Source organism: Pseudomonas sp. EU05-FHT14B02 (assembly GCF_058791055.1).
This window is the reverse complement of sequence record NZ_JBYTDD010000038.1, coordinates 1-57,512: the sequence shown is the minus strand read 5'-3', so window position 1 is coordinate 57,512 and position 57,512 is coordinate 1. Positions and strand designations below refer to the sequence as shown.

The window sequence follows — 57,512 nt, the reverse complement described above, 5'->3', positions numbered from 1 at the left end:
CGCATTGCCTGAAAAACATCCATCTGACTGTTACCTATTTAGTAAGTGTTCTTTGCATAAGACGGCTATTTTTGCATGAAAGCATGGGAAATATACTGCCGCCTTCGCGGGCCGGCCCGGACTTTCCAGCGTGCGCCCGTCCCCCGACGCTTTGCTTAACCGAGGTATTCATGACTCCCGATCAACGATTTGCCCGCTGGGTTCAAATCGCTATCTCGGCCCTAGCCTGTTGCTTCATCTACTTCCTAACCGCCGACCTGAGCATGCCGTTGACACCACAGGCGCAGTTGACCCGACCGGTACTGAAGGTCGCGCCGCGGGTCGCAGGCCAGGTCAGTGAGCTGGCGGTGAGCAATAACCAGTACGTACAACCTGGCCAGTTACTGTTTCGCCTCGATCCGCAGCCATTCGAGCTGGAGGTGCAGCGGGCCGAGTTGGCGCTCGAACAGGCACACCAGGACAACACTGAACTCGATGCCCTGCTGGCCGCCGCCCGTGCCGAGGTCAGCGCGGCCCAAGCCAAGTCGAACGAGTCGGGCGCTCAGGCCCTACGCCTGTCGCGCCTGCTCGAACGCCAGCATGTCTCGCGCCAGGCCTACGATGCGGCCGAAGCGCAGCATCTGATGGCCCAGGCCCAACTGCGTACGGCGCAGGCCAGAGTCCGTGAACTGCAGGCCCGTCGCGGCGGCGCCGACGGTGCCAATCTACGGCTACGCCAAGCCCGCAATGCACTGCTCCGGGCGCACCTGCAGCGGGACTACAGCGAGGTTCGCGCCGAACGTGGCGGCGTGCTCAGCAACCTGCAGCTCACCCCCGGCACCTTCGTCGCGGCAGGAACGCCGGTGGCCGCTCTGGTCGAGGACCGCCTGGACATCATCGCCGACTTCCGCGAGAAGTCCCTGCGCTACATCGGCGTCGACACCCCAGCCGTGGTCGTATTCGACGCCCGTCCAGGCGAGCTGTTCAGCGCCCGGGTCAGTCATTTCGACGCCGGAGTCCGGGAAGGCCAGATCGATGCCAACGGCGAGCTGGCAACGCCCGCGCAATCCGAGCGCTGGGTTCGCGACGCGCAACGACAACGCGTGCACCTGGCACTCGATGAAGAGCTGCCGTTCCTGCTGCCCACCGGGGCTAAGGCCACGGTTCAGCTGAAGCCCTTCGACAACCCGCTGGTGAACCTCGCCGCTACGCTGCAGATCCGCCTGATCAGTTGGTTGCACTATGTCTACTGAACCCTCCGCGGCGGCACACACACTTGCCGAAAGGGCCACAGCGCCCCGTTTGTCACTGGGCAAGAACGACCTGCGCCAGTGTCTGCGCATCGCCACTGGCGGCAGTCTGGCCTTTGTCCTGTGCAAGCTGTTCGACCTGCAGTACGGTGCCTTCTTCTGCGTCTATCCGATGCTACTGCTCGGCCTGGTGCCGCGCCTGACTGCCCACCTGATGCGCCAGTTCTTCACCCAGGGACTGGTCGTCAGCCTGGAGGTCGCGTTGCTCTACGGTCTGTTCGGCGGCCGACCGCTGCTGATGATTCCGCTGGTGTTCTTGCTGTTTCTCTACCGTTTCGCGCTGATGGCCAGCGGCCCGAACTTCCTGTTCGGCGCCCTCGGCGCAGTATTTCTGTCGATCCAGCTGAACTTCGCCAGCTACCCGCACACCGACGTCATCGCCATGCTTGGGAGCAATGGCCTGGCCATCGTGCTGGCCGCAGCGATCGCCGTGCTGATGTTCTACCTGTTTCCCGACTGCGAGCCGCGCCCCGCACGCACGCCGCCGCCCAAAGACCGCGCCAGTCGGCGCCACGAGGCACTGCTCGGGGCAACGGTGGCGACGCTGTCGTTCAGCGTATTCCAGTGCCTGGATCTGCAGGACTCGCTGTCGGCTCAGGTCGCCAGCATCCTGCTGTTGTTTCCCATGCACTGGAACGGCTCACGCTTCGCCGGCCGTACCCGTGCGCATGGCACCCTGCTCGGCTGCGTGATTGCCCTGCTGATCATGCTGCTGCTCTATGATCACCACGACCTACTGCCGCTGGTCGCCCTGCTGCTATGGATCGCCGCCATGGTCTGCGCGCGCTGGCACATGCTGGAAAAGGGGGTGCCCGGCGTCGGCTTCGGCGCTTTGACCACCCTGGCCATCCTGTTCGGCCAGTCGCTTACGCCCAGCCACGACATCATATTTGCGACCCTCTACCGGCTGAGTTCGGTGTGTGTCTCGGTGCTGTTGACCCTGTTCGTCGTGTTCATGGTGCACCGCTTGCTCAACCGCTTTGTCACTACTCGCCACAGCAGCCATTGAAGCCAACAGCTGCGGCCACGGCGATTGTCAGATCAGCGCGCGTTTTTCCTGCTCGTACACAAAGCCGGCGACCGCGCACCGCTACAATTTGTTATCACGCGTGCAACACTTTCGCGGCAAGACGCGCTTGGCCGTGGATCCGAGCGTTTTACGATCATCTGGGAGAAATGATGCGAACGCGCGTGAACCGGCGAATCCACTTGCTCCGCCGGCCCCGAAACATCAGAAGGGATAAGGCTGATCAGATGGCTCAACAGTGACCCACTTGATTTCTGTGAACTCGTCAATCACAGCGCTTCCATCGAAACGGCCGTATCCACTCTGCTTCATACCACCATAGGGGGCCTGCGCTTCGTTTTGTACGGTGGCGCCGTTGATGTGGACACAACCTGCATCCAACCGACTTGCCAGCTCAAGCGCTTTGGAGACATTGGCGCTGAAAATTGCAGATGAGAGGCCATAAGCCGTGTCATTGGCCACTTCCAACGCCTCCTCTGCCCCGTCGACACGAACGATCGTGGTAATAGGACCAAAGGTTTCCTCGTCGTAGATTTCCATGTCCTTGGTCACGCGGTCGACTAGCGTGGGCTGCATCAAGGCACTGTCGGCGATACCGCCCGCGGCGATGACAGCCCCTTTGCCGAGCGCATCTTCGATCAGATGGTTGATCCGCTTTACCGAGCCCTGGGCGATGACCGGTCCGACTACGCAGGTCGGAGATGCGGTGGGGTCGCCAAGCTCCAGTTTGCCGATTCGCTCGGAAAACTTACTCACGAATTCGTCGGCAACACGCTGATCGACCACGAAACGCTCGGTCGACATGCAGATTTGCCCTTGATACAGGAACGAGCCGAATACTGCGGCATTCACTGCGCCGTCGATATCGGCATCCTCCAGCACTACGAAAGGAGCCTTGCCACCCAACTCCAACAAACAGCGCTTGAGATGGGACGCACAGGTTTCGGCGATCATGCGGCCGACCTTGGTGGAGCCCGTGAAGTTGACCCGGCGCACGGTATCGTGGGCCACCAACGCTTCGGTGACAGCCGATGCGTCTTCGGGCGCGGTAATCAGGAAATTGAGCACACCCGCCGGCAGGCCTGCCTCAATGAAGGCATCGGCCACAAGGGCATGAGTGCGAGGACTGTTTTCCGAGCCTTTGAAGATCACGGTATTGCCGCACGCCAGCGGATACGCGATAGCGCGAGCCCCCAGGATCACCGGCCCATTCCACGGCACAATGCTCAGCACGGTGCCCACCGGCTGGCGAAGCGTCAACGAGAAAGCGCCAAGCTTATCGGTTGGAATCGTCTCACCCTTGATTTGAGTAGTGAGCGCTGCAGCCTCGCGCAGCAGATTCGCCGATGCACCTACGTTGAACTGCGCCCAGAGCTGCGATGCGCCAATTTCCTCAGCCATGATCCGGCAGAATTCCGACATCTTGGCCTCGAGGACATCCGCTGCTGCGAGCAGGAGACGACGCCGCTCGGTCGGTCCGGTCTTGGACCATTTGCGGAATGCTCGCTCGGATGAGGCCGCGAGCCGTTTTGCGTCTTCCAGGGTGCAGGCAGCCGCAGTGCTGACCAGTTTGGCGGACACAGGGTCAAGCCGTTGGATCGTCTTGCCTCCGGTAGCGTCCAGCTTGATATTGTCGATTACCAGTTGTGCACTCATTTCTAGACCTTTTAGACAGTAGGAAAATTGTGTGACGCGACCGCATTCAGTCGGCAGCTCCGGGCATACGCAGAATGGGACTGCGCTGCGCAGCTGCGTCAGTGATTGCGCGACTACGCGTAGCCGGATCTGCTACCCGGCTATTGAAGATGGGCGTTGTGCCCACCCTGCGAGCCAACTCCAGGCGAGAAGGCATCACGTCCACGGCAATGGCGGAGTCATGCGGCCAGGGCCGCTTTCCAGCCTAAACGGCTGTAGGCCAAGTTCAGGTCTTGCTGCAGATCGTGATTCCACAGCCAGTCGAATCGGCTGACGAAGACTGCGTCACAACGATGGGGTCGCAAGGTGCCCACTTCAGCGATAGCCCGCTAACCCAGCAGCTCGACCATGTCCTGGGTCAAGGTGCGCTGCTCATTCAGGCGCCGAACGATGCGCTCGACCGTCTCCAGCCGCACCGCGGCGCCGGCACGCATCTCTGCCATGGCGCCCAGGGCCGCGGCGGACTTCTCCAGGCCGGTGCTGGTGGACTGGCCGATGTGTTCGACTCCCGTCCGCGCCTCCTGCGCCGACTTCTGCAGGCTGCCGGCGATCTGCTGGATCTCGCCGCTGGACTCGTTGGCGCGCTGGGCCAGGTGACGCACTTCGTCGGCGACTACGGCGAAGCCGCGGCCATGCTCACCGGCGCGGGCCGCCTCGATGGCCGCGTTGAGCGCCAGCAGGTTGGTCTGCTTGGCGATGTCCTGGATGCTGCCGACGATGGCGCCGATGCGCATCGACTGTTGCGACAGTTCGTCGAATACCTGATCGATGGTGCCCATGTAGCCGGCCAGCTCGCGGATCGCCGCCTCGCAGGCCTGGATGCTGGCGGCGCTGAACTGCACCTTTTCTCCGCCCGCGCGCGCCAGTTCAGTGGCGAAGAGCATGTCCTGCTCGGTGCGCAGGATGCTCTCGAGCAACTTCGCCAGGGGTGCGCGTAGCGGCAGGCCAGGGTCGGAAGGCGGCTCGGGAGCAGGCGCCGCCAGCAGCACCGGCGGTTCAGGCTCAGGCGCCGGTGGCGGCGCTGGCGCTGGCGCTGGTGGCGGCAACTCGACCAGGATCGGCGGCAACCTGTGGTAGAGCAGGCCGGCCAGGGCGACGCCGGCCAGCGCCAGGGCCGCCAGTGGGCCGTGCAGGCCGCTGTCCAACAGCAGCAGGCCGGCTGCGGCCAGCGCCGCCGTCGCTTGCAGCAACGCCGCCAGCGGCTTCTGCCAGTTTCGGGCAGGGGCGTCGGTCTTCTCGTTCATCGTCAGTCTCCCCGGCGTCACAGGCCAATATGTTCCTGGAGGATCTGCGGCTGGCACTTCAGCTCGACGCTGGGCCCGTCGAACACCACCCGTCCCTTGACCATGATCATGCTGCGGTCGGTCAGGTCGAGCAGCACGTTGACGTTCTTGTCCACCACCAGAGTGGCGATACCGCTGGCCTTGATCAGGCGGATCACGTCCCAGATCTCCTTGCGGATCAAGGGCGCCAGGCCCTCGGTGGCCTCGTCGAGGATCATCAGTTCGGGGTTGGTCAGCAACGCGCGGCCGATGGCGACCATCTGCTGCTCGCCGCCGGAAAGGTTGCCGCTCAGGTGGGAGAAGCGCTCGGCCAGGCGCGGGAAGGTCGCCAGCACCCGCTCCAGGTTCCAGTCGCGGCGCCCGTCCAGGCCCGGGCGGGCGGCCATGATCAGGCTCTCGCGCACGCTCAGGTTGGGGAACATGCCGCGGCCCTCTGGCACATAGCCGATACCGCGGCGGATGATCTGGTGGGTGGCGCGGCCGCTGCAGCGCTCGCCGCGGATCAGCACCTCGCCGCGGCGCGCCGGCGTCAGGCCGAGCAACGAGCGAATGGTGGTGCTCTTGCCCATGCCGTTGCGGCCCATCAGCGCCAGGGTCTCGCCCGGCTGGATCTGCAGGTCGACGCCATGCAGCACATGACTGTTGCCGTAATAGGTGTGCAGGCCGGTGGCCTGCACCAGGGCTTGTGCGCTCATCAGAATTGCTCCTCGCCGTCGCCCAGATAGGCCTGCTGTACCGCCGGATCGTTGCGCACCTGGTCCAGCGGGCCACTGGCCAGCAGCTCGCCGTTGACCATCACGGTGAGACGGTGGGCGATGCTGAACACCGCATCCATGTCGTGCTCGACCAGGACCATGGCGTACTGCTGCGACAGTCTGGCGAGCAGTTCGACCACCCGCGCCGATTCGTCCTTGCCCATGCCGGCCATGGGTTCGTCGAGCAGCAGGAAGCTCGGCTCGGTGGCCAGTACCATGCCGATCTCCAGTTGGCGTTGCTCGCCATAACTCAGGGCATCGGCCAGGGTGTCGCGGTGGGCGGCCAGGCCGCAAAGCTCCAGCGCCCGTTCGGCGCGCTCGCGTACCTCGACATAGGCCTCGCAGCGGCGGAAGAAACGAAAGGAGTTCTTCAGCCGCGACTGCGCCGCCAGCCAGCAGTTTTCCAGGCAGGTGAAGCTGGGAAAGATGTTGGTGCGCTGGAAGCTGCGGCCGATGCCCAGGTGCGACACCCGGTTGGGCGCCAAGCCGGTGATGTCGCGGCCGTGAAAGAGGATCTGCCCGGCGCTGGGCTGAAGATGGCCGGACAGCAGATTGACCATGGTGCTCTTGCCGGCGCCGTTGGGGCCGATGATCGCGTGTACCTCGCAGGGCGCCACGCTCAGGGAAATGTCGTTGACCGCACGCAGGCCGCCGAAGGCCTTGCTCAGTCCGCGGGTTTCTAGAACATGGGCGGTCATACGCCGGCCTCCTTCTTCATCGCGTCGGGGGTGGATACCGTACTTGCGTCGCAGGCCGTGGCTGTGCGCCGGTCGCAGAGCTGCAGCAGCAACCCGGCGAGACCGCGCGGCAGCAACAGAACCATGGCGATGACCACCAGCCCCATGGGCAGCTCCCAGTGCGGGGTCAGGCCGGCGAACAGATGGTGCAGGCCCTCGAAGGCGAAGGCGCCGAAGATGGCGCCGAACAGGCTGCCCATGCCACCGAGGATGACCATCACCAGGGCGTGGGCCGAGAGCTGCCAGCCGACCTGGTCGGGGCTGACGAAACCGTATTGGGTGGCCGAGAGCATGCCGGCGTAGCCGGCGATGGTGCCGGCAATGACGAAGGCCGCCAGCTTGTAGAACAGCGGGTTGTAGCCCATGGAACGGACCCGTTCCTCGTTGTGCTTGATGCCCAGCAGCACCCGGCCGAACGGCGCGCGCAGGAAGGTGCGCAGCAGCAGATAGACCAGCACCAGGGAGCCGAGCACCAGGTAGAACAGGCTGCGCGGGTTCTCCAGGTCGAGCAGATGCACCCCGGCGATGGCCACCTCGGGCTTGAGGAACAGGTAGATGCCGTCCGAGCCGCCGGCGAAGGCCGAGTCGTGGAACAGGTAATAGAGCATCTGCGAGAAGGCGATGGTCGCCATGATGAAGAAGATGCCCGAGGTGCGGATGATCAGCAGGCCCATCAGCAGCGCAGCTGCGGCGCTGACGCCCAGGCACAGCAGCAGCGCCAGCCAGAAGTTCACCGCCTCGAACTCCGGGGCGAACAACACCAGGCTGTAGCCGGCGATGCCGAAGAAGGCCGCCTGGGCCAGGCTGACCATGCCGGTCACGCCCACCAACAGGTCGAGGCTGAGAGCGACCAGGGCGAGAATCATGATGTGGGTCAGTTGCTGCAGGTGGAAGGATACTGTCGATCCCAAGCCATAAGCAATTGCTGTTGCTGTTGCTGTTGCTGTTGCTGACAGGACATGGACATGCCATAGCGATCCTACGTGTAGAAGGTCGGGCAAGCGACCAAGCCTTTCACTTCATCACGCGGCACTGCTGCTCGCCCTACGAAATCAATGCGGGTACTACACGTTCCGTAATAAGGGACTGTGGCACCATGCCATAAAGGAAGTTGCTTCGCCTCACCGACTGACGGATAGCGGTTGGTCAGGTCAACTTTCATGGCACGGAAGACGGGGTCACCAGCTACGCAGTTCTTACGACCTTATGTGCCTCTGCTTGAAGATTTCTGCCAGTGGCTATTACGACTGGAGGGATCGTGATCCAAGCCCCGAATGCTCGCCTGATTGCGACCGAGCGAATTCAATGATGGTAAGTACGCCAACGGCCTGCTTTGCCAACTGCCCTACCCGACCGATGACACGCGTTTGATCATTGCAGCGGCACAGGAGGGAATCAAAAGGCTGTAACGAGAGGGTTTCAGCTATGCCAAAGCCCAAGTGTTGCTGCTAGACCTGTGTAAGCGTGATGAGTACACACAGGATCTATTCGCACAGGAACAGCCAGCTCGAACAGAAAAGCTAATGAGCACATTGGATGCAATCAACGGTCGCTGGGGCGCCTTAAATCATCGCACCAAACCATCTTAGAGAGAGTTCACCGTCGCCCCTAACATGGCATAGGTGATGGATATCACCTTTATCCATACCAGCAGGACTGGCTGTGAAGGCAGCATTACTTCGCCTAATCTAGCGCGGCGGGATTAAAAAGGCGCAGAGCCTAGGTGTAGGACTCCGCGCAACGCTCAATCGTTAGAAATGTTAGGCACCTAGCTCGAACAGGGGGCGCTGTCGACGCGGATACAGGCCTCCAGACTCTGGTTGCGCGGCAACAGCCGTGAGAAGTAGACGGTGACGTAGAAATAGCCCGCGTCAATCTTTGTCTGCGCCACAACCGATGTAGCATGCCCGGGTTTTATAGACCGGGCCAAGATTAATGATGCTCGCCAAGTGGGGCCTGAGCGAGAATCACGTGCCTATTCGCCGGGCTCTTAGATACCACCCAGGCAGAGGTACTTGATCTCCAGGTAATCCTCAATGCCGTACTTGGATCCTTCGCGACCCAGGCCGGATGCCTTGATACCACCGAAAGGCGCAACTTCATTGGAGATCAGCCCAGTATTGACGCCGACCATACCGTATTCTAGGGCTTCGGCCACACGGAACACGCGCCCCATATCGCGGGCATAGAAGTACGAGGCCAGGCCGAACTCGGTGTCATTGGACATCGCGATCACGTCGGCCTCGTCCTTAAAACGGAACAGCGGCGCCAGCGGACCGAAGGTTTCTTCCTTGGCTACGGCGGCGTTATTCGGTACGTCAATGAGGATGCTCGGCTCGAAGAAAGTGCCACCGAGGGCGTGCGGCTTACCACCAGCGAGTAGCTTGGCACCCTTGCTAATGGCGTCGGCAATGTGCTCCTGGACCTTGGCCACCGCCTTGGCATCGATCAGAGGGCCGGTGGTGATACCTTCGTCCAAACCGTTACCAATCTGCAACTTAGCTACCGCGATTTTCAGCTTCTCGGCGAAGGCATCGTATACGCCGTCTTGGATATACAGGCGGTTGGCGCACACGCAGGTCTGGCCATTGTTGCGGTATTTGGAGATCAGTGCGCCTTCCACTGCCTTATCAAGGTCGGCATCATCGAATACGATGAACGGCGCGTTTCCGCCCAGTTCTAGCGACACCTTTTTAATGTCCTTGGCACATTCGGCCATTAGCTGGCGACCAATTTCGGTGGAGCCAGTAAAGCTCAACTTGCGCACGATCGGGTTGCTAGTCAGTTCGCTGCCGACTTCGCCAGCACTGCCAGTGATTACACTGAACACGCCTTTGGGGATCCCGGCACGCTCGGCCAGCACTGCCAACGCCAGCGCCGAATAAGGCGTTTGCGACGCTGGCTTGAGCACCATGGTACAACCGGCGGCCAGGGCCGGGCCGGCTTTACGGGTGATCATGGCTGCCGGGAAGTTCCAGGGTGTAATCGCTGCCGTTACGCCGATGGGCTGTTTGATCACGATCAGGCGTTTGTCCGGTTGGTGGCCGGGAATTACGTCGCCATACACGCGCTTGGCTTCTTCGGCGAACCACTCAAGGAAGGACGCCGCGAAAGCAATTTCGCCCTTGGCTTCGGCAAGTGGCTTACCTTGCTCCATGGTCATGAGACGACCCAGGTCGTCCTGGTTTTCAATCATCAGTTCAAACCAGCGGCGCAGTTTGTTGGCGCGGTCTTTAGCTGTCAGTGCACGCCAGGCTGGCAGGGCATGATCTGCTGCTTCGATGGCTCGACGGGTTTCCGCTGCCCCCATCTTCGGCACACTACCCATAACTTCGTTGGTGGCCGGATTGGTGACCTGAATGGTCTGGCCGCTGTCCGCGTCCAACCAGGTTCCGTCGATATAAGCCTGTTGGCGGAACAATTGGGTATCTTTGAGTTGCATGGCGTGCTCCTTCGCAGACTGCATTCAGTGCTGCTCAGCTATTTTCCAAGCTATGAATTTAAGCCGAGGAGAGCCACATAAAAGCAATTCTCTCCTCCCCCGGATTGATCTAACCAACCCACTGAGTGGTGTCGTCCAGCGCCCTGGCAAAGCGCTCTACAATCATTCCGACTTCCTGTTCGTTGACGATTAACGGCGGGCAGAAGGCCACGGCATCACCCATGGCGCGAGTAATCATGCCGTGTTCCTGGGCTCTGCCGGCCATGTAGCGTCCGAGGGTGCCTAGCGCCTGATACGGCGCCTTGCTCACGCGATCGCCAACTAGTTCTACCGCAGCGATCAGTCCACAACCGCGAATTTCGCCCACCAAGGGATGATCGATGAAATGCTGTAGGCCGCTGCGCAACAACTGGCCCATTTGCGCCGCATGCTCGACCAGGCTCTCCTCTTCAATAATCTTCAGGTTCTCCAAGGCCACGGCAGTAGCTACCGGATGACCGCTGCCGGTGAACCCATGCCCAAGCGCGCCAAGCGCTTGGCTCTGATCAGCGATGCCCTCAAATACTGGGGCATTGATCAGAATCGCCGCTATCGGCTGATAAGAAGATGACAGTTGCTTGGATAACACCATGATGTCCGGCTGGATACCAAAGGTCTGGCTGCCAAACATCTGCCCGGTACGCCCAAATCCACAGATTACCTCATCGGCGATAACCAGGATGTCGTACTTACGGCAAACTTTCTGGATCTTCTCCCAGTAGGTACGAGGCGGCACTATGACACCGCCAGCGCCCATCAATGGCTCGCCAATGAACGCTGCGATAGTCTCCGGGCCTTCGGCGAGAATCTTCTGCTCGAGCTCGACGGCAAGGCGGTCAGCGAAATGCTCTTCACTTTCACCGGCAAGGGCGAAACGATAATGGTGCGGGCAGCCGACATGCAGGAAGCCTGGAAGCGGCAGGTCGAAACCGCGCTGGTTGCCTGGAAGGCCAGTCAAGCTTGCGCTGGCGACGGTGATGCCGTGGTAGCCGTTGACCCGACTGATGAACTTCTTCTTGGCTGGTTTGCCTAGAGCGTTATTGAGGTACCAGACCATCTTCACTACAGTATCGTTAGCCTCGGAACCGGAGTTGGTGAAGAACACCTTACTCATAGGCACCGGCGCCATCTCGATCAGCTTTTCGGCTAACTCGATACTCGGGCGATGCGATTTGTGACTGAACAGGTGATAAAACGGCAGGGTGTTGAATTGCTGCTCAGCTGCCTTGATCAGACGTTGATTGCTAAAGCCAAGCGCGGCGCTCCACAACCCAGCCATCGCCTCGATATAACCCTTGCCCTGATCGTCATAAACATAGATACCCTCCCCGCGCTCGATGATCAGCGGGCCAAGCTCCTGATGAAGGCGAGCATTGGTGTAGGGGTGCAGTTGATACTGAATGTCTTTTTCTGGCAGCGAGGATACTGACTGGTTCATGGGGCGCTCTCAATATGACTAACAAGCATGGTTTCTGGGAGTAGCCTTATAAGTAGGCATCCGGCTTTTGATCACAATCACACACTTCAATTCGGTAACGAGTTCAGTAACGATGACTTGGCTCGGGGACGTTAAGTGCACTAGCCGATAGCCTATTAGACTGAGCCGGTGCGGGGCTTGTCGTCTTGCGCACAGTCTTGTTCGTTCCAGTGCACTGCCGAATTCGCCCCGCACTGCCTCATGCGGGATGTTGGTTTTTTACAAACCTGGGTAGCCCCTGCAGCTGTGCATCAATCTGCTTGATGATGTAGGCGCCTATGGGAATTGCAGAGGTAGCCGCCGGCGATGGTGCATTGCAGACGTTGACGCTACGGCGGGTATTGCGGAACAGGAAGTCCTCGATCAACTTGCCGTCCGCTGAAACCGCTTGGGCGCGGACGCCGGCCGGGTAAGGCTTGAGATCCTGCAGCGTTAAGCTGGGGCAGTACTTGCGTACTTGCTGTAGATAACCACGCTTGAACAGCGAGTTTTTCATCTCGATCAGGCCGGGCCGCAGATTGTCCTTGAGCACTTTAAGAATGCCCGGATTGGTGAGCATTGCGAACGTGTCGGACAAAGATATGTCACGCTTGCGATAGCCCTCACGCTTGAGTGCCAGCACAGCATTGGGACCGACTGTCACACTGCCGTCGATCATTCGCGTCAGGTGCACGCCGAGGAACGGCATGGAGGGATCGGGAATCGGGTAGATCAGGTGATTGACGATCCGGTTGTGCTGCTCAGGCAGCAAATAGTATTCGCCACGGAACGGGCAAATGCTAAAGCCAGGATCTAAGCCCAGTAGACATACAATGCGGTCGGCCATCAGACCCGAGCAGGTCACCAAAAAGCGTGCAATGACTTCTTCATGCTGGGTTTTAACCCGCATCTCCGTGGCGCGCTCTTCCAGGCCGATGACTTCGCTGTCGTAGCGAATCTCGCCACCGTGCCTCTGGAACTCGCGAGCCATGGCAGCGGTGACCTCGGCATAGTTAACGATACCACTGGAGGGCACGAAGATCCCGCCGATTCCGGTGATGTTCGGTTCGCGTTCCTTCAGTTGCTCCGCAGACAGCCACTCGCGCTCCAGACCATTGGCTGCAGTGCGCTCCCAAAGCGCGCGCATGCGCTGCATTTCCACCTCATTGGTGGCGACCAGCAACTTACCGCACTCATCGTAGATAATGCCGTGCTCGTTACAGAACGATTTGGTAGCACGGTTGCCTTCCAGGCAGAACTTCGCCTTCAAGCTACCCGGCGTGTAGTAGACGCCGGCGTGGATGACCCCGCTATTGTGCCCCGTCTGATGCTTAGCTGGCCCGGACTCTTTCTCGAGCAACAAGATTTTCGACTCTGGGTAGGCCTTGATTAATTGCATGGCAGTCGACATGCCGATAATGCCGCCCCCGATGATCACAAAATCGTACACCGCTATCACCTCTACTCGATCTGTTTTGCCCCGTGGACAAACGACAAGGGCTAAACCGCGCAGCCCCTGTTCAATTAATGGCAATTATTGGCCTTGCTGATGGCCGAGTTTGGGGTAACTGAAGTAACCGCGCTGGCGCATCAGTTCACGGCGCAGCCCAGGGTGAGGGGTGAAACGATCGCGGCCATGCAGCCAATACAGGTTATTAATCAGCAGGAAGCAGCCAACTGGCACCGGCACGGAAAGCTTCTGTTTACTGCCCTCCAGGGAGATAGACAGGTCGGTCAGCCAGTTGCCCTCGTCGAAGTCTTTGGGCTGAACAAATTGATCGATATAGCGAATAGTCGGCCGCCCTTCGGCGTCGACATCAAAGATCGAATGGAACACGTCCGTATCGACCCTTTTACTCGGCGGCGCGGTCCAGCGCATGACGCGCCGTGCTAGCGGATGATGGAAGAAAGCATGGCGATCCTCCCAGTCGTCCAGATGCAGGATCAGCGAGTTGCCACCTTCGATATTCTGCTCATCGATCTTCATCATCAGCACGTAGTCGGTGATCTGATCGACGAAAGTACCATCGTTGTGCAACTCCATTACCCGGTGAGGTTGGCGCAGGTAGCTGTCCGAATTATCGACGTTCTCGACCACGAAGCGTGCGTAGAACTGGCCGCTCATCGCATCAAAGTTCGACCGCCCCAGCAGGTGGGCCACAGCAGTCGAGAATTTGACCATATCATCAGCTTGTGCCACATCATTCAGGGCCTCCTGCTTGATTAACAGCCCTCCGGTGGCACGATCCATTAGGGCGTTGAGTAGCACCGGGCGCAGGCTGTTACCGCAGAGATCGTCAAGAATTTTGGCGAAGCGAAATCGCAAGAAGGACTTGTATTCCAGCGCCTGCACCGGCCACTCGGCCACTGCTACACAGAAAGCCTCTATCGTCGCCTTAGTGAAGGTCAGCTCGAACAAACGGGGCGACTGAGCGGAGGGTGAAAGAGAAAACCCCTTAACGGCGGTCGGTAGCGGCATCACAAGATCTTTGAGCTGGGTAAAGGCATTCATGGCAGAGTCCTGACGAAAAAATTGTCTGTACGCCGCCCCGAGATTTACCAGAACAGCCGGACTAAAAATATAGCTATTTTATAAAAATGTCTACGCTTTTATAAAATAGCGACACTCGGCAACTGCATCTCCACTTAGTAAATATTTCTGCAGTTGCGTATGATGGATAAAACCCGTTGAGGAGCATGGTTTATGGATACGCTCGCCCCCCGCCAAAACTCAGCAGTCAGCGGCTATGAGTGGCTCAAGCGGGACATAATTCAGGGCATGTTCAAGCCCGGAGAAAAACTGCGAATGACTGCGCTTAAGGAGCGCTACGACCTAGGCGTAGGCCCTCTGCGTGAAGCGCTATCGCATCTGATTGCGGAAAATCTGGTAGTAGCTATCAGTCAGCGTGGCTACCGCGTCGCTCCTATGTCGCTGAGCGAAATGCAGGACATCTATGACGCACGGGCCAATCTCGAAGCGCTGGTACTTAAGCTCGCCATCGAACGCGGCGATGACGCCTGGGAGGCCCAGGTGTTGGCCTATTCGCATACATTGGCCAAGGTAATGGAGGTCAAGACCCAGGAGCAGATGCTGGAAATATGGGATGCCCGACACAAGGCCTTCCATACAGCTATAGCCTCCGGCTGTGGGTCTAGACACCTGCTGCAGGCGCGCGCCTATCTGTTCGATCAGGCCGAGCGCTATCGCCAGCTGTGGCTGCGGCGCACGGTGCTATCCGAGGAGGCCTTGTCCCTGAAACGTCAAGAGCACAGCGAACTGGTAGAAGCTATCCTTGCCCGTGACGCAACGCGAGCAAGCGCCATGATGCAGGCTCATCTGATGACACCAGTACCGATCATCGAAGGGATCATGCGCAACAGCAACCTGAGAGCATCCCAGTCCGCCCCTGAAATCATGGGATAGTTACCGTGTCTCGCCCTTAGAGGGGGTGCCTGCGGAATTTCAGCATGTTTTTTGCAGGACAGACCTGAAGCAATTACTACCCAACACCATAGCTTTGCACCTAGCATGGTTCCGTCTTACGCTTGTGAAGCCTGCGCCGCTCTCAGCCCGCTCGCGTGAACCTAAAACAATAAGCTTGGCTTGATCAGCAACACCAGCTACGCATGAGTTTGCCAATGCAGACGACAAAGGCTTACCCAAGTTAGCGCCCGTATGGAATATCAGACGCCGATATATAACTGGTACTCCCGCAACGGTGAAAAGGCGTGGAGCCTTTATGGGGAGCTACGCCGAGTGACTTCTAATCCCCCAGAGCACATTGACAATAAAGTAACCGGCTACGGCTTTAACGAAACGGCTCGGGCTTCACTGGCAGTACAACTAAAGTGCTGGCGAAAATGCCGGGAAAATTGTGCCTGATCACTGAACCCCCAACGATATGCCAGCTCACCGATTGATAGGTGGCAGTGGGGATCACGTAGGCGTTGATATACAGCCTCCAATCGTTTCAGGCGAATCCATTCACCGAGACTGTAGGGCGTACTGAAAAATAATTTATGCAAATAGCGAACCGATAAGCCGCAGGCCTGAGCAATATGCTGCGGGTTTAGTTCAGCTGAACACAAGTTTCGGTCGATGTAGTGCTCGATACGCTGCAAATGCAGGGCAGCTAGACTCGAACTCTCACTATTAAGGACGCGCTCATCTTGGCGCAGAGCCATTAACAACGTCGAAAGCACCTGTTCCAGCAGCATATGACGGGCATCCGCATCGCATTCGTCGAAGCGCGCGGCACACATCGCCAGTTGATCAACAAAAATTCGTCCCAATCCACGCCGAGCCTCGAAACAGAAACGGGTGTAGCGCTCGGCTCCACGTATCTGTCCATGTAGCGCGCGCTCAGGCAGCTTGAATACCCAAAGGTCGTTGTCGCAGGAGTAGTGAAAACGATAAGGCGCATCGCCTCGCTCGAAGATGAACCCACCTGGCTTACAATGGAGCTCACGACCGTCTTGCTCGAAGTGTACTTCGGTAAGGCGCGGCACTGTTACAAGGTAACAGGGTTCAGTATCTTCGCTAACCTGGCTCTCGCTGCGCGAATAGCCTAGCTGACTGGAGCGCAGGCGCGATAACGCCAACGGCGTACTGCCCGTTTTCCAAATTTTCAGGCTGCCTTGGAAAATGGCGCTGGAATTGAACTCCAACGACAATGGAAAATATGTATTGCCGATGGCTTCGGCCCAACGCGATTGCCTTTCTCCCTCAGGCCAATACCGCGTAGACAATTGATCTGTCATGAAAGGTCCTCAATTTGTAGTTATTATGAGGGCGGCACCAACGGTGAATGCCGTCGGTGCCGTTGTTACACAATCCTTTGTTAAAAATCCCTGACGGTCAATGACCGGGAGTCAGTTCATATGTGGCCGAGGGATCCAGACTGACCCGCCAGCCCGGTGGAACAACGATGTTTGTGGTCGCTTCCTCAATCACACAGGGACCTTGAATAATCTGCCCTACTTCTATGCGGTCGCCGTTGTACACAGGCGTGTCCTGCCAATCGTCTTGCGCATTGAACAGCATCGGACGATGACCAGCCGGAATCGCGGCCGTTGCCTTGAGCGGGGTTGCAAGTTCAGGCATTGGTGGACGCTGTAACCGCGCGATCACCGAGCACTCTAGATTAACTAGTTCGACCGGGCTGTTAGGCTCACTGAAGGAAAACAGCGCCTTGTGCCGCTGGTGGAAGGATTCGCGCAGGGCCGCCAGGCTGCTACGGTCGAGCCGGTCGCAGCTCAGTTCGACGCTGCACTCGTGGATCTGTCCGAGGTAACGAATCTCCAGGCTGTACTGGCATTCAATACGATTGTCACCACCGAAACCATCGTCTCGCAGGTTCGTCATACCACGCTCGCGTAACTGCTGCAGGGCCTGGTTTAGTTGCTCCAAATCGACGAACTCGTCATCCAAACGCATCGGCAAAGTAGTCAGCTGATCATAGCGGATGTCAGAGAGAATCTGGCCGAAGGCGCACAGCCCCGAAGCCACCTTGGGAATCAGCACAACCTTGCTGCCGATTTCCTCAGCTAGTCGCATCACGTGCATGCCCGCTGCACCACCGGCACCGATCAGGGCGAAGTCACGGGGATCATAACCACGCTCAATGGACACGCGGCGGATACCACTAACCATGCTCAGGTTAACCAGGGTAATGATACCGACGGCCGCGCGCTCGACACTGATACCCAGCGGTTCGGCAATTTTACTGCGGATCGCATCGATCGCGGCTTGTCGATTTAGACGGATGCTGCCACCGAGCAGTGCACCATCAGCCAGAAAACCGAGCGCCAGGTTAGCATCGGTTACAGTCGGCTCGACCCCACCCTTTCCATAACACACAGGCCCGGGGTTAGCCCCGGCACTGCGTGGACCGACCTGGAGCATGCCGAAGTCGTCAAGGTGGGCGATCGAGCCACCGCCGGCGCCAAGGGTTTCCACCTGAATCATTGGCACGCCGATACGGTAACGGAGGAAGTCGCTGTCTTTGCTGAAGTTGGTGCGACCGCCTTTGCTAAGAGTGATGTCGAACGAGGTACCACCCATATCGACGGTGATTACGTTGTCGATACCGAATGGCTGGGCCACGCACAAGCCGGCTTGCGGGGCAGATGCCGGACCGGAGTTGATCGCGTTGACCGCCCGCTCACGCATTACCACGCCAGGAGCCAGACCTCCGTTGGACTGGAAATAGCGGGTAGGCTGCTGCGCGCCCAGCTCCTCGAACAGCGCGTCGATGCGTTCGATATAACGACCCATCACTGGGCTAAGGTAGGCGTTGACCACGGTTGTCGAGGTGCGTGTGTATTCGCGAATCTGCGGGAACACCTCGTGGCCGCTGCAGACAAATACGTCAGGTAAAGCCGCACGCACCATAGCCATAGCGCGCTGCTCGTGACTAGGGTTGCGCACCGACCAGACGAAGGAGATCGCCACCGCCTGCACCTGTTGTTCGCGGAAGTAGTCGATGGCGGCATGAATCGCCGCCTCGTCTAGCGGGCTGAACTCGCTGCCGTCACTGATAATACGCCCGCCGATTGGACGGCGCAGGTGGCGCGGCACTAACATATGCGCCGGTGGATAAGTGGCGTCATAGCGATGGCCATCTTCTTTGTGGCCAAGGCGAATTTCCAGGCTGTCTTCATGGCCATCGGTACACAGCAGGCCCACCTTGACCCCGGTCTTTTCGATCAGTGCGTTGAGCGCCACAGTCGTCCCGTTGATGCACAGATCGCAGTCGGCAATGATCTCGGCTGGTGTACGGCCGAGGGCATCGGCGATTTGCGCCAGACCGTTGCGTATGGCCAGGGTGCCGTCATGTGGGGTGGACGGCGCCTTGAACAACTGCACGTTGCCCTGATGGTCGGCGAGGATGAAATCAGTGAAGGTGCCGCCGGCATCGATGCCCAGGCGATATTGTTGTTTGCTCATTTTCGAATTCTCTGCATTGCTCAAAGGGGCTGTGCTCAGTGCGCGGCTCGGTGTGCGTGGGTTGCGGCTTCATCGAGTTGGCCGTTGCCGTCAATCACTACGCCGTATTCAAGGCGCGCGCCGTCAATCGAGACCAAGCCGTTGCGCACATCGGCTAGAACCGTGGCCAGCGGACGACGTAGTGGGTCGCCATAGCCACCACCGCCCGGGTTGACGTTGATTACGCGCTCACCTGGTTGTGCGGTCAGCAGAGTGTTCTGGATGTAATGGTCTTCCTCACCGTCGACATGTCTATGGATCAAGCGGCCGAGCTTGGGCTCGAGCAGAACATTCTTCGCCCCTGCCGCACCGGCGGTAGGCAGCTGCCGGCCCTCACCGAAACCGACCACGGTCATGGCGTGCTTCAGCGGCTCGAGCTCCAGGCGAGTACCAGAGCCACCGCGGAATTCACCGGCGCCACCACTGTCGGTCATCAGGCTGTAGCGGTGTATCAGTACCGGATAGGAGTACTCAAGCAGTTCGATATCGCCGGACATCAGCGCGCCGAAGCAGCACAGCGGGCCGCAAGCAGGCCAACCATCCATAGCCTTGTTAGCGCCAGCGCCGGAGATGACCGAGGCCAGCACCATGGTCACATATTCATCGTTGTTGTTGCGTGGGTCGTGCCCAGCGATATTGATCCCGCTGGCATGCCCCCAGGAGGCGGTCACACGCTCCGGAGCCGCCTGTTCAAGGGCCAGACGCACGGCATCGGCGAGGGTTTCCATCGGAGTAGTGGTGCAGTTGACGTGCGGTGCCGGCTCCTGGGCGTTGCACAGAGTACCGGACGGGCCAAGGTCTACACTCACGCAGCGATAGAGGCCTTCATTGTAGGGCGGTGGCACCTGGGCGAACATCATCAGTCCGAGGTAAACCCCGGAGATCGAATTGCCCGCGTAGGAGTTGATGAAGTAAGGCACCTGCGGCGGGCTCTCTATCAGAACGTGCGCCTCGTCGCCGCGAATTTCCACCTGGGCAGTGATCGACAATTCTCCCAGACCATGACCGGAGTCTTCGAGAATGGCAGTGCCGCTGTAGAAACCGTCTGGCACATCACGCAACAATGCGCGCATATGACGGTCTGCCATATCTTTCAGCTCGGTAATGCACGCTCGGACCTGGTCGACGCCATAGCGATCGAGCAACTCGATCAGGTGACGCTCGCCCACGCTGCAAGCACCGTACTGGGCATTCAGATCGCCTTCTTGATAGGCGCGGGCGCGCATGTTGGTCAGCAGCAGGTTGATTACGTCTTCCCGGCGCTGGCCCTGGGCCCACAACTTGACAGGCGGGATGCGCAGGCCCTCTGCGTAGATTTCTTTTGCGTCCGGGTTGTAGCCGGCCGGTACCGGGCCGCCAATATCGGTCAGGTGGCCCTTGCAGACCGTCCAGAACACCAGCTCGCCCTTATAGAACACCGGTTTGTACATGCAGCAGTCGAGGATATGACTGCCCATGTAGGCTGGATCGTTATGATAAATAACATCGCCCTCGGCAATCTCATCACCGAAGAAGCCAGCAACGCATTTCATCGCTGGGATAAGCGAACCGAGATGAATAGGAATGTCCTGGCCTTGCAGGATCATTTCCGGGAGGTGATCGAAGAGTGCGTTGGAATAGTCGTGGGCGAGGTTGAACACGCTCGAGCGACTGGTCTTTTCCAGCGTCAGGGTCATTTCTCGCTGGGCTGTTTCGAGCGCACCGCGCACGACTGCCAGGGTGATCGGGTCTACTGTGTTCATGGGTCACCACAAATCTTGTTTTTGTCTGGGGAGGCGTGACGGATGTCTTGCCCACATCGCTAATCTACGCGCGGGCCTAGCGGCTGGCTTGTCTTCAAGCGCACCGTTTTTTGGCCTGAAGTGAACTGTTTCTACTGGTGCATCTACTCAAGATCTAATGCCGGGAGGCCGGAACGCTGCGATCGGGTAGGAGGCGGCCTCACGGCCGCCGTCCTCCCACACCACCGTGCGTACGGTTCCGTACACGGCGGTTCAGGCCATGCGGTTAAGCCGATTGATCGTATCCAGTATCGAGACCAGTCAAAGTCTGTCCCATAGCTTCTTCGGCAGCGCCTGATTCATATGCGGCGCTCCTGAGTTCCACCACGGGCCTCGGCCATTGAAGGCCGACTTGCAGGCACGCTCCTCGCTCAATCCCAGGCGCATCAGGTTGCGCGCCCTCGTAGAGGGCTGCTTCCATTGCCGCCAGATGACACAGCGAAGTTTGTGCCTGACCCAGCCATCCAGCTCTTCCAGTGGACGCTTGCTCTGGCTGAGCTTGAAGTAGCCTGCCCAGCCTCGCAGCACCGGGTTTACCCGCTCGATGACATTCGCCATCTTGTGGCCCCGCACCCCTCGCAGCAGTTCCCTGAGACGGTCGCGCACACGGCGCAGGCTCATGGTTGCCACTCGCAGTCTAGGCTGCGAGTGCCAACTCATCCCATACCCCAGGTAGTCGCATTTCCACGACCCAGCCACGCGACTCTTGTCCCGATTCAGTCTCAGTTTCAGACGGTGATTCAGGAACCGCTCGACACTGGCCAGCACTCGTTCGCCAGCACGCGGACTACGGACATAAATGTTCGCGTCATCGGCATAGCGCACGAAGCGATGGCCTCGCCGCTCCAACTCACGGTCGAGTTCATCGAGCAGGATGTTCGACAGCAGCGGCGAAAGCGGGCCGCCTTGCGGCGCCCCCTCCTGCCGATGGCTGACAACCCCGCCCGACATGACGCCCGCTTCGAGGTAACGGCGGATGAGTCTGAGCACCTGTTTGTCTTCGACATGGCGCTCAACACAGAACATCAGGATGTCGTGGTTGACCCGATCAAAGAACTTCTCCAGATCGAGTTCCACGCAACACCTATGACCCGCCGCCACATGGGTGCGGGCCATCTCGACAGCCTGGTGAGCGCTTCTGCCCGGACGGAAGCCGTAGCTATAGTCCGAGAACAGCGGATCGAAGATCGGCGTGAGCTGTTGCAGCAGGGCTTGCTGGATCAGGCGATCCACGACACTGGGAATGCCCAGTTGCCGCATACCGCCCTGCGGTTTGGGAATTTCGACCGCCCGCACTGCCTGGGGATGGTATTCACCTGCCAGCAGCCTGACCTTCAGGATGGGCCAATACTGTTTCACGTAGCCTGCCAAGTCGGCGACCGTCATGCCATCGGCACCCGGCGCCCCCTTGTTGCTGACCACGCGCTGATACGCACGCTTGAGATTGAGCGGCGCAAGCACCCGCTCCATCAGCGTGTCCGGCTCCGCGTTCATCCACGTCACCGACGCCGCCGATACCTCTGCGCTGTCAGGCGTCATCCTCGGCCTCTGGCCGGGACTCGGGGTGACAGTCTTCTCTTGGAGAAATTTCTGCATTTCGGTTATCGACGAGACGCTGACGCCTACTGGCGGCATGACCTGTTCGGCCCTTGATGGCGTGGTTGACCGCCACTTACTACGGCCTCGGCTGACTTCTGCACGCCCATCCCGTCGCCTCTCGACAATCGGTAGCACAATGGCAAGCGTACAGATCTCCCAGGGTAATTCGCGCGACCTTCCTGCTTATGCCTGTCGGATCTACGTCGCAGCGTTCCGTGCAAGTATCGGGCTTTGGCGATTATGGCCACCTCACCCCGCTGCGCCGCCTCATCCGCTTCCTGTTCGTCAGGCCAGCATTTTGTCTCGGGCTTCCTTCAGATTCGCAGTCGCCCGCGACACCCTTGCCTTCAGCTAACACTTCCCCTTGCCGGGTGTGTAGAGGACTTTCACCTCCAAGTCGCCAGGCTCACCACCACAGTGAACCCGACAGCGCCAGTCACGGCGCTACGCGCCATGCCTGGCGCACCATAAAAAAACGCCAGCACATGGCTGGCGAAAATAGGAGCGTGAGTGGTTGCTAGGGGCGCTTATTGCCTCAGAAGTAGTAACCGATATTGGTATACAACTGGTTTTCCCAGCGTTCGCTACCGCCGGCGCCCAGGCTCTGGGTGTAGCTACCGCCACCGATGTAGGGATCGTGCTTGCCGTGCAACCACTCGACGGCGATCCATAGGTCTTTCAGCGAGAAAGATGTGCCAAGGATGAAGCGCTGGGAATCCTCGAAGCTGGACTCATCCTTGTCGAACAGGCTGTAGTTACCGTAAACCTTGACACCAGAGAGCCACCCGAGTGAGCCAGGAATGTCATAGCTGAGGTCGGCTACATAGAGGTTACCCTTGGCGGCAACGTTAAAGGTGCCGTCGAAGCTGCCGAAGCTAACCAGCTTGTCTCTGCCGGGATTCTCCGGGCTCATGTCCTGGCGAGTGGCTTGCAGTTGCACGCCCCAGGGGCCATTCTTGCCCGAGTAGTGGACTGCTAGGGCATTTCGGCGGCCGCTATCACGACTGTCCTGGTTCTGCAGCGTCGAGGTCAATGCCGAGGCGCCGATCTCCGACTGCCAGCTCCCAAGCTTTAGGTTGCGGGCCAGACGCCCGACTAAGATGTCGCGCTCGTGGTTATCGCTGCCGTCGACGACGTAGTCATCTGCCGTAGCAACACTGGTTGCATAGGTCCGCCCGCCGCGGCTTGTACCTTGACCCTGATCAGCCGGGCTTAGGTAGTAAGCGAGTTGGAAGTTCCAGTCATCCTGCTGCTGGATGTATTTAACACCAAGGTTCGCAATGTCTTCCAGGCCGATCACGCTGCCCAAGGTCAAGAAGAAAGTGCTGCCGGCATAGGGCAGCAGGCCGAACGGAATCTTGTTTAGTCCCACCTGAATCTGACGCGACTCATCGAACTTGTAGCCGATCCATGCATATTCGGCGAAGGCGATGTCACCGATCTTGTCGGTATAGTCGAAAGGGTAAGCGTCGCCATAGAAACGGTATTTAGCCGCGCCGATCCAACTATCGGAGTTGTAGGTAGCGGTGAGAAAGGCAGTATCGAAACTCAGCTTCTCGATATCCCGGTCGGGGTCGTAGTCGATACGCGCACGCACGGCGCCGCCAATGTCCAAGTTGTCATTGATAGCCACCGCACCTGCGGGTAGCGCGAGCGATGCCAACAATGGAAGTAATATGAGAGTTGCTTGTGGGTGCAGGTTGATCATTTTCATGAATTGGCTCTTAGCATTGTTAGTCTTTTTTTCAGCTACGCAGCACTAAGCCGCTGCGGTGTTGCGGCTTAGTTTTGGATCGGGTTTGGTAGCTGCAGCAAGTTGCCGGAGCCGAATACATCGGCCCGGTGGGCGCCGATATTGGTTTCAGCTGCAGCTGGTGCGGACAAACCAGCTGCGTTTGGCGCTGTTGAGTAGCAGCCAGTAGCTGGCGAACGCGCAGACAAAGGTCACCGGCGCTGAGAAGGTCGCCAGCGTTGCTCCGCCGAAATTCAGCAGCACTATCCCCAGGCCAGCGGCAAAGAACCAGGCGATCAAGCCGCACGGGTTGAAGGCGTTGACTCGTTCGAGAGCGAATTCAATATTGCCCTCGAACAGCTGGGTATATTTCGGCGAGAAAATATGCGCCAAAGCGATCGCTACCCAAGCCACTACAAAGATGCTCTGGTATGCCAGGGCTTGCAGAATGTAGCTGAACACATTGAGCAACATCATTGTGTAGACCACGATGCCAACTACTACGGCCCATGCCATATAAGGCACAGCCGCCAAGCCAAAACGGCCGAAGAACGCATGCATGTTGCTAGCGGCCATGAAGAAATTTGCGGTATTGATACGGGTCTGGCTGACCCAAACGAACAACAACCCCCAGATACCCATCAGCTCGACAATGGCCAGCACCACCGAGACCTCAGACAGGCCGCCCTCTGTGGGAATGGTGGCGGCGAGAAAGATGCCGACCAGACCGTTAATAAGAAAGGTGAAGATATAGAATGGTAGGCCGAAGTTAAATTTAGCGTGGTAGCTGGCGTCCTGCTTACGACCGAAGCGTGCGTAGTCCCAGGTGTACATCATGAGAATCCACACTCCCATGAAATAGGTGAAACAGTCCCACCAGCCATTACTTACTGGCCCGCTCTCAGGCCCCATTTCCAACCAGGCAGAACTGTAGCCGTATTCACCGACGGCCATCGCTACTACGGCAATCAGACCAATCAGGTAGAGCGGCAGCAGCACGCCATTGAACTTATCCAGCCAGGTCTGCACGCTACCGAACACCAGTGGCACGCTGTATAGCACCACTATTAGGCAGGCTTGATTGAGCGTGATGTCGGACACGTAGTGTTGGATAGCAATGGCGATCACCGAGCCTTCAAACACGCTGTAGTAGATCGCCGTGGCGAAGAAAATCAGGGTGGCCAGTGCTGCGCCGGCGCGTCCGAATAGCACCCGGGAGAAGAGTGCGACCGATAATCCGGTCTTAATGGCGTAGCGGGCAATGACCCCGTTGATGGCCGCATAAGTTACGACCGACAAGAGTAAGCCGATTATGGCATTCATCGTACCAAAGCTCATTGCCAGGGTGGCGGACACCACCAGCCAAAACATAGCACTGCAGATGGCCCACCAAGCCATCGTCAGTGAGCCTTTGCTCATGCGGTGTTCTTCCGGAACCGCGACGGTGCTGTAGTCGATACTATCGACCTGTTTTTTGATGTTTCCGGCCATGGCTCTTCTCTTGTTTTTGTAATGAGTGGAGTCATGATCATAAGTACTTCAGGCGGGCGACCACTTGCTGCTGAGCGCACTCTCTTTTGTCATACCTGAAGCTTCTTGCTCTCTGGAAGATGGCCCACCCAGACGAAACTCCTCCAGCGGAAAGCGATGAGAAAATCTCTCAGGCTGTCCAAGTCAGAATAAAAGACCTCAATGACGCTATGGCTTACATCTCTTTCCGAGAGAGCGTTATTAGCGAGCGAGTCACCTAACAACACCTACACTCAGCGTGATAGCCAGACAGACAACATAGCGCTTAAACGTTTCAAGCCAGTAGGACTACAAGCAAAGCACTCAATGACGGGCTCGAGGCCGATTCAATCTCGGCACAACCACCCTAAGCCAGCAACCAGCACTACATGCTACAAGAAGTCAAAACCGGGTACAAAACCGGGTACAAAGAATAACGAAAACAACCAGAATGCCTAAGCTCAAACGCTCAAGCATCAGACTTACCGCATAACGTGTAAGTCAAAAAATTGTCTTTCCCGCACGTCAACTCTATGTTTCAAATGCATTAGCCCTGAAACCCGCACGCCACTTGAGTATGCACGCATAGCACAATTCTATAGGTATTGCAACACATTCCTTTAGGGCTTCAGATCACTTGCTGCAACTGCGGCACGACCTCGAACAAGTCACCCACTAGACCGTAATCCGCCACCTGAAAAATCGGCGCCTCTTCGTCCTTGTTGATTGCCACGATGACCTTGGAGTCTTTCATCCCGGCCAGGTGCTGGATGGCACCGCTGATGCCGACGGCGATGTACAGCTGCGGCGCGACGATCTTGCCGGTCTGGCCAACCTGCATGTCGTTGGGCACGAAACCGGCGTCGACCGCAGCGCGCGAAGCACCGACGGCGGCGCCGAGCTTGTCGGCCAGGGCATACAGGTGCTTGAAGTTGTCGCCGTTCTGCATGCCGCGACCGCCGGAGACGACGATCTTGGCCGCGGTCAGTTCCGGACGATCGGACTTGGCCAGCGCCTCAAAGACGAAGGCCGAGATGCCGGCGTCGCCGCCAACGGCCACGGCTTCCACGACAGCACTGCCGCCTTCGCCGGCCACCGGATCGAAACCGGTGGCACGCACGGTGATCACCTTCACCGCCGCCGAAGACTGCACGGTGGCGATGGCGTTACCGGCGTAGATCGGCCGCTTGAAAGTGTCGGCGCTTTCCACGGCGATGATTTCGGAGATCTGGTCGACGTCCAGCTGGGCGGCGACGCGCGGCAGGATGTTCTTGCCGTTGCTGGTGGCGGCGGCGAGGATGTGGCTGTAACCCTTGCCCCCTGCTTCTTGAACAAGAGCAGCTACCAGCGGCGCAACGTTTTCCGGCAGCTGATGGGCGAAGGCGGCGTTGTCGGCCACCAGCACCTTGGCCACGCCGGCGAGCTTGGCAGCCGCTTCGGCGGCGGCGCCACAGGCGGCACCGGCAACCAGGAGGTGGATGTCGCCACCGATCTTCTGCGCAGCGGCCACGGTGTTGAGAGTGGCCGGCGCCAGGGCGGCATTGGTGTGTTCAGCGATAACCAGGATAGTCATTTAGATTACCTTCGCCTCGTTCTTCAGTTTCTCGACCAGTTCCGCCACCGACTTGACCTTGATGCCGGCCTGGCGGGCAGCCGGCGCTTCGACTTTCAGGGTCTTCACGGTGGACGCGGTGGCAACGCCCAGGGCGTCCGGGGTGAGCACCTCCAGCGGCTTCTTCTTGGCCTTCATGATGTTCGGCAAGGAGGCGTAGCGCGGCTCGTTCAGACGCAGGTCGGTGGTGACGATCGCCGGCAGGTTCAACGCCACGGTCTGCAGGCCGCCGTCGATCTCGCGGGTCACGTTGACCTTGTCGCCCGCCACTTCGACCTTGGAGGCGAAGGTGCCTTGGCCGAAGCCGGTCAGCGCGCCGAGCATCTGGCCGGTCTGGTTGTTGTCGCTGTCGATGGCCTGCTTGCCGAGGATCACCAGCTGCGGCTGCTCCTTGTCGACCACGGCCTTGAGCAGCTTGGCCACGGCCAGGGAGTTCAGCTCGTCAGCACCCTCTTCCTTGACAGCCTCGACCAGGATGGCGCGGTCGGCACCGAGGGCCAAAGCAGTACGCAGCTGCTCTTGCGCCGCCGTCGGGCCGATCGACACCACGACGATTTCACTGGCAACGCCCTTCTCTTTCAGGCGTACGGCTTCTTCCACGGCGATTTCGCAGAAGGGGTTCATCGACATCTTAACGTTGGCGAGATCGACGCCGCTGTTGTCCGCCTTGACGCGAACCTTGACGTTGTAATCGACCACACGCTTGATCGCTACGAGGACTTTCATAAAGGCTCCATGGGAAAAATTGCCCCGGCAAGCTGGCTGGCCGGGGCATGGCAGGTTCAGCGTTCACCAAGCTGTTCGATGATGCCTTGTGCCTTCAACTCGGCCAGGCGCTCATCATCGAGACCCAACTGGCGCTTGAGCACCTCATCGGTATGCTCACCCAGCATCGGCGCGGGGCGCAGGTACTCGACCGGTGTGCGAGACAACTTGATCGGACTGCCGACCGTGACGAAGTCGGCTTTCAAGGGATGGGGAATGTTGACCAGCATGTTGCGCGCCAGTATCTGTGGTTCGTCCAGCGCCTGGGCAATGCTGTTGATGGCCCCTACCGGTACGCCCTGCGGGTGAATGCGCCCTACCCACTCATCGGCGAGCCCTCCGAGAAAGTGACGCGACAGGATGGCAACGATCTCCTCGCGGTTGCTGACTCGGTCGGCGTTGCGCGCGAAACGCGGATCTTTCGGCAGCTCTGGCAGGCCGATGGCGTCGCACAGTGCGACGAACTGTGAGTCGTTGCCGCAGGCAATGATGAAGTCGCGATCACTGGCGCGAAACACCTGGTACGGCACAATGTTGGCGTGGGCGTTGCCATAACGCCCGGGCGGCTTGCCGGAAGCCAGATAGTTCTGGCTCTGGTTGCACAGTGTGGCGACCTGAACATCCAGCAACGCCATATCGATATGTTGACCAAGCCCGGTCTTTTCTCGGCTGAGCAGCGCAGCTTGGATAGCCACCGTCGAGTACAGGCCGGTCATCAGGTCCGCGAAGGCAACGCCTACCTTTTGCGGGCCGCCACCGGGCAGATCGTCGCGCTCGCCGGTGATGCTCATCATTCCACCCATACCCTGAATGATGAAGTCGTAACCCGGTTCTGCGGCGCGCGGCCCGGTCTGGCCGAAACCCGTCACCGAGCAATACACCAGGCGTGGATTGAGCGCAGCGAGGCTAGCGTAATCCAGCCCGTACTTGGCCAAGGAACCGGCCTTGTAGTTCTCGATCAGTACGTCGCAACTGGTAGCCAGGGCCCGCACCATTTCCTGCCCCTCGGGGCTGGCGATGTTTAGCGCCACCGACAACTTGCCGCGATTGGTGGACTGGTAATAAGAAGCCTCGCCGGTGGACTCGGCGTTCTGCCCCTTCATCCATGGCGGCCCCCAGCCACGGGTGTCATCACCCGCGCCCGGCCGTTCGATTTTGATCACTTCGGCACCCAGATCGGCCAGAGTTTGGCCGCACCAGGGACCAGCCAGAATGCGGCTCAAGTCGAGCACGCGATACCCAGTCAAAGCACCCATTTCATTTCACCTTTGCTTGCGCGCACTTACACACGCTCCATCACCATGGCGAGGCCTTGGCCCACGCCGATGCATAGGCTCACCACAGCGTAGCGTTTGCCGCTCTGTTGCAGCGCGCGAGCGGTGCTCAGGGCCAGGCGCGCACCGGATGCACCTAATGGGTGGCCGACGGCGATGGCGCCACCGTGTGGGTTTACCCGCGGGTCGTTGAACGCAACACCCAGACCTTTCAGGCAGCCCAGCACCTGGCTGGCGAACGCTTCGTTGATCTCGATAATGTCCATATCCGCCAGGCTGAGCTGCGCGCGAGCCAATGCCTTATGAATAGCCTCCACCGGGCCGACGCCCATAATGCGCGGGGCCACACCCACGGCGGCGGCCGACAGAATGCGCGCCATCGGAACCAAGCCGTGCCGTTCGCCCGCCGCGGCCGAGCCAATCAGCAATGCCGCCGCGCCATCGTTGACGCCTGATGCGTTGCCGGCGGTAACCACACCACCTTCGGAGAGAGGATTCAGGCGAGCCAAAGCGATCAGGTCCGATTGCGGGCGCGGGTGCTCGTCCTGCTCCACCACATTGGGTGGCGTCTTGCGCCCGGTGGGCACGCTGACCGCGAGCAGTTCTTCCTGAAAGAAACCTGCGCTACGTGCGGCTTCATAACGGGCCTGAGAGCCGGCAGCAAAGACGTCGGCCTCAGCACGGGAGATGCCGTACTCCTGAGCCACGTTATCGCCCGTTTGCGGCATGCTGTCGTTGCCAAACTCGGCGACGATCTTCGGGTTGGGAAAACGGGCGCCAATGGTACTGTCGAACACCGTCAGTTCGCGGCTATAGGCCGCTTCTGCTTTAGCCATGACAAAGGGTGCACGGGACATACTCTCCACCCCGCCGGCGACAAACAGTTCGCCTTCGTTACAGGTCACTGCGCGGGCGGCATCGATCACCGCCGCCAGACCACTGGCGCACAGGCGGTTAACTGTCTGCCCAGGTACGGTCACGGGCAAGCCTGCAAGCAGTGCGGCGTGACGCGCGATGTTGCGGCTGTCCTCCCCTGCCTGGTTGGTATTGCCCAGAATCACGTCCTCGATGGCTTCGCCAGGGATGGCGTGGCGAGCGAGCAATTCGTGGATCACATGGGCGGCGAGGTCGTCTGGGCGTACCGAAGCGAGTGCGCCGCCGTGGCGGCCAAATGGCGTGCGCAGTCCCGCGAAGATGTAGGCGTCGAGCATGGGAAAATCCTAGCGTTGAGGTTCAGTCGGGAGTGGTTCGTTGTGACGCAATGAAAGGCCCAAGGCGGCCCGTCGCCGCAGCCAGGGACCCGGCCGATAACGGGGATCGCCCGTCAGTTCGGTCATGCGTTCAAGAGTGGTGAGCAAACGCTTGGGCCCGACACTATCGCCCCAGGCCAGCGGACCTTGCGGATAACCAAGACCACGGCGCACGCCTTCATCCAGGTCATCGACACTGGCGATACGCTGCTGAACGATATCGCCCGCCAGGTTGACGATCATGGCCAGTACCCTTTGGGCCACAAAGCCGACACTGTCATTGATCACACTGACGCCCACGCCATCGCGGCCCAACAGCGCATGGGCGGCATCGCGCATGTCGGCATGGGTAGCGGGATTTAGCATCAGCGTGCGGTAGCGGGCGATATCCAGCAGCGGGTCGATGCACACCGTGCGCTCAGGATCGGTGCCAAACAGGCCGACGGCGCCGGTGGCATCCAGACCGTAAGGTGCCAGCAAACACAGGGCCTCGCTGCTTGGGACCGTGCCCTCTTCGACCCGCGCGCCCACCTGCTGAAGAAGCTCGGTGAAACGTGCACGATCCTCGGGGTTTTCAGTGCCAAGCCAAACCGGCGGAAATGCTTCCAGCGCAGGTACTGCCTGTGCGGCGGGTGGATCGATCATCTGGCCGTCGGCGTATCGGTAAAACCCACGCCCGACCTTGCGCCCGACGTAGCCGGCATCCAGCATCTGGCGTGTTAGCGCTGCAGGCCGATACCGCGGTTCCTGGTAGAACTGGTTGTAGATCGACTCAATGACTGGATGGGAAACATCAAGAGCCGTCAGATCAAACAGCTCCAAGGGCCCCATGCGAAAACCCAGACCCTCGCGCAGGATACGGTCTACCTCGGCGGGTTCGGCTACGCCTTCCTTGAGAATTTGCAAAGCCTCAGTGCTATATGCACGGCCGGCGTGATTGATGATGAACCCTGGTGTGTCCTTCGCCCGAATACCCCTATGCCCCATGCGGGCAGCCAGGGCTCGGAGGCTGTCGCCTACCTGCGGGTCAGTCGCCAGACCATCGATGACTTCCACCACTTTCATCAGCGGCACAGGGTTAAAAAAATGAAAGCCAGCGATGCGTTGGGGAAGTCGGCAATTGCGAGCAATGCTGGTGACGGAGAGCGATGAGGTGTTGGTAGCCAGAATGCAGTCATCGGCAACCACGGCTTCCAACTCGGCGAGCAAGCCCTGCTTGGCGTCGAGGCGCTCGATAATGGCTTCCACTACCAGGTCGACGTCGCTCAGTTCCGTAAGGGCGCTCGCCACTTGCACGCGGGAGAGCGTGGCCAGCGCATCGGCGTTGGCAATCTTGCCTTTGTCGACCAGCTTGTCCAACGTGCCTTTCAAGCTTTCGCGGGCGCCCTGCGCAGCGCCTTCGCGACTATCAAACAGCGTGACGCGAATGCCCGCCTGAGCGGCGATCTGAGCAATACCTGTACCCATGACTCCGGCGCCAACAACCGCCATCCGGTTAATTTCACGTGTCATCGCTCATTCTCCTGAGAAGATCGCTTTGCGTTTTTCCAGGAAGGCTTGAGCGCCCTCTTTCTGGTCGCTCGAATCGAATAGCAATTGGAAGGCCTTGCGCTCCAACACCAGCGCGCTCTCCAGCGGCAGGTCAGCACCGGCCAGCATCACTTCTTTGATCTGCGCGACGGCTAGCGGCGGCAAGGCGGCGATTTCAGTGGCCAGCTCTAGTGCACGGACAATGGTCTGCTCGTCGCCCACCACTTCACTCAGCATGCCCATGGCCAAGGCTTGCTGGGCCGAGACCAAGCACCCGGTAAGGGCAATGCGCATTGCCTGGAACTTGCCGACCGCGCGGATCAGACGCTGAGTACCGCCGGCGCCCGGCATCAGGCCGAGTTTGACTTCTGGCTGGCCAAAGCGCGCCGACTCGCCGGCGACGATGATGTCGCAGTGCATGGCCAGCTCACAGCCGCCGCCAAGGGCGAAACCATTCACTGCAGCGATGACCGGCTTGGGGCAGCGGGAGATGGCTTCCCACAGCAGCTCGGTATGGCGCAGGTACATTTCAATCGGGCGCGCTTGGGCAAACTCGCGGATATCGGCTCCGGCCACAAAACAGGTGTCACCGCCGGTAAGTACAATCGCCCGCACCTGCCCATTGCGAGCCAGTGCCCGAAAGTGCTCGGCGAGTTGTTCACGCACCGCGCTATTGAGCGCGTTCTTGGCTTCTGGCCGGTCGATGCGTACGACGGCAACGCCGTCTTCTCGAATTTCCAGGTTCACTACAGATTCAGGTTCGTGACTCATACCCACCTCTAAACACGTTTCGCTATACGAAATTGCATTTCGTATTTACGAGATATCATAGGTAGGGTCGCGAATTCATGTAAATCAGAAATCTGAACTATTTTATTATTTCTTTATTAATCAATATATTATCTATCTAAAAATGAGCGTTTTGCATTTCATCTCGGCTCAAATATAATTTCGCCTGACGAAACGTACTTTTATTTGCTTGCAATTTCCAAAAATGAGGTTCTACCATGGCACGCAACAAAGCGGATCAGCAGAAGGCTGAGAGCAGCACTGGAGCGGATGAAATCGCTTTACTGAAGATGGGCATGCTCGACCCGGCCAGTGCGTCGAGTGAGGACGAAACCAGCGGCCAGTTCGTGACTGCGCTGGCACGTGGGCTGGAGCTGATGCGGTGCTTTACCCCGCGCGACAACGTGCTGGGCAATCAGGAACTGGCGCGGATGACCGGGCTACCCAAGCCGACCGTGACGCGCTTGACCAACACCCTGATGCGCCTTGGCTGCCTCAAGCGTGAGGTGCACTCGGGCAAGTACCAGCTGGATGTCGGTGTGCTGGGGTTCGGCTACGCCATGCTGTCGAATCTGTCGATTCGCTCGGTGGCGCACCCGCTGATGGAAGAGCTGGCCAATCACGCTCAAGCCGCAGTGGCAATGGCGGCCCGGGATCGCCTGCAGATGGTTTACCTGGACGTCGTTCAGGGCCAAGGCAATACCACGATGCGGCGGCAGATCGGCAGCTACTTGCCACTGGCGCAAAGCTCGGCGGGACGCGCATGCCTGGCGGCGATGCCAGAGAGCGAGCGAGAGTTTCTCCTCGACCACATGCGCCAACGCGAAGCAGCACAGTGGCCGGTGATCCGCAAGGGCCTGGATCGCGCGTTTCGCGATTACACCGATTACGGCTTTTGCCTATCGATCGGCGAGTGGCACCGCGACGTCAACTCAGTCGCCGTGCCGCTGTTACACCCGCAGTTCGGGTTACTGACCTTCAACTGCGGTGGACCGAGCTTCCAGCTTCCACGGGACAAGCTCACTGACGATATCGGGCCTCGCCTGATCAACATGGTTAACAACATCGGCGCCGCCGCTCGGTAACCCTTCAGGGTGACGGTGCACCGTACTACATCGGCCCACTTCCGGGCCCAGAGGAGCGCACATGATCCGTGATACCGAAACCCTGCAGATTCTGCTGGATTCTCTTCGCCAGTTCGTCGGTGAGGTACTGATTCCTCGGGAAAACGAGGTGGCTGAAACGGATGCGATCCCTAAGGACATCGTCGATCAGATGCGCGAGATGGGCCTGTTCGGGTTAACGATTCCGGAAGCCTATGGCGGCCTGGGCGTGACTATGGAGGAAGAGGTAAACATCGCCTTCGAGTTGGGTCGCACCTCACCGGCTTTCCGTTCCTACATCGGCACCAACAACGGCATTGGCTCAATCGGCATTTTGCTTGACGGTACAGAGGAGCAGCGCAACCAGTACCTGCCGCAACTGGCAAGCGGCGAGCTGCTCAGCTCGTTCTGCCTGACCGAGCCAGATGCCGGCTCCGATGCGGGCTCGTTGAAAACCAATGCTGTGCGTGACGCTGACAGCTACATCCTCAACGGTACCAAACGTTACATCACCAACGCGCCACACGCGGGCATTTACACGGTGATGGCCCGTACCAACCCGGAAATCAAAGGCGCCTCCGGTATCAGCGCCTTTATCGTTGAGCGCGGCACACCCGGCGTGTCGCTGGGCAAGACGGACCACAAGATGGGCCACAAAGGCGCCCATACCTGCGACGTGATCTTTGAAAATGCGCGAGTGCCCGCCAGCCAGTTGATAGGCGGCGTCGAAGGCGTTGGTTTCAAGACCGCGATGAAGGTGCTGGATAAGGGCCGCCTGCATATCGCTGCACTGAGTGTCGGCGCAGCCGAACGCATGCTGGACGATGCCCTGCACTATGCGCTGGACCGCAAACAGTTCGGCCAGCCCATCGCGGAGTTCCAACTGATCCAGGCGATGCTGGCTGATAGCAAAGCCGAAATCTACGCGGCCCGCTGCATGGTGCTGGATGCCGCGCGCAAGCGCGACGAGGGCAAGAACGTCAGTACCGAAGCCTCCTGCGCGAAGATGTTCTCCACCGAGATGTGCGGTCGTGTCGCCGACCGCTGCGTGCAGATCCACGGTGGCGCCGGCTACGTCAGCGAGTACGCCATTGAGCGCTTCTACCGTGACGTGCGGCTGTTCCGTATCTACGAAGGCACCACACAGATTCAGCAGGTGGTTATCGCCCGTAACATGATCCGCGAAGCGCAGCGGTGACACGGCACCTGCTCTGACACCAGTTGGGCTCCAGTCGCGCCGAGACTCAATAGCGCCACATCCTGGCTTCAAGGTAGTTGTTCGACATGAGTGCGTGTTCCACTGGTGTGGTCCCGAAAGCCTCAGCCTGCGAGCTTCCCGTCAACCTACCCCCAGATGAACTGCGGGGTAGCTGCACGAAACTGGAATTCCAACTACGCCACAGTAGGTCGCACAGCACAGTGCAGGCGCTGCCAGCGGCAACGATGAGGCTATAGGGAAAAGTCGAGCTGGCAATACCAGCAAGATTCACCTGGCGGTGGACGCCCACGGCTTGCCCATCGAGTTTGAAATCACAGGTGGCCAAATCAATGACTGCACTCAGGCACCCGCGTTGATTTCCAAGCTCCCGGCGGCAGAAACCATCGTCGCGGATAAGGGCTATGACAGCGAGAGAATCCGGGAGCAGGTTGAGCTACAAGGGGCCAAGGCCGTGATCCCGAGAAAGCGTAACTCCGTGAAAGGCAACGCGGATCTGGACAGAGGTCTTTACCGCAATCGGCACCTGGTGGAAAACGCCTTTGCCCGGCTGAAGCATTACCGGGCGGTGGCATCTCGATTCGACAAGCTCAAGAGAAATTACGAGAGCGTGGTGGCCATGGCCTGTGCCTTCCTATGGCTACCCATGTGAAATGGCAACAGCCCCTAGCGGTACTTAGCAACTGTTGATCGCCGGTGCGCCGGTAAATGGCGGGCTGATTGGAGAAATAATTTCTACATATAGGCGATTTACAGCGTGTTTATCGCCTTCTGTATCTCTCCTATTCTCTCTCGACTGCTCTGCTGCATTGATTGGCTGAGCCCGGACTGACCGCATGGTTAGCCCTAATCGCGCTAAACCCAACCTGAATAGAGGATCACTCCATGCCCGTTGTACGAGTCAGCTGGTTCGAAGGAAAAGACCACGCCGCGAAGGAAGCTGTCGCTGCAGAAATCACCCAGAGCATCGTGAAAAACACCGGTACCGATGCCAATTACATCTACGTCATTTTTGAAGACGTGGCGCCATCGGATTGGGCCGGTGCAGGCAAGCTGTTCGGCGACGATCCGAAGAAGACCTAAGGTCATTCGGCGTTAATGGCCAGTGGGCTGCAAGGAGTGTTACATCTTCTTTGCAGCCCGGGCTTGGCTCTTTTGTGCTGGGTAGCCGGACTCCCAGTCGACCTGCTCAAACTGTTCGACCAGAAAATTGATAAATGCCCGCACCTTGGATGCCAGGTGTTTGCGGGTTGGGTAGACGGCATAAATACCCAGTTCTACCGAGCGATACTCCGGTAGCAACTCCACCAGATCACCCCGCCGAAGATCCTCACTTACCATAAAGCTTGGCTGCAGCAAAATGCCGCCAGCAGTCAACGCAATAGATCGGCATGTATCACCGTTATTGCAGCGAATGACCGAACGCGTGTTGACCTTATGCTCGCCATCGGGCCCGGTAAAACTCCATTCGTTCCCACTGGAAAAGTTGCTATAGGCAATCACCCGGTGCTCGGCCAGGTCTTGCGGCACTTCTACTGGTGCATGGCTTTTGATGTAGCTCGGGGCTGCACACAGGCGCATCCGCGTGCTGGCAAACCGGCGCCCCACCAGTGAAGAGCTTTCCAACCGGGCGATGCGCACCGCGACGTCATACCCCTCCTCCACCAAATCGACCTGGCGATCGTTCAGGCTGATATCCAGCTCAATCTTCGGGTTTTGCTCCAAAAAGGCAGTCCACAGCGGCGCCAGGTGCAACACACCAAAACTCACCGGCGCATTGACCCGCAGCACGCCGGCAGGCTCATGGTTGCCCGAAGAAACAGCGCTTTCCGCCTCCCCCATCAACGCCAGCACTTCCCGCGCTTGCTGGTAGAAAACCCGTCCTTCTTCGGTCAGTGATAAGCGTCGCGTGGTGCGTTGCAGCAGGCGTACGCCCAGGCGTTCCTCCAGCGCATTTACATGCCTGGAAACGGCGGCCTTGGACATTTCCAGCGCATCGACGGCACCGACAAAGCTGCCCTTGTCGACCACGGCGCAAAACACCTGCATCTCCAACGCGCGATCCATTATTGCCTCACTTATCGGAACTATAAGTCACATTAAATCATGTTTATCTCGTAAATCGAATCTTTAAACTGGATCCCATCACACACAGCACGAGGCAAAAGACATGAACATTACCCTTATCGGTACCGGCAACATGGGCTCGGCTTTCGCTCAACAGTTGTCCCAGTTTGGACACCATGTTCGTATCACCGGCCGTGATCTGGACAAGGCGCACGCCCTCGCCGCGCAGCATCAAAACGTCGAAGCATTCGCCGCTGATCAGGCCCTTGGCCAGAACGAAGTGGTGATCGTCGCCACTGCTTACCAGGACGCCTTAACCGCGCTGAAAAGTCTGGGCAGTCTCGAAGGCAAAGTGGTCATCGACATCACCAACCCGCTGACAGCCGACTACATGGGTCTGACCATCGGCCACAGCACCAGTGCAGCGGAGGAAATCGCCAAGGCGCTGCCAGGTGTGGAGCTGGTCAAGGGCTTCAACACCCTGTTCGCCCAAGTGCTGGCCAGCGGTCCCACATTTGCCAACGAGCAGCAAGGCAGCGTGTTCCTGGCCAGCGATAGCGCACGAGCCAAACAAACCGCCGTTGCTCTTGCGCAAAGCCTGGGTTGGAAAACCGTGGATGCCGGCGGTTTGGTAAACGCGCGTTATCTGGAAGCGTTGGCCGGGTTGAACATCTACCTCGGCTATGGCGCAGGGCTCGGCACGCAGATCGCGCCGGTCTGGCTCAATCGTTAATTCCCACTTACCCAATGCCTGGCGCCACGGCCGAAACAGCTGTGGCCCCGGGCAACCCACACTCCCCGTATTGGAAAACACCCATGACCGCCGCTAGCCGCACCCTCCCCTATGCCGCCCTGGTACTACGCCTAATCCTTGGCGTGATGTTTCTCGCTCATGGCCTGACCAAGCTGCTGGTGTTCACCCCGGCCGGCACAGCAGGTTTCTTTGAGTCCGTTGGCTTCTCCGGCTTTCTTGCCTATCCGGTCATTGCCTTTGAAGTGGTCGGCGGCCTGTTCCTGATCCTTGGTGTACTCGCTCGCTGGGTAGCGGCCCTAGCCACCGTGCAACTGCTGGTGGCAGCAAGCGTGCACTTCGGTAATGGCTGGAGCTTCACCAACGCCAATGGTGGCTGGGAATACCCGGTCTTTCTGGCATTCACTGCACTGGCCTTGGCGCTGCTGGATGACGGAGCCTTCGCCTTGAAACGTTCAGCACGTAACTAACCGCTCGCTGCTTTCGGCCAGGTTGCCTTTGCCGGGTTCTCGCCAAACTTGGCAAGGGTAAAATCCAGAAAGCTTTTCAGCCTTGGTGTCATGCCCCGGTCCGGCGTACGCAGCACATGAAAGGGTCGAGTGGGCATGGGATATCGAGGCAGTTGGACGATCTATCCGCTTGGCTTTCAAGTCTTAAATAAACAAGGTAATCCCCCGGCTTAGCCGAGGGACTCCTTGAGGTTGACCGTGTGATGCGGTCATCAGGAACCTTCTATCTCGACCAAGAGATAGGGGTACCCAATGAGAGATTACCAAAGCCTTGCTCACACGAAGTGGGACTGTAAGTACCACGTTGTATTCATCCCGAAGAGGCGTAAGAAGGCGATCTTCGGAGCGATCCGCAAGCACCTGGGGGGAGGTGCTACATGAGTTGGCGAGGCAGCGTGAGTGCCGGATCGTGGAGGGTCACTTGATGCCAGAGCCGAGCCCGAACGATAATTTCAAGATGGAGCCGGACTAATGCGACGCGTCGTTCAGCCGACGCGTATCCGGACTTTCAATCCGTAATTCACTAACCCACCGACTTCAGTCGGTGGTTGTTTAGTGCTACCACCGGCGTAGACGAACTGATGATTGATGCGCGCATCTACGACCCGACGGCGCGTTGCCGTTCGTATCAACTGGCAGCGGAATCGATTGGAGATCTGCTCACTCACTGACAGCGTGCGCGCCGGTGACCTTCAGGTCACCCGTGCGGAACACACGTGCCAGGTAGTCAAGGGTTCAGAGGATATCGTCCACCACGCCGCCATCGACCCGCAGCGCAGCGCCGCTGGTGGCTGACGCCTGGGTGGAGCAGATATAGACGACCATATTGGCGACCTCATCGACCGTGGCCGCACGTTGAATCAACGAGGTGGGACGGTGGGTCATGACGAATTCGGCAGCGACGGCCTCCAAGGATTTGCCGGAGCGGGCAGACTCTCCTTTGAGCAGCTCAGCCAAGCCATCAGACAGTGTCGGGCCTGGCAGCACGCTGTTAACGGTTACGCCGCTGCCGGCCACACGTTTGGCCAAGCCACGCGACAACGCCAGTTGCGCCGTCTTGGTTACGCCGTAATGAACCATATCGGCCGGGATATTTCGGGCTGACTCCGAGGAGATAAACACCACCCTACCCCAACCTCGTTGGACCATGGCTGGAACCAACGCGCGGCTCAGGCGAACACCGGACATTACGTTAGTTTGCCAATAGTCTTCCCAGCAGTCGTCATCGGCCTCGAAGAAATCGGCCAAACCATAGATGCCGGCGTTGTTGACCAGAATGTCGATGGTGGGAAGCGCAGCTGTAAGAACGCCAACGCCGTCGGCATTGCCCAGATCAGCCGCGACTCCGCTGAAGGTGGCCTGCGGTACCGCTTCGCTCAAACGTGCCAGGGCTTTTTCGACCGAGCTGTCACTCCGCCCGTTGATGATCACGATAGCGCCGGTGAGCGCCAGGCCATGGGCAATGGCGAAGCCGATGCCGCCTGTGGAGGCAGTAACCAAAGCGGTCTTGCCGGCAAGATTGATGTGCATGCGTATTGACCCTCTAGCGCCAGGTAGTACCCGGCAGGTTAGATCGGTTGCTGAATAGTCAGCGGTCTTGTCCGCCGGCTACTGACTGGCGGTGTCAGGTCCGGGTAAACCCATCAAACGGATTCATGTACACCGCGCCAAAGGCATCCAGGTGCTTGCGCGTCGGCGCGTCTGGGTTGCCATAAACTAGCAGGCTGGTGATTTTCACCAGCTCGAGAAACTTTTCGCCGAACGGCGCGAAGGTTTCTTCAATATGGTTAACGACAGCATCGGCACGGTAACGCTCGATAATGTGCACCTCAGTGCGAGCCTCGTTGACGCTGTATTCGTACATCAAGGTGCCAGGCTCTTCGCTCGTAGCGGCGACAATCTTGGCAACCAGCGTTTTAAATTCAGGGAAGTCTTCCGGAGCCAGGCTTAGGGTAAAAATGCTGATGACTTCGTCTTTCATGGGGCGTCCTCACAGAAGTAAATGACCAACCCCATGCGATAGATGCAGAGGGTTGCTGAGTCAGCAGCCATGCTAAGGTAGAGCAGCAAGCTGATAAACAACCTTGAAATCACAGATAGGTAGCGTAATTTGCTACCAACTCTTGCGCCTAGGAAAACGGCAATGACCTCCGAAGATTCCTTCAGCGGCATCCATATTTTTCTCGCCACCGCCCGCTCTGCGACCTTCACAGAGGCAGCCGAGCGCCTGGGGCTGTCCAAGTCGGCCGTAGGTAAGGCGATTGCACGGCTGGAGGCACGGGTGGGTACCAGCCTGTTTTATCGCTCGACCCGCCGCTTGTCCCTGTCTCCGGATGGCGAGGCCTACTTCACCGTGTGGTCCAATGCGCTGGAGGAGATCAAGGCCACCGAGAGCAACCTCGGCAACAAGTTAGGCGTGCCCACAGGGCGCTTGCGGGTGGACATGCCGGTCGCGTTCGGTAAACAGGTGGTACTGCCGGTGCTACTGGAGATGAGCAAACGCTTCCCGCAGTTGCAACTGACCTTGACCTTTAGCGACCAACTGGTGGACCTGACGGAAGAAGGTATCGACCTGGCCATTCGTTTTGGCAGCGTCGACAACGTCCCCGGCCTGGTGGCCAGACGCCTGACGTCACACCGCTGGGTAACCTGTGCAGCGCCGGGTTATCTGGAAGAATATGGTACGCCGTTGACGCTCGAGGACATGGGCCAGCACCGCAGCATCGTCGGCTATCGCCGCGGCAGCCTAATGCCCTGGAAAATGGCCCAGGCCGGGCAATCCTTGAAGTTCTCGCCACCACCGACCTATCAGTTTGACGATGCCGAAGCGATGATTGAAGCCACGCGAGCCGGCCTCGGTATTTGCCAGATGCCGCTCTGTCTATTTGAAAAGGACATCGCCCAGCAGGTTGTTGTTACGGTACTCGAGCCCTTTGAACCGGCGCCTGTCGAGGTCCACGCACTATGGTCGAAGAGCAATCATCTGCGGCCCAAAATTCGTTACCTGGTCGACGAGTTATTGAAGCTGTATGGCCACAGCTAACGGCAGAACGGACAGCTACTGCGCGACCTTGGCGCGGGGTTGATCAACGCCAGCCCCATTAACTCAGGGTGCCACTCAGCAGCCATAGCGATGAGCGCGGACTGATCTGTAACAAAGCCAGGGAGCCCCCAAATACTAGAGCCCGCCGACCAGGGATCTACTCACCAACCTGCGTTCTGGCCAGGCGCAGGGGGCAATATTGGCACCTTGATGTGTAGCTCAGCGCTCCGGCTGGCAGCGGCCTGAAGAGTCGACAAGTGACCGCCAATTATCCCGGTTTTCGAGATAGTTATTCACCAATATCTGAGTTTATCTCCAAAATCGAATCTATAAACTTTGAGCCATCCCCAGCCAATCAGTGCGCTGTGGGTAGGCAGGTCAGTGAGCGGCGCACACGCTTTGCAACGCCGATCAGTCCACCTCTTGCTGCTGCGGCCCCAATATCTAAGCAGGATTTCAACCATGAGTCTGGCCTATCCAGTGTTGTTCGTGTCCCACGGAGCACCAACCTTTGCCATCGAACCCGGCCAGGCCGGGGCACGCCTGGCTGAGCTAGGCCGAGCGCTGCCACGGCCTAGCGCCATCGTAATCGTCTCTCCTCACTGGATGACCCGTGGGAGCGTGCGTGTAGGCAGCAGCAAGGCGCCGGAAACCATTCACGACTTCGGAGGCTTTCCGCAAGCACTGTATCGCCTGCAATACCCTGCAACCGGCAATCCTGCATTGGCCGAGCAAATCTGCAACCTGCTTTCCCGCAATGGGATTGCCGCAACTACCGAATCGAATCGAGGCCTGGACCACGGCGCCTGGGTGCCGTTGCTGCACCTATTGCCCACTGCGGATATCCCGGTGGTCCAAGTGTCCATGCCCCACCCGCTCAATCCATTGGGTGCCTGGCAGCTTGGCCAGGCACTCAAGCCGCTGCGCGATCAGGGCGTGCTGATCATTGGCTCCGGCAGTCTGACCCATAACCTTTATGAGTTCCGTAGCAACTACGGCGACCCGGCTGAGTACGTAGCGCGTTTTTCCGACTGGATCCGTGACGCCCTGCAAGCCGGTGACCTGCCAGCGCTGCTCGCCTACCGCCGCAATGCCCCGGAGGCCGAGCGTGCGCACCCCAGTGAAGAACATTTGTTGCCGCTATTTCTGGCGCTCGGTGCCGCAGGCGAGCACTACGCCGTGGATGTGCTAGAGGGCGGTGTCGCCGACGGCGTACTGGCTATGGACAGCTACCTGTTCAAAAGCCCAACCGCCACTCAGGAGATTACTCAAGCATGAACCTGCCACTAGCCATTTCAGAACTGCAGCAAGAACCGCAATCCGGCCTTGTCTATCGTCGGGTAATCCGTGCTGCTGCCCCTCGTGCACGTCTCCTGCTATTGCATGGTGTAGGCGGTAATGAAACCAATCTGGCAGGCCTTTCCGGCTTTATCCCAGAAGGAATTGAAATATTGCTGGTACGCAGCCGCCTGCAAATCGCAGCTGAGGGCTTTGCCTGGTTTCAGGTAAATTTCACCAACGAAGGCCCGGTGATCGTTGAAGAGCAAGCGGAAACCAGCCGCCAGAAACTAGTGGAGCTTGTAACTGCCTTACCACAAATGCCTACAGTGATAGCTGGCTTTAGCCAGGGCGGTATTCTCAGTGCAAGCGTCGGGCTTAGCGCCCCTCATTGCGTGCTAGGCTTTGGCTTGTTCAGCGGCAGAATTCTCCCTGAGCTGGCACCACACATTGCCAGCGCTCAAGCATTGAGTTCGCTATCGGCGTTTATTGCTCATGGCTATGGTGATAACAAGCTCCCCGTGTCTTGGGCACAAAAAGCGGATGCCTGGTTGCACCAACTGAACGTGCATCATGAAACATACCTGTACGACATGGGCCACGAAATCACCAATGAAGAAGTGGAAGATTTCATTCAGTGGCTGAAGCCTGTATTGAACATCGCCTGAGCGACCTTGATGGTGAACTCCCGCAGTAAACTTACGGAAGTGGATCTACTTCTTAAAGCGTTAGCCAGCCCCCAGCGCCGGTTGATCCTTGAGTGGCTCCGTGACCCAGAGAAACACTTTCCGCAGCAGGAACATGCATTCCTGCTCGGTGTGTGTGCCGGCCAGATTGAGCGCAAGTGCAAGTTGGCCCAATCGACCGTGTCCGATCACTTGCGCACGCTGCATCGCACAGGATTGATTACTTGCCAAAAGCTCGGCCCGATCCATTTTTTTCAAACGCTGCGAATACACCATCGAAATGCTGGTGAAAACATTGAAAGCGATGCTGTAAAGGGGATTTGAGAGCTCTGCCATGACTATTCGCGAGGACACATTTGCATCCATCGATCTCAATTTATTGGTGGTTTTTATGTGTATTTACAAGGAACAAAGTATAACGTTAGCAGCCAAGAGTCTTGGCGTAACACAGCCAGCCGTAAGCAATTCGCTGGTCAAGCTACGTGACAAATTTAATGATCCGCTCTTTACTCGTTCGGGCAGGGGTATTGTGGCAACACCGAAAGCGAAAAAAATTGCTTCTGAATTATGTCCAGCGATGAGACTGATTACAGCCACACTAGCATCGAACTTTAGATAATCCTCTTTGCAGCAGAGCACTATTGGCCTGCTCTAACCTCTCATGACTGGCGGTGTCAGGTGGACTGACAGATGACTGGAGTCTATGTCGCTGGTGGCATCATGTTATGCCGACGCAAGCTGAACATTCCTGTCTGTAATTGAGCAATCATCTGATGGCGAACTCTCATGGTTTACCGTCGCCCTTTCGATACGTATCAATAACACCAGCCACATCAAGGCCAAAGCCCAGCATTGGGTGTAATTGCTCCGCGGAAACAAAGCAGCCATCACCGGAAGTGCTGAATGGCTTGAGGCGGTCAACTGCCCGGCAGTGCAATTGGACGAGGCAAACTCGACAAAGCCTCCGCCTCCAGGCCTGGCACCATCGGCCGCAGTTGCCCGGGGAAAAAGCCGGTGCTGTCCACATAGAGCAGTACCGACTTGGCATCGCGCCAACCGACATAGCCCATCAACGCCTTCTGGTCCCAGCCACTGCGCGTGGCCCAGGTGGCAAAGCCACGGCGTAGGGAGTGGCTGCTATACAACTCGGCGGGCAATCCGGCCGCTTTCAGTACCGCCCGCAGCAGCGGGATGACGCTGTGCGGGTGCAGGCCCTGCTCGCGCAGGTGACCCCAGCGGTCAATGCCGCGGAACACCGGACCGCGGGCGATGCCGGCGACACAGATCCAGTCGTTGTAGGCCTGCACCGGGCAGAGGCGGGCCAGCGCCGGCGCACTGTAGGTCTGTCCCTGGTTGTCACGGTCGCCCTTGCTCCACGGCAGGAACAGCTGCATGCCCTCCCCCGGCCGTACCTGGATGTGCTCGACCTGCAGGCGGCACAGTTCGTCGCTGCGAAAGGCGCGCCAGAAGCCGATCAGCAGCAATGCGCGATTACGCCAGCAGCGCAACAGCTGCGGCAGGTCGCCCTCGTCCAGTGCTTTCTCGCCCGCCCGCTCCAGCCACGCCACGCACTGCTCCAGTTCGCGCAGCTGCAGCGGTTCGGCCTGCTTCTCCGGCTTCGGGTGCAAGGTACGAATGCCCTTGAGGATCTGACGAACCAGCGGGGTCTTGGTCGGATCCGGGAAGCCCTGGCTGACATGCCACTGCGCCAAGGCCGCCAGGCGCAGCTTGAGGGTGTTGCTGGACAACGTGGCGGCGTGATCGACCAAGTAACGCACGATGGCATCGCTGGTCGCCGGCAGAAAGCCGCCCCAGGCGACCTCGAAGTGCTCGAGCGCTTGCCGGTAGCTGCGCCGGGTGTTGGGGCGGGTACCGGCCTGCAGGTACCGCTCGATCTCGTGGCTCATCGACGCACATCCCCTTGATGTACTGGTGAGCGACTGCCAAACGACGAAAAAATCGCCTCACCTTGGATAATTAAAGATTATCCGACCTTATTTATTGGATAGTGGAAATATAATACGTTGGACGTATCATATATTACTGATCAGATGCCGTTGATCGACGAGCCCACCCTAGACCCCAGTAGATTGGCGTTGAAGGCTCAGGAGGCGGCCGCAGGCTTTGTTGCCAGCGGCACCGCCGAAAACACGGTACGGAGCTATCGCAGCGCCCTCGCCTACTGGTCGGCTTGGCTGCACCTGCGCTACGGCGTTGCGATGGGCGATGCGCCTGTACAGTCGACTGTAGTCATTCAGTTCGTGGTGGATCACCTGGCGCGCCCACTGGCAAATGGTGCATGGACCTATCTGCTACCGCCGACCATCGATGCCGCGTTAGTCGCGGCACGTGTGAAGGCAAAGCCGGGACCTCTGAGCTACAACACGGTATGTCATCGGCTTTCGGCACTGGGCAGGTGGCATCGCTTCAACAACTGGGAAAGCCCAACTGAAGCACTGGCAGTGAAAACGCTGCTGCGAGATGCGCGAAAAGCCCAGGCGCGCCAGGGGGTAGTTGTCCGCAAAAAGACGGCAGCTGTGGTGGAGGCTCTGGAGGCCATGTTGGCGACCTGTACGGATGGCATTCGCGGTACTCGTGATAGCGCCCTCCTCCTGATGGCGTGGAGTGGCGGCGGGCGTCGTCGATCCGAGGTGACCGGCCTGCAGGTCGACGATGTGCGCAAACTGGATGAAGACACTTGGCTCTATACGCTGGGCGTCACCAAAACAGACACCACGGGATCCCGTCGCGAAAAACCTCTGCTGGGTCGCGCTGCACACGCGTTGACGGCTTGGCTCATCGCCGCGCCCGCCGATACCGGTCCGCTTTTTCGGCGCCTCTACAAGGGCGGCAAAGTCAGCCCGTTCGGACTATCGTCTGATCAGGTAGCACGGATCGTTCAGCGCCGCGCCAAATTGGCTGGCCTCGACGGCGACTGGGCCGCGCACAGCTTACGCTCGGGCTTTGTAACGGAAGCGGGTCGCCAGGGGGCCCCATTGGGTGAAGTGATGGCCATGACTGAACATCGCAGTGTCGAAACCGTTATGGGCTACTTCCAAGCCGGAGTGCTGCTGAGCAGCCGCGCCTCGATGTTGCTTCAACCCCTGCCCGCCCCATCAGGCCCAACCAACCAGCCTGACTAGCGGTCGACGCACCGCGTCGGAAAATGCCGCGCACGCGTGTCCTATTGAGAGGTGGAGCTCCTGGTTATGAGTCCATTGCACGGTAGCGGAATTGATGCGCAACCCCAGCTGGGCACTCGCAACTCCGGGTGTAACCAATACATGACCGCATGGCGACGCCCAAGCAGCCAGCATCTCAGCATGCTTCGTCTACTCGGGTAGTTAAGCAAACAGCTGGCGGCCCTGCGCTAGACAGCGAAGGCTCCGTCGCAGGGGCAAGATAGTCAAGTGCTTACCAGTCGCTGTGGCCTGCGCTCGCCTTATGAATACGCCTGGTCGGCAGGTGCGCTTCAAATACCCACACTGAAAGTCTTACCAGACTCGACCCTGTGCTTGCTGCACAAGTCGCGAAGCTTTTTTTCCGAACCGTCAGGATGAATTTGTACGAGCACGCCATCCTTCGCCATTATCAGTGAATGCCCTGCGGCAACCGCACGCAGATACGCAGCATTAGTGGCGACGGCGGCCAGCTTAGGAATCATTGCCTCTAGTCGGTCTATTTCATCATCACTGAGTTCGCTCATGCTCTGTTCTCTGCTCCTGCCAGCCTGATGTCGATGCTGCCCGTAGAAAAGATATCCATGAGCGACCCTACGCCCCGATCACAGGTAAGTCGATCCCATTTTTGACGCACACAGTGAAGCCTCGACTTAGCCGCTCAGCACTCCACAGCGTACGTGCAAATTCGAGTCGATGTGACAGCAGCCTTGATGTGAACAAACCATCGTAGCCGTAGCAAGATGAGTGCATTCGCTTCTAAGCATCTGAGCCCTCTTCAGGTGGACAAAAAATGCCGTCAGCCCTTGGAAGGCTAGACCGCCAGCTGTCACCGGGCATGATCCGGCACATGTACAGATCGAACAGCGGCGCGGTAAAAGCGGCGCCGTTGTGGGGCGGCGACCAGATCATCCCTTTGCTAATCAGGGAGTTGCGAATTGAGGTGAGAGATCGGCTTGTACGGCCCAGGGATGCCGCAATGTCGCCCGAACGATGAGGCCCCTCCCCAAGCGAAGCCATGGCGCGCAAATAAATGTGTTCTGCCACGGTCATTCGGTCGAGTCTTACCCTAAAAAAACCTTCGTCCAGAGCAGCAATAACGTGCCCGGACGCCTTCTGGACGTCTGCAAGCGTGATGTGGTTATTCTGCCCTGCGTCCCAGACATGACTGCCCCACTCTTGAATGAAATAAGGGTAGCCGCGTGTGAGGTGAGCAACCATGTCGGCCGCTTCTGAGTCTACAGTCACGCCCTCGGCCTCCGCTGGTTTTACAAAGGCCAGACGCGTCTGGTGTGGCTCCAGCGAACCGACCTCTAGGTAGTCGAAGAGGCGCTTCGCGTGGTTTTTCACATGTCCAGCAGGGTGTCGGAGTTGTGGGAGGCCTGCACCGACGAGGGCAACCGGCAAGATCAATCGCGAGACGCGATGCAGCGCTGCGATAAGCGCGGCGAGCTGTTCTTCTGCTACGTTTTGCAGCTCATCCACGAAAATAACAAGGACGGTGTGAGCTGCTTTGGCGGCTTCACCGAGTTTAGTCAGCAGGGTTGTAAATTCCTCCTCGAGATCACCTTTGCCCGCCAGAGCTGCCTCGGCTTCGTAGTCAATACCGACCTTGAGATCGCTGAACTTCGGCTCCAAAGCCTTGGCAAAACCGGCTAAGGCTCGCAGTCCAGTTATCGCTGCGTTCTTGGCAGGTACGATACAGCTCAGCCGCAGCAAGGCGAGACGGAGCTGTGGCGCGAGTATCGCTGGCAGAGAGCGATACTCGGATGACTCAACGTAGACGGCGAGATTGCCCGAGGCTTCGGCATCTCGCAGCATCTGGTTCAACAGTACTGTTTTGCCGACACCCCGCACCCCAACCAGGATTACGCTTTTGGCAGGTCGGCCCACGCGAATTCCCCCGATCGACTGACGGACCCGCTCGCGCAGTTGATCGCGACCTGCCAGCTCAGGTGGAGGCGTACCAGCGCCAGGGGAGTACGGATTGCAGACGGGGTCCATATGCACCCGCGTTAATAGGAATAGCGAACAGCGGGAATGGGCCGATAAACAGCTAAATCCAAGCTTTTCACCCCGCCATCACCTGCATACCCGAGACTCGGCAAATGTTGGTCCAGCTGGAGTTACCTATCAAGCCAAGCTGCCTCCGTCATTGAAAAAAATCATCGCGAGCGACCCGTCCGAAATTGCCTAAGTCTTCGTCGACGTCGATGAACATGGTATTCACCATCCGCGCGCTCTTCAGGTCGGCCATTGTTCTGAAAAAAAGGGTTCGCAGAGATGGACCTCATAACGCTCACCATCATGAACCGAGCCGAATCCCCAACTGCCCTGAAGGGTCCCAAATTGCAACCCATATCCTTCAACACGCGTACTATCGCCGCAAACATCACAAAGGACGTCACTGACGCATTCGAACTGTTCCGCCGCTGTGATTTTCATTGAGAGGCTCCTTTGGGTCCAGTGAATCAGCTTGCTGCAGCGAGCCTGCGACCCGCCAGCATCACTCCGGTAACCGCCTGTACGGTCAGGCGTCGCCAACGCCTGGCACAGGCGGACCACAATGAGCCCGGATCCCGCCCTATCTCGCCATGCGTACCTTTCGGCATGGCCTGTTGTACGGTCGGCAGATCGAGTTAATGGCGGACGCCATTTTGTGCAGCATTTGCGGCGCAGATAAGACCGCACTTGGGGCAGTGCTGATCGGCGACAGACGATCCAAGCTATCCGTTCTGGACGAACTAGCAAATTGCATGTGCGCGATGCGCGCCACTGATGCCATGGCGCTGACGTGGGCGTCTTTAGCACTCCTTCAAGGCTTGCTCCAGTCAGCGACCCCTCCTTCAAACAAGACGCATCGAAGAGCAGTAAATTTGTTGCTTTGCTGCAGCCAAGGTGTGGCGGCAGTCTCTTTGAGAGTAGGTATGGCCCGAGGCCGTCTTAAAGTCGTAACCCATGACTCGCTCGTCCTGATCATAGACCCTAACGAGCTCTATGAGCATCTCCATCGTCCAATTACCGGATCCATTCAGCCGCGATGGCAACACCACCTGAACTGCCTCAATCAGTGTTCCTTCAGCGCGTTTCACTAGCATCTGCTCGAACTCATCCTCCGTTGGAATCAAGAGCATCGTCCTCCATGCGGCTGCCTTCTGGCGGCGGTTAATCATCACGTAAAACCAAGGGCGATGATCATCGAGCTCGACGAATCGCCACATCTGGGAGTCGTCTCCAAACAGCGCTGGATACATGATTTCAGCGCGCTTGTACGTAATAAACATCAGCACACCCTCTTTTAAGCTGTATATAGCATAGCTCCAGAAGCACTAAAAAGGCTTCATCGTTCCTTTTGCGAGACAGCAAATGGAACTGAATGAAGCGCTTGGTTTGGTGATCAGGAATCTACGTATTTCGAAGGATATGCCTCAGGAAGGGCTTGGGCCTAGTCAGAGCTATATCAGTGCGATCGAGCGCGGCAAATGGAAACCATCGATTGAAAAGGTTGAGCAGATTGCTGAGATCATTGGCATTCATCCCCTAACGCTTCTGTTCCTGGCTTATCAAAGGCAAACACCCGAACTAAAACCCGAAGACTTACTGAAAAAAATCCATCGAGAAATCACGAGCTTGAAGGGTTGCCTGAGACTTGAGTAGGTTCGACATGGAATCGAATCGGCAACCGATCCCAAAAAGCATTTGATCGCAACGTCGCCAGTTGCTCTGCTGCCCGGCGCGCGGGCTTTCTTGCTCGCAATCAACAGCGAGCATGAATTCAGTCGCGAATAGCCACTGCATGAATTCGAGTGATAGACCTCGCCCATCGCAACAAACATCGATGACACGTGCTTAGCGTGACGCAAGCCTTGAAGAGTCACGCCTCCACTGATCCGGCAAGGCTACTCCCCAAGGGACCTTCGGCAGGCGTTCCATGCTGTTCCGGAGGGCCTGTGCACATGCGATGTCTAACCCTTCGAGGGCGCCTGAGATAGCGACACGCCGACCATCTGCTCTTGATATGGGAAGTGTTCGGTACCGCCGTTCTGAATGGTAAGGTGTGATGTCGGCCATTTTGCCGCAGGGAACAGGGTATTGAACGGAACATTCTTTCCCGATTGCGGCGGGTGCTCCAGCAGGCAGATCTGCCCAAGGGACGCTCTGACGCCTACGAACACTTTTCACCGTAACAGTGATCCTACTGTCGGGCTAAATACCTCTAGCTTCCGCAAACGGCCAGAAGCGGACGGTACAACCCGGATTGCGACTTCAACACAGTTCCTGCCAGAATGTCGTTCGGCTCGACCTGCATCGCGTCTAGCGCCTTTAAACGTTGGGGGCGGGTGTTAGCCGGAAACGAACCGAGGTCAGCCAACTGTTGCCGACGCTAGAGCGCAAATACGTTGGTAAGAGTTCGCGTCGCTCGATCCTGCAAGCATCCCACAACGAGGTGACATGGGATGGTCGGCGTATCCAGTGTGAACAAGCTCGCCCGGTTTGAGGTGAGCAGTACGATCGGATCAACCACAATGTTGCAGATACAGAAGCCGCGCACTCTTATCGAGTGCGCAGAAATAACGGGCAAAACAGGCGCAGCAGCCCCAGCCGGTAGCTCAGCGTTATGGCCGTTGCTACGGCGGCGACCGGCAACAGGGTGAGCCAGACCAGCACCGCCATCGACGGATGGTCAGCCTTGAAGCAGCACACAGCCGATACCATCAGCGCCAGCCAGCCCAGGCTGCGTAGATAGTCCGGCGCAACCTCGTCGGCGCTGAACACCTGGCGCCAGTGCGCCGGCAGGGACAACGCCAACCAACTGGTCGCCAAGCCCATGCTGGCGGCGGCACCCAGCAACCACAGACCTGCATTACTCATAGGCCACCCCACCGATGCGAGTCCGGTCCGCGACCTCAACCGGCCTTGCCAGACGACGCGCGGTGAGTAGCGCTATCAGCGCGCAGGCCAACAGGCTCAGATCGACGCCGGCCACGGCCCAGTAGGGTTCAAGCAGCATCCTTTTGACCAGGTGGTCCCCCGTGGTGATCCAGTTGAGCAGCACCGCAGCGACGCAGAGCAGCGCCAGGCCGGATTGTGCCGCGCCTGGGCCACTGGTGCACTACGCAACAGCGCATGCAGCAAACTCAGCAGCCAGGCACCCCAGAACACCCACTTTTCCCATTCGCCACGGCCAGGCATGGGCTCAGGCAGCAGCCGGTTGGCCGCCAGCATGGCGACCGCTGCCAGCAGCATGCCGGTAACCGTGGTGACTGCCATGGCGTCAACCAACCGACAGCCCTGCAGCCCGAGTCGGGCGTGCTCCTGCTTGCGTATCTCGACGAAGAACACAAAACCGCTGGCGATGCACACACAGCCGAGCAGACCGCCCGCCACGTACAGCCAGCGCAGCGCCCAGTGTTCGAAGTGCTGCAGGTGCAAGCCGGTGAGAAATTGATTGACGGAACCAACCGGGTCACTCGGCGGGTCGTTGCGCAGTAGCTCGCCGGTACTGGCCTTGAAGTGAATGCCCTCCCCGACCAGCGCCACACGATCACTGCCGGCGCGGTAGATGCTGACGTAGCCGTTGGCGTCATTTAGATGCTCGATAGTCAGCAGCCCGACCTCTCCCGGCATATCGCGCGTAGCCCAGATGCGCTTGGCCTCGGCCACCATGGCATTGGCGGAGGCCATCTTCGCGGGCACACCGGCCTCATCATGGGGCAAGCCGGTATGCGCCGCCTCGATCACCTCATGCCGATTATGCAGCGGTTTGAGCAAGGTCCCGGAGACCGGGAAGTAGTACATCGACGCGAAGATCACCAACCGGTGAAGGCAAAAAAGAAGTGGAACGGCAACGCCACCACGCCAGTCATGTTATGCAGGTCCAGCGCGCTGCGCTGGGTCCGCTTGCGCGGACGGAAGGTGAAAAACTCCTTGAAGATCTTACGATTGATCATCCGCTGGGTCCTTTGGCTGGTTGGGGATACCAAACTCGCCACCAATGCTCAGCACGGGATCTCGGTGGGTGGTGTAGGCATAGAGCGAGACCATGGGCATGGTTTCCGGCGCCGGCAGGTCGCCGATTACCCGCCCTTTGGTTGCCGCCATATCCACCGGATGCGGTTTGAGATCGGCAAATACCTGTTTCAGCAGGTTGTTGTAGGACGGCATAGGCTGCGGCTCGAAGCGCGTATCGGGGATCGCCCAACGATCGATCTCGCGGTCGAACACCGACAGTGCACCGAAAAAGAAGACGACCATCAGCACGAAGCCCAGCACCAAACCGAACCAGGTGTGTACCCAGGCCATGGATTGGCGAAAGTTGTTCAGCATGGCTCTGCTCCTATCCGATGATCATGCGCTGCAGCTGCCAGGCAACAGCCAGCATCAAGACGCTGCCGAGCGCCAGTACCATCGAGACCCGCCACAGACTGGCTGCGGAAACAGCGCGAGATACAGGACGAAGGCCAGCATCATCATCGCCTGCTCGGCGGCATGGTAATCGACCCCAACCCCATTCAGCGCCGCCACGCCCTAGACGAATGCATAGCAGCCGAAGATCGCGGCCAGAACACGAGATACCACCACAACAGGAGCCATTACTGACAGGCTCACCAGCTGTAGCTCAGCTTGGCGGTGAGTTCTCGGCCCGGATTGTAGTAATCCGCAGTTCCGGAGCCCACGACATGCTGCTCATCCAAAAGATTACTGACATTGACCGCCAGATCCGTGTCCTTGGCAATCTGGTAATTGAAGGCTGCATCAAACAAGGTCGTCGCCTCGCTCTCGCCGGTGTCATTGAAATACCTTGAACTGAACCGTCAGCCCAAGCGAAAGAGCAGGATTGCGCTGTTCTGGAAATCCAGCCAAGCTCTTCTGAGGAAACGAATAGCTGCGGAGTCGTGGGTATGCCGTTCTCTCCAAAGCAGCCATCGCTTAGCACCCAAGCATGCAAAAAGATCAGCATAGACGCTCGCAGGTATGACGCAGGAGGGGCAAGGCGCAAATATATAAACTGCTTTATATCAATAATATACAGGTCTTATGTCCTGATTTTCCTTAATCTCGGCATAATCCTTACATTAACTAGCAGGAAATTAAATGTTAAAAGCCCTGCGTGCATCTAGCATGTGGAGTTTTTCTCCTTGCAGCCAGCCGGCAACGATAGGCATGCGCATTTAATAGCTCATTGTGAGTATCCGAATAGACGCTTGCCAAGGACACCATCTTGAACATACGAATGTTCTTGAAGTTGAAGATGGCGATCTAGCAACGGAAAATCTTTCCTAGGGAAACCCCCTAAAAAACGGTACAAGGTTTCATAGCCTGCCCTGTTGATATATGGAAAAATCGCTGCCTTATGCAGGTCTCTTGGGATCAGCATCCCGCCCCTTCTTTTCTCACACAGTTTAGTAAATATCAAAAACCTTGAGTAGGGGATAATCTCCAGTAGTGATGCGGTTAAGACCAAACTACCAAATCTACTTGATGGATCGGCCGTGGACGCCCCCAATAATATACTCTGCTCAAAAGAGCTTGCGTCGGGTGCTCGTGCATCTTTCCTCGTTTGCAAGTGGATTCTAGCGATTCCGCCTCTACTACCACGAAAGGGACATTGAAGGAAAATATTGAATAGCCTATAAAATAAATCGTGCAATGTAGGTTGTTGATTGTCTCTACTGATCAGAGCATGCTCAATCTTTGTGAAGGTACTTGAGCAAAAACGAAAGAATAGAGTTTCCTCTATGGAGGCATTGTTTGATATCGAATTGCAGCTTTGGACAAACGCATCCCATGCCCTTGAGTAACGCGGTGTATCAACTAGTCTCACCAACTCTCGATCATGGGCAGCGCAGACACAAGAATAAATGTAACACCAGTCCTTCCGCCATATAGGCAAACGACCATTCGCCACATCATCGCGTAAGCAATCAGGGCAAAAAAAACGGCGATACCTCCATTCGACTAATTTATCGCCTCGAAGGCAAAAAAAATTTCGTAATAGTTCAGGGGTAATGTCCCCGGCTACACAACTTAATCGCTGGCTGGCGGATAAGAATTCTGAGTCTGGGTCCGAATATTTGATCTCCACACCCTCCCACCAATACGCTGGGCGTTCTGTTGATGATAATCGAGGGAAGCCAGCGGCGTTTGGATTAATGCTGCATCGAAACAACCAAGATGAAAGTGTTTCTTCAGAACTTGGTGTTGGCAAGCCAGAGAAACTCACTACTAATAGCCCCAAGGATTCTTGTTTGCTCGCCGCAGCATATCAACATCCACCTTCTCCCCCCCCATTTTTATGGCATAACAGGCAGCCGCCCTTATCAATTCGAGTGTTTTGTCCATGCGCCCATTCGACATAGATAAAATAGTGCCTACCATCTCCTCAGAGTACAAATGTGATGGCTGTTTTAGCGGTAGGGACTCCTCTACCTCCAAGAGGAATGACCTGAACTCCTCACTCTCTATCCAGTCATCAAGAGCAACTTCGTGAAAACGTCTCTTAAATTCATAATTGGATTTAAGTGCGTTGCGCGCACTAGCAGTGCCAAAGCAAAATAGTTTCAATCCATATTCAGGGCCGAGCAGCTTTTTAAGAATAGACATGTTAAAACGCTGCTCTTGCTTCGAGCGTAGCAGTGCATCATGAAACTCGTCGATCACCAGCCCCCAAATTTGCCTCAGCCTAATAACCTCTCTAATCTCGCTTGGCAGGTCAGAGCTACTTCGGCGACTTGAGCCAGAGCCAACTGGTATTCCGAGCGCTAAAGCTATCTCATCTTTAAGGCTTTTTTTGGTATCTATTTCTGGGGATGCAGCCAAGGAGACAAAAATCAACCCTGCACTCCTTTTTACATGGTTTGGAATCTTAGATATTATAGCCGTCTTTCCAGAGCCACCTGGGCCAACCACAAGCAAAGCAGGCGCACTCATACGATCTGGTACATCCGCGATATTATTCATCATGCGAAAAACAGCTGCACTAGAGTTATTGTTCACCCATATTTCTTGATGAATTAAGGCTATTCGCGTATCAATATTAGAAGACAAATATTTTCTGATGTCCGACCGGACGTGCTCATCACTCATGACTCATCCCCAGGTCGAAATTTTTTTGGAGAGGCTGAATAATTTGGCTTGATATGTTCCCTGTCAGCGTTAAAGCTACTACTTCTAGGATTTGGATTTGCCTCAGTATAGACTTTTTCAGCGGCCTCTCGGCGTCTTTCCTTCTGCGTTAACTTTTTACTTTCCTCTTCAATTTTTTGCTTCCCTCTGTAGGCTTTTAACCCGCCATCACTATCTATGGCTCCGATGCGGACTGGGTGACGATAGAGCTTGCCGGCACGATATTCCTCATAGGTAGGAGCCTCAACGGTTACGTCAGACAGGTGTATTGGGCAAAATTGGCCATCCAATTTCACCCATACAACATTCATATCGTACGGGTCATATTTGACTATGACATTTCTAGTCCCCACATGAGACCCCAATATAGGATCCCAATAAACTTGGCCATGCAAATTAATGCCACCAGGATTAATTTTTCGGTCTTCTTGAGGCATGAACCAAATCTTTAATTGCTCGGAATTCAAGCCTGCCGGGGGGTAAGGAAGCCCTCCGTTGGGCGCGAAATAGTTTGTCCACGCTTGTCGCGGGCTACACTTTAATGCGCTATGAACTGTTGAGTGATAGACAACTACTTCGCGAGAGAACCAGCGAAAAAAATCAGAGAAGGTCATGGTTGCATTTCTTTCGCTGTTAAGTCCTCTGCGCGCAACAGAATTTGACATTGTAGTCCCCGGCAAGAAATGCACCTTAGTAGTCATGAACGTGCCTATCAGCCGTTCAACATGACCGCCAAAATGTTTTCTTCCTACAGGTCGGTATTCGGGGGAAATCCCAAAAGATTCACACCCTACTTTAAATTTTGGGCTGGTGAACTCTGCGGCATTGTCCATATGAAGGACTTCAGGCTTTCCATAGTAGGGGTAGTCTTCTGGATCCAAGCCAACACTTGCCGAAAAGTTTACTTTAGGAAGGACAGAATGACTAAGAGCGCAAGCCACTGAAACAGTAGACGGGACGTAAAGGCTAAGATAGTAACCAAGAATAACCCTGGTATAGACATCAATTACAATTGTCAGCCACGGGCGTCCAATAATATTTATGCGATCATCAGCCAACAGAATTATATCGACGAGGGTGTGATCCATCTGTACCCATTGCAGCGGCCTTTCAAGATTTTTTTTACCCGGGCGAGCTGAAAATTCTTGCGTCGCGGCATCAGGACCTTCTTTAATTCTCATTCTTGTTTTTTCTGAGAGGATTAAGCGTACACGCCTCAATACCGTATCTTTGGAAGGGCATGAAAAACCTTGCTCCTTACATGCAACATCCACCTCGCTCCACACTTTGCTGTAGCTGGCTCCTTTCGACTTGAATTTTTTAGCAGCCTTGAAAATTATGACCTCAACCGACTCATCCAGTCTCGTAACGCCTTTCTTGACACCCCGTGTCTGCGCAATTAAAGATAGTGGGCCTACGTCAGCGTCAAAAATTTTAGCCAAACGATAGAAGTAACTCTTTGATACACCCAGTAAAGAACAGTACTTAGTGACTACCCCTCCCTCAACCTTCCACTTTCTGATAATTTCAAAACGCTCAGCTGCCAATGAAAGTTGATCAACGGTGTAATCATTGACATTCAAACCCTCCCCATGATCACTACCATTAATTGCCGTAACACTAGGGATTCGCTGAATGTCGCGCGCCGACACCAGTATTACTTCACCAGAGTCGACAATTGTTACCCTTATCGTTTTGTCACTAAATACCTGTTTGACTTTCGCAACTTTTCCCTTGGCGACAATGAGTTCCCCAGGGGTTAGCTGATTTGCCATGGATGTACTCTCCACAACGCTAATCTAGGCGAAGTCTGCCGAGCGGCGACTTACATCAGTCTCTATCAACGATCGAAATTGGCTGCCGAACACGATACGACGTCACGTTCAAAAAATAGACTATTGCTAGCTTTTCTGCCGCGTCAGTCTATTTTTTAAAAGTTAATCAAGGTATGTGATTGATTATTAGAGATAAATGATATTCTTTTTTTTGATCGGGCATCACA

Annotated in this window: 50 protein-coding genes and 5 pseudogenes (1 of these 55 running past the window's edge); 17 read left to right on the top strand and 38 right to left on the bottom strand. The window is 57.6% G+C overall.

The annotated features are described in order from the left end of the window. Positions 1-23, bottom strand: partial view of a LysR family transcriptional regulator gene (locus tag AC3WTM_RS27125; protein WP_023629250.1) — the start only. Its footprint begins 913 nt before the window's first position; only the first 23 of its 936 coding nucleotides appear in the window; it begins with the start codon at positions 21-23; the stop codon falls past the left edge of the window. A gap of 147 nt (positions 24-170) precedes the next feature. Here AC3WTM_RS27125 and AC3WTM_RS27120 point away from each other — a divergent pair, with 147 nt between their 5' ends. Next, on the top strand, positions 171-1,232 hold the full coding sequence (locus tag AC3WTM_RS27120; protein WP_023663266.1) for an HlyD family secretion protein: 1,062 nt from the start codon (positions 171-173) through the stop codon (positions 1,230-1,232). Then, on the top strand, positions 1,222-2,298 hold the full coding sequence (locus AC3WTM_RS27115; protein ID WP_078451698.1) for a DUF2955 domain-containing protein: 1,077 nt from the start codon (positions 1,222-1,224) through the stop codon (positions 2,296-2,298). The genes AC3WTM_RS27120 and AC3WTM_RS27115 overlap by 11 nt, the downstream gene beginning before the upstream one ends. A 222-nt stretch (positions 2,299-2,520) precedes the next feature. Here the strand turns inward: AC3WTM_RS27115 and AC3WTM_RS27110 are convergent, their stop codons facing one another. The 10 genes and pseudogenes from AC3WTM_RS27110 to glaH all read right to left on the bottom strand — a co-directional run bounded on the left by AC3WTM_RS27110 (position 2,521) and on the right by glaH (position 14,235). Beyond that, the gene (locus tag AC3WTM_RS27110; protein ID WP_023630205.1) at positions 2,521-3,972 is read right to left on the bottom strand and encodes an aldehyde dehydrogenase; all 1,452 of its coding nucleotides are present in this window, start codon (positions 3,970-3,972) and stop codon (positions 2,521-2,523) included. 368 nt (positions 3,973-4,340) lie between these two features. Further along, positions 4,341-4,733 (bottom strand): annotated as a pseudogene (locus tag AC3WTM_RS27105) (methyl-accepting chemotaxis protein); the annotation flags it as partial. Between the two features lie 539 nt (positions 4,734-5,272). After that, on the bottom strand, positions 5,273-5,989 hold the full coding sequence (locus tag AC3WTM_RS27100) for an ABC transporter ATP-binding protein (protein ID WP_024075421.1): 717 nt from the start codon (positions 5,987-5,989) through the stop codon (positions 5,273-5,275). Next, a complete protein-coding gene (locus AC3WTM_RS27095) occupies positions 5,989-6,747 on the bottom strand; it encodes an ABC transporter ATP-binding protein (RefSeq protein WP_023048108.1) in 759 nt (252 codons plus the stop codon). The genes AC3WTM_RS27100 and AC3WTM_RS27095 overlap by 1 nt, the downstream gene beginning before the upstream one ends. Continuing rightward, entirely contained in the window at positions 6,744-7,697 is a 954-nt protein-coding gene (locus tag AC3WTM_RS27090; protein WP_024075422.1) for a branched-chain amino acid ABC transporter permease, read from the bottom strand. The genes AC3WTM_RS27095 and AC3WTM_RS27090 overlap by 4 nt, the downstream gene beginning before the upstream one ends. Beyond that, positions 7,679-7,990 (bottom strand): annotated as a pseudogene (locus AC3WTM_RS27085) (endonuclease); the annotation flags it as partial. The gene AC3WTM_RS27090 and the pseudogene AC3WTM_RS27085, both read right to left, overlap by 19 nt. A 786-nt stretch (positions 7,991-8,776) precedes the next feature. Continuing rightward, the gene (gene gabD, locus AC3WTM_RS27080; protein ID WP_024075423.1) at positions 8,777-10,228 is read right to left on the bottom strand and encodes an NADP-dependent succinate-semialdehyde dehydrogenase; all 1,452 of its coding nucleotides are present in this window, start codon (positions 10,226-10,228) and stop codon (positions 8,777-8,779) included. Positions 10,229-10,337: 109 nt separating this feature from the next. Continuing rightward, the gene (locus AC3WTM_RS27075) at positions 10,338-11,705 is read right to left on the bottom strand and encodes an aspartate aminotransferase family protein (protein ID WP_023048105.1); all 1,368 of its coding nucleotides are present in this window, start codon (positions 11,703-11,705) and stop codon (positions 10,338-10,340) included. Positions 11,706-11,943: 238 nt separating this feature from the next. After that, positions 11,944-13,173 (bottom strand): L-2-hydroxyglutarate oxidase, encoded by a 1,230-nt coding sequence (lhgO, locus tag AC3WTM_RS27070; protein WP_023048104.1) that lies wholly within the window; start codon positions 13,171-13,173, stop codon positions 11,944-11,946. 84 nt (positions 13,174-13,257) lie between these two features. Beyond that, positions 13,258-14,235 carry a glutarate dioxygenase GlaH gene (gene glaH / locus AC3WTM_RS27065; RefSeq protein WP_023628647.1) on the bottom strand — a complete coding sequence of 326 codons (978 nt, stop codon included), beginning with the start codon at positions 14,233-14,235 and terminating at the stop codon, positions 13,258-13,260. A gap of 192 nt (positions 14,236-14,427) precedes the next feature. Between glaH and csiR the strand changes: the two genes are divergently transcribed. Then, a complete protein-coding gene (csiR, locus tag AC3WTM_RS27060) occupies positions 14,428-15,147 on the top strand; it encodes a DNA-binding transcriptional regulator CsiR (RefSeq protein WP_023048102.1) in 720 nt (239 codons plus the stop codon). 377 nt (positions 15,148-15,524) lie between these two features. On the opposite strand, the gene AC3WTM_RS27055 is transcribed toward csiR, so the two are convergent. The 12 genes from AC3WTM_RS27055 to AC3WTM_RS27000 form a co-directional block, all read right to left on the bottom strand. Continuing rightward, positions 15,525-16,484 (bottom strand): AraC-like ligand-binding domain-containing protein, encoded by a 960-nt coding sequence (locus tag AC3WTM_RS27055; RefSeq protein ID WP_033902870.1) that lies wholly within the window; start codon positions 16,482-16,484, stop codon positions 15,525-15,527. A gap of 97 nt (positions 16,485-16,581) precedes the next feature. Continuing rightward, positions 16,582-18,672, bottom strand: a complete 2,091-nt coding sequence (gene capA, locus AC3WTM_RS27050; protein WP_102670207.1) for a caprolactamase subunit alpha — start codon at positions 18,670-18,672, stop codon at positions 16,582-16,584. Positions 18,673-18,707: 35 nt separating this feature from the next. Beyond that, the gene (gene capB / locus AC3WTM_RS27045) at positions 18,708-20,453 is read right to left on the bottom strand and encodes a caprolactamase subunit beta (protein ID WP_024075427.1); all 1,746 of its coding nucleotides are present in this window, start codon (positions 20,451-20,453) and stop codon (positions 18,708-18,710) included. A 300-nt stretch (positions 20,454-20,753) separates the two neighbouring features. Next, positions 20,754-22,127 (bottom strand): group II intron reverse transcriptase/maturase, encoded by a 1,374-nt coding sequence (ltrA, locus tag AC3WTM_RS27040; RefSeq protein ID WP_049950174.1) that lies wholly within the window; start codon positions 22,125-22,127, stop codon positions 20,754-20,756. 499 nt (positions 22,128-22,626) lie between these two features. Next, positions 22,627-23,799: a porin gene (locus tag AC3WTM_RS27035; protein WP_031637015.1), complete on the bottom strand. Its 1,173-nt coding sequence runs from the start codon at positions 23,797-23,799 to the stop codon at positions 22,627-22,629. 153 nt (positions 23,800-23,952) lie between these two features. Next, positions 23,953-25,314, bottom strand: a complete 1,362-nt coding sequence (locus AC3WTM_RS27030) for a purine-cytosine permease family protein (RefSeq protein ID WP_041025104.1) — start codon at positions 25,312-25,314, stop codon at positions 23,953-23,955. Positions 25,315-25,960: 646 nt separating this feature from the next. After that, on the bottom strand, positions 25,961-26,905 hold the full coding sequence (locus AC3WTM_RS27025; protein WP_023662939.1) for an electron transfer flavoprotein subunit alpha/FixB family protein: 945 nt from the start codon (positions 26,903-26,905) through the stop codon (positions 25,961-25,963). Next, positions 26,906-27,670 carry an electron transfer flavoprotein subunit beta/FixA family protein gene (locus AC3WTM_RS27020; RefSeq protein WP_023048095.1) on the bottom strand — a complete coding sequence of 255 codons (765 nt, stop codon included), beginning with the start codon at positions 27,668-27,670 and terminating at the stop codon, positions 26,906-26,908. 56 nt (positions 27,671-27,726) lie between these two features. Further along, complete coding sequence (locus AC3WTM_RS27015; RefSeq protein WP_023048094.1) at positions 27,727-28,965, bottom strand: CaiB/BaiF CoA transferase family protein; 1,239 nt, start codon at positions 28,963-28,965, stop codon at positions 27,727-27,729. A gap of 26 nt (positions 28,966-28,991) precedes the next feature. Then, positions 28,992-30,194, bottom strand: a complete 1,203-nt coding sequence (locus AC3WTM_RS27010) for a 3-oxoadipyl-CoA thiolase (protein WP_023048093.1) — start codon at positions 30,192-30,194, stop codon at positions 28,992-28,994. Between the two features lie 9 nt (positions 30,195-30,203). Then, positions 30,204-31,745 (bottom strand): 3-hydroxyacyl-CoA dehydrogenase, encoded by a 1,542-nt coding sequence (locus AC3WTM_RS27005; RefSeq protein ID WP_023048092.1) that lies wholly within the window; start codon positions 31,743-31,745, stop codon positions 30,204-30,206. Positions 31,746-31,748: 3 nt separating this feature from the next. Then, the gene (locus AC3WTM_RS27000; protein ID WP_023628973.1) at positions 31,749-32,534 is read right to left on the bottom strand and encodes an enoyl-CoA hydratase; all 786 of its coding nucleotides are present in this window, start codon (positions 32,532-32,534) and stop codon (positions 31,749-31,751) included. A gap of 236 nt (positions 32,535-32,770) precedes the next feature. On the opposite strand from AC3WTM_RS27000, the gene AC3WTM_RS26995 reads away from it, so the two are divergent. The 4 genes and pseudogenes from AC3WTM_RS26995 (at position 32,771) to AC3WTM_RS26980 (ending at position 35,954) form a co-directional block, all read left to right on the top strand. Next, positions 32,771-33,637, top strand: a complete 867-nt coding sequence (locus AC3WTM_RS26995; protein WP_023048090.1) for an IclR family transcriptional regulator — start codon at positions 32,771-32,773, stop codon at positions 33,635-33,637. A 61-nt stretch (positions 33,638-33,698) separates the two neighbouring features. After that, positions 33,699-34,853, top strand: a complete 1,155-nt coding sequence (locus AC3WTM_RS26990) for an acyl-CoA dehydrogenase family protein (protein ID WP_023048089.1) — start codon at positions 33,699-33,701, stop codon at positions 34,851-34,853. 214 nt (positions 34,854-35,067) lie between these two features. Further along, positions 35,068-35,523 (top strand): annotated as a pseudogene (locus tag AC3WTM_RS26985) (IS5 family transposase); the annotation flags it as partial. A 233-nt stretch (positions 35,524-35,756) separates the two neighbouring features. Beyond that, positions 35,757-35,954, top strand: coding sequence for a tautomerase family protein (locus tag AC3WTM_RS26980; RefSeq protein ID WP_023048087.1), 198 nt, complete (start codon positions 35,757-35,759; stop codon positions 35,952-35,954). A 39-nt stretch (positions 35,955-35,993) separates the two neighbouring features. Here AC3WTM_RS26980 and AC3WTM_RS26975 read toward each other — a convergent pair whose 3' ends face one another. Continuing rightward, a complete protein-coding gene (locus tag AC3WTM_RS26975; protein ID WP_023048086.1) occupies positions 35,994-36,938 on the bottom strand; it encodes a LysR family transcriptional regulator in 945 nt (314 codons plus the stop codon). An 88-nt stretch (positions 36,939-37,026) separates the two neighbouring features. Here AC3WTM_RS26975 and AC3WTM_RS26970 point away from each other — a divergent pair. The 3 genes and pseudogenes from AC3WTM_RS26970 to AC3WTM_RS26960 form a co-directional block, all read left to right on the top strand. Next, positions 37,027-37,671: pseudogene (locus AC3WTM_RS26970) on the top strand (NADPH-dependent F420 reductase); the annotation flags it as partial. A gap of 83 nt (positions 37,672-37,754) precedes the next feature. Next, on the top strand, positions 37,755-38,159 hold the full coding sequence (locus tag AC3WTM_RS26965; RefSeq protein ID WP_023048084.1) for a DoxX family protein: 405 nt from the start codon (positions 37,755-37,757) through the stop codon (positions 38,157-38,159). A gap of 291 nt (positions 38,160-38,450) precedes the next feature. Beyond that, positions 38,451-38,625, top strand: a pseudogene (locus tag AC3WTM_RS26960) (transposase); the annotation flags it as partial. A gap of 308 nt (positions 38,626-38,933) precedes the next feature. Here AC3WTM_RS26960 and AC3WTM_RS26955 read toward each other — a convergent pair. Together AC3WTM_RS26955 and AC3WTM_RS26950 are read right to left on the bottom strand one after the other, a co-directional pair. Beyond that, a complete protein-coding gene (locus AC3WTM_RS26955; RefSeq protein ID WP_023628975.1) occupies positions 38,934-39,728 on the bottom strand; it encodes an SDR family NAD(P)-dependent oxidoreductase in 795 nt (264 codons plus the stop codon). Between the two features lie 94 nt (positions 39,729-39,822). Beyond that, a complete protein-coding gene (locus AC3WTM_RS26950; protein WP_023048080.1) occupies positions 39,823-40,179 on the bottom strand; it encodes a putative quinol monooxygenase in 357 nt (118 codons plus the stop codon). A gap of 162 nt (positions 40,180-40,341) precedes the next feature. Here AC3WTM_RS26950 and AC3WTM_RS26945 point away from each other — a divergent pair, with 162 nt between their 5' ends. The 5 genes from AC3WTM_RS26945 (at position 40,342) to AC3WTM_RS26925 (ending at position 43,824) form a co-directional block, all read left to right on the top strand. Beyond that, positions 40,342-41,241: a LysR family transcriptional regulator gene (locus AC3WTM_RS26945; protein WP_023048079.1), complete on the top strand. Its 900-nt coding sequence runs from the start codon at positions 40,342-40,344 to the stop codon at positions 41,239-41,241. Positions 41,242-41,703: 462 nt separating this feature from the next. Continuing rightward, positions 41,704-42,519 carry a DODA-type extradiol aromatic ring-opening family dioxygenase gene (locus AC3WTM_RS26940; RefSeq protein ID WP_023048078.1) on the top strand — a complete coding sequence of 272 codons (816 nt, stop codon included), beginning with the start codon at positions 41,704-41,706 and terminating at the stop codon, positions 42,517-42,519. After that, positions 42,516-43,187 (top strand): alpha/beta hydrolase, encoded by a 672-nt coding sequence (locus tag AC3WTM_RS26935; RefSeq protein ID WP_023048077.1) that lies wholly within the window; start codon positions 42,516-42,518, stop codon positions 43,185-43,187. Before AC3WTM_RS26940 ends, AC3WTM_RS26935 begins: the two co-directional genes overlap by 4 nt. Before the next feature lie 9 nt (positions 43,188-43,196). Then, a complete protein-coding gene (locus AC3WTM_RS26930; RefSeq protein ID WP_223194054.1) occupies positions 43,197-43,529 on the top strand; it encodes an ArsR/SmtB family transcription factor in 333 nt (110 codons plus the stop codon). Positions 43,530-43,539: 10 nt separating this feature from the next. After that, entirely contained in the window at positions 43,540-43,824 is a 285-nt protein-coding gene (locus tag AC3WTM_RS26925; RefSeq protein ID WP_071576115.1) for a LysR family transcriptional regulator, read from the top strand. 298 nt (positions 43,825-44,122) lie between these two features. On the opposite strand, the gene AC3WTM_RS26920 is transcribed toward AC3WTM_RS26925, so the two are convergent. Further along, the gene (locus AC3WTM_RS26920) at positions 44,123-45,112 is read right to left on the bottom strand and encodes a site-specific integrase (protein WP_023628979.1); all 990 of its coding nucleotides are present in this window, start codon (positions 45,110-45,112) and stop codon (positions 44,123-44,125) included. Between the two features lie 117 nt (positions 45,113-45,229). On the opposite strand from AC3WTM_RS26920, the gene AC3WTM_RS26915 reads away from it, so the two are divergent. Continuing rightward, positions 45,230-46,348 (top strand): site-specific integrase, encoded by a 1,119-nt coding sequence (locus AC3WTM_RS26915; protein ID WP_028688847.1) that lies wholly within the window; start codon positions 45,230-45,232, stop codon positions 46,346-46,348. 329 nt (positions 46,349-46,677) lie between these two features. On the opposite strand, the gene AC3WTM_RS26910 is transcribed toward AC3WTM_RS26915, so the two are convergent. From AC3WTM_RS26910 to AC3WTM_RS26895, 4 genes are all read right to left on the bottom strand, one after another. Continuing rightward, positions 46,678-46,911 carry a hypothetical protein gene (locus AC3WTM_RS26910; protein WP_023048074.1) on the bottom strand — a complete coding sequence of 78 codons (234 nt, stop codon included), beginning with the start codon at positions 46,909-46,911 and terminating at the stop codon, positions 46,678-46,680. Positions 46,912-47,143: 232 nt separating this feature from the next. Next, positions 47,144-48,388 (bottom strand): ATP-binding protein, encoded by a 1,245-nt coding sequence (locus AC3WTM_RS26905; RefSeq protein ID WP_023628980.1) that lies wholly within the window; start codon positions 48,386-48,388, stop codon positions 47,144-47,146. 240 nt (positions 48,389-48,628) lie between these two features. Then, positions 48,629-48,829, bottom strand: a complete 201-nt coding sequence (locus tag AC3WTM_RS26900) for a hypothetical protein (RefSeq protein WP_370694611.1) — start codon at positions 48,827-48,829, stop codon at positions 48,629-48,631. A 401-nt stretch (positions 48,830-49,230) separates the two neighbouring features. Beyond that, complete coding sequence (locus AC3WTM_RS26895) at positions 49,231-49,668, bottom strand: hypothetical protein (RefSeq protein ID WP_023628983.1); 438 nt, start codon at positions 49,666-49,668, stop codon at positions 49,231-49,233. A gap of 82 nt (positions 49,669-49,750) precedes the next feature. On the opposite strand from AC3WTM_RS26895, the gene AC3WTM_RS26890 reads away from it, so the two are divergent. Further along, complete coding sequence (locus tag AC3WTM_RS26890; RefSeq protein ID WP_023628984.1) at positions 49,751-50,041, top strand: helix-turn-helix domain-containing protein; 291 nt, start codon at positions 49,751-49,753, stop codon at positions 50,039-50,041. Between the two features lie 897 nt (positions 50,042-50,938). On the opposite strand, the gene AC3WTM_RS26885 is transcribed toward AC3WTM_RS26890, so the two are convergent. The 7 genes from AC3WTM_RS26885 to AC3WTM_RS26855 all read right to left on the bottom strand — a co-directional run bounded on the left by AC3WTM_RS26885 (position 50,939) and on the right by AC3WTM_RS26855 (position 57,285). After that, positions 50,939-51,256, bottom strand: coding sequence for a DUF3325 family protein (locus AC3WTM_RS26885; protein WP_024075430.1), 318 nt, complete (start codon positions 51,254-51,256; stop codon positions 50,939-50,941). A gap of 96 nt (positions 51,257-51,352) precedes the next feature. Further along, positions 51,353-52,183, bottom strand: coding sequence for a PepSY-associated TM helix domain-containing protein (locus tag AC3WTM_RS26880; RefSeq protein WP_196448527.1), 831 nt, complete (start codon positions 52,181-52,183; stop codon positions 51,353-51,355). An 11-nt stretch (positions 52,184-52,194) separates the two neighbouring features. Beyond that, a complete protein-coding gene (locus AC3WTM_RS26875) occupies positions 52,195-52,335 on the bottom strand; it encodes a PepSY domain-containing protein (RefSeq protein ID WP_196448528.1) in 141 nt (46 codons plus the stop codon). Beyond that, positions 52,322-52,711 carry a PepSY-associated TM helix domain-containing protein gene (locus AC3WTM_RS26870; RefSeq protein ID WP_090515957.1) on the bottom strand — a complete coding sequence of 130 codons (390 nt, stop codon included), beginning with the start codon at positions 52,709-52,711 and terminating at the stop codon, positions 52,322-52,324. Before AC3WTM_RS26870 ends, AC3WTM_RS26875 begins: the two co-directional genes overlap by 14 nt. 278 nt (positions 52,712-52,989) lie before the next feature. Further along, complete coding sequence (locus tag AC3WTM_RS26865) at positions 52,990-53,148, bottom strand: TonB-dependent receptor (RefSeq protein ID WP_023628987.1); 159 nt, start codon at positions 53,146-53,148, stop codon at positions 52,990-52,992. A gap of 1,462 nt (positions 53,149-54,610) precedes the next feature. After that, complete coding sequence (locus AC3WTM_RS26860) at positions 54,611-55,471, bottom strand: TniB family NTP-binding protein (RefSeq protein ID WP_024075431.1); 861 nt, start codon at positions 55,469-55,471, stop codon at positions 54,611-54,613. After that, positions 55,468-57,285, bottom strand: coding sequence for a TnsB C-terminal domain-containing protein (locus AC3WTM_RS26855; protein WP_024075432.1), 1,818 nt, complete (start codon positions 57,283-57,285; stop codon positions 55,468-55,470). Before AC3WTM_RS26855 ends, AC3WTM_RS26860 begins: the two co-directional genes overlap by 4 nt. Between the last annotated feature and the right edge of the window lie 227 nt (positions 57,286-57,512).

Excerpts from the sequence above, each read along its gene's own strand:
- AC3WTM_RS27115 (WP_078451698.1), top strand. The coding sequence starts at position 1,222 with ATGTCTACTGAACCCTCCGCGGCGGCACACACACTTGCCGAAAGGGCC.
- AC3WTM_RS26930 (WP_223194054.1), top strand. The coding sequence starts at position 43,197 with ATGGTGAACTCCCGCAGTAAACTTACGGAAGTGGATCTACTTCTTAAA.
- AC3WTM_RS26875 (WP_196448528.1), bottom strand. The coding sequence starts at position 52,335 with ATGATCAATCGTAAGATCTTCAAGGAGTTTTTCACCTTCCGTCCGCGC.
- AC3WTM_RS26955 (WP_023628975.1), bottom strand. The coding sequence starts at position 39,728 with ATGCACATCAATCTTGCCGGCAAGACCGCTTTGGTTACTGCCTCCACA.
- AC3WTM_RS26900 (WP_370694611.1), bottom strand. The coding sequence starts at position 48,829 with ATGAAAATCACAGCGGCGGAACAGTTCGAATGCGTCAGTGACGTCCTT.
- AC3WTM_RS26990 (WP_023048089.1), top strand. The coding sequence starts at position 33,699 with ATGATCCGTGATACCGAAACCCTGCAGATTCTGCTGGATTCTCTTCGC.
- AC3WTM_RS26925 (WP_071576115.1), top strand. The coding sequence starts at position 43,540 with ATGACTATTCGCGAGGACACATTTGCATCCATCGATCTCAATTTATTG.
- AC3WTM_RS26940 (WP_023048078.1), top strand. The coding sequence starts at position 41,704 with ATGAGTCTGGCCTATCCAGTGTTGTTCGTGTCCCACGGAGCACCAACC.
- AC3WTM_RS26855 (WP_024075432.1), bottom strand. The coding sequence starts at position 57,285 with ATGGCAAATCAGCTAACCCCTGGGGAACTCATTGTCGCCAAGGGAAAA.
- AC3WTM_RS26880 (WP_196448527.1), bottom strand. The coding sequence starts at position 52,183 with ATGTACTACTTCCCGGTCTCCGGGACCTTGCTCAAACCGCTGCATAAT.
- AC3WTM_RS27100 (WP_024075421.1), bottom strand. The coding sequence starts at position 5,989 with ATGAGCGCACAAGCCCTGGTGCAGGCCACCGGCCTGCACACCTATTAC.
- AC3WTM_RS26885 (WP_024075430.1), bottom strand. The coding sequence starts at position 51,256 with ATGAGTAATGCAGGTCTGTGGTTGCTGGGTGCCGCCGCCAGCATGGGC.
- AC3WTM_RS26905 (WP_023628980.1), bottom strand. The coding sequence starts at position 48,388 with ATGGACCCCGTCTGCAATCCGTACTCCCCTGGCGCTGGTACGCCTCCA.
- AC3WTM_RS27010 (WP_023048093.1), bottom strand. The coding sequence starts at position 30,194 with ATGCTCGACGCCTACATCTTCGCGGGACTGCGCACGCCATTTGGCCGC.
- AC3WTM_RS27005 (WP_023048092.1), bottom strand. The coding sequence starts at position 31,745 with ATGACACGTGAAATTAACCGGATGGCGGTTGTTGGCGCCGGAGTCATG.
- AC3WTM_RS27035 (WP_031637015.1), bottom strand. The coding sequence starts at position 23,799 with ATGATCAACCTGCACCCACAAGCAACTCTCATATTACTTCCATTGTTG.
- AC3WTM_RS26965 (WP_023048084.1), top strand. The coding sequence starts at position 37,755 with ATGACCGCCGCTAGCCGCACCCTCCCCTATGCCGCCCTGGTACTACGC.
- AC3WTM_RS27120 (WP_023663266.1), top strand. The coding sequence starts at position 171 with ATGACTCCCGATCAACGATTTGCCCGCTGGGTTCAAATCGCTATCTCG.
- AC3WTM_RS26950 (WP_023048080.1), bottom strand. The coding sequence starts at position 40,179 with ATGAAAGACGAAGTCATCAGCATTTTTACCCTAAGCCTGGCTCCGGAA.
- AC3WTM_RS26895 (WP_023628983.1), bottom strand. The coding sequence starts at position 49,668 with ATGTTTATTACGTACAAGCGCGCTGAAATCATGTATCCAGCGCTGTTT.
- AC3WTM_RS26995 (WP_023048090.1), top strand. The coding sequence starts at position 32,771 with ATGGCACGCAACAAAGCGGATCAGCAGAAGGCTGAGAGCAGCACTGGA.
- ltrA (WP_049950174.1), bottom strand. The coding sequence starts at position 22,127 with ATGCCGCCAGTAGGCGTCAGCGTCTCGTCGATAACCGAAATGCAGAAA.
- AC3WTM_RS27110 (WP_023630205.1), bottom strand. The coding sequence starts at position 3,972 with ATGAGTGCACAACTGGTAATCGACAATATCAAGCTGGACGCTACCGGA.
- AC3WTM_RS26860 (WP_024075431.1), bottom strand. The coding sequence starts at position 55,471 with ATGAGTGATGAGCACGTCCGGTCGGACATCAGAAAATATTTGTCTTCT.
- AC3WTM_RS26920 (WP_023628979.1), bottom strand. The coding sequence starts at position 45,112 with ATGAGCCACGAGATCGAGCGGTACCTGCAGGCCGGTACCCGCCCCAAC.
- AC3WTM_RS26980 (WP_023048087.1), top strand. The coding sequence starts at position 35,757 with ATGCCCGTTGTACGAGTCAGCTGGTTCGAAGGAAAAGACCACGCCGCG.
- AC3WTM_RS27000 (WP_023628973.1), bottom strand. The coding sequence starts at position 32,534 with ATGAGTCACGAACCTGAATCTGTAGTGAACCTGGAAATTCGAGAAGAC.
- AC3WTM_RS27025 (WP_023662939.1), bottom strand. The coding sequence starts at position 26,905 with ATGACTATCCTGGTTATCGCTGAACACACCAATGCCGCCCTGGCGCCG.
- AC3WTM_RS26975 (WP_023048086.1), bottom strand. The coding sequence starts at position 36,938 with ATGGATCGCGCGTTGGAGATGCAGGTGTTTTGCGCCGTGGTCGACAAG.
- csiR (WP_023048102.1), top strand. The coding sequence starts at position 14,428 with ATGGATACGCTCGCCCCCCGCCAAAACTCAGCAGTCAGCGGCTATGAG.
- AC3WTM_RS27095 (WP_023048108.1), bottom strand. The coding sequence starts at position 6,747 with ATGACCGCCCATGTTCTAGAAACCCGCGGACTGAGCAAGGCCTTCGGC.
- AC3WTM_RS26870 (WP_090515957.1), bottom strand. The coding sequence starts at position 52,711 with ATGCTGAACAACTTTCGCCAATCCATGGCCTGGGTACACACCTGGTTC.
- AC3WTM_RS26935 (WP_023048077.1), top strand. The coding sequence starts at position 42,516 with ATGAACCTGCCACTAGCCATTTCAGAACTGCAGCAAGAACCGCAATCC.
- AC3WTM_RS26910 (WP_023048074.1), bottom strand. The coding sequence starts at position 46,911 with ATGAGCGAACTCAGTGATGATGAAATAGACCGACTAGAGGCAATGATT.
- AC3WTM_RS26890 (WP_023628984.1), top strand. The coding sequence starts at position 49,751 with ATGGAACTGAATGAAGCGCTTGGTTTGGTGATCAGGAATCTACGTATT.
- AC3WTM_RS27030 (WP_041025104.1), bottom strand. The coding sequence starts at position 25,314 with ATGGCCGGAAACATCAAAAAACAGGTCGATAGTATCGACTACAGCACC.
- AC3WTM_RS27020 (WP_023048095.1), bottom strand. The coding sequence starts at position 27,670 with ATGAAAGTCCTCGTAGCGATCAAGCGTGTGGTCGATTACAACGTCAAG.
- AC3WTM_RS27055 (WP_033902870.1), bottom strand. The coding sequence starts at position 16,484 with ATGACAGATCAATTGTCTACGCGGTATTGGCCTGAGGGAGAAAGGCAA.
- capA (WP_102670207.1), bottom strand. The coding sequence starts at position 18,672 with ATGAGCAAACAACAATATCGCCTGGGCATCGATGCCGGCGGCACCTTC.
- AC3WTM_RS27075 (WP_023048105.1), bottom strand. The coding sequence starts at position 11,705 with ATGAACCAGTCAGTATCCTCGCTGCCAGAAAAAGACATTCAGTATCAA.
- glaH (WP_023628647.1), bottom strand. The coding sequence starts at position 14,235 with ATGAATGCCTTTACCCAGCTCAAAGATCTTGTGATGCCGCTACCGACC.
- AC3WTM_RS26945 (WP_023048079.1), top strand. The coding sequence starts at position 40,342 with ATGACCTCCGAAGATTCCTTCAGCGGCATCCATATTTTTCTCGCCACC.
- capB (WP_024075427.1), bottom strand. The coding sequence starts at position 20,453 with ATGAACACAGTAGACCCGATCACCCTGGCAGTCGTGCGCGGTGCGCTC.
- AC3WTM_RS27015 (WP_023048094.1), bottom strand. The coding sequence starts at position 28,965 with ATGGGTGCTTTGACTGGGTATCGCGTGCTCGACTTGAGCCGCATTCTG.
- gabD (WP_024075423.1), bottom strand. The coding sequence starts at position 10,228 with ATGCAACTCAAAGATACCCAATTGTTCCGCCAACAGGCTTATATCGAC.